At 35.7% G+C, this 57,671-nt stretch carries 49 protein-coding genes, 1 other RNA gene and 4 pseudogenes (1 of these 54 running past the window's edge); 20 read left to right on the forward strand and 34 right to left on the reverse strand.

What is annotated here, in order from left to right:
• A pseudogene (locus ABH966_RS20785) lies at nt 1-247 on the reverse strand (IS5/IS1182 family transposase); the annotation flags it as partial.
• Between the two features lie 523 nt (nt 248-770).
• Here ABH966_RS20785 and ABH966_RS20790 point away from each other — a divergent pair.
• From ABH966_RS20790 to ABH966_RS20810, 5 genes and pseudogenes are all read left to right on the forward strand, one after another.
• A pseudogene (locus ABH966_RS20790) lies at nt 771-1,939 on the forward strand (IS110 family RNA-guided transposase); the annotation flags it as partial.
• A gap of 63 nt (nt 1,940-2,002) precedes the next feature.
• The gene (locus ABH966_RS20795; protein ID WP_370081847.1) at nt 2,003-2,287 is read left to right on the forward strand and encodes a helix-turn-helix domain-containing protein; all 285 of its coding nucleotides are present in this window, start codon (nt 2,003-2,005) and stop codon (nt 2,285-2,287) included.
• Between the two features lie 349 nt (nt 2,288-2,636).
• A complete protein-coding gene (locus tag ABH966_RS20800) occupies nt 2,637-2,885 on the forward strand; it encodes a hypothetical protein (RefSeq protein ID WP_370081752.1) in 249 nt (82 codons plus the stop codon).
• 880 nt (nt 2,886-3,765) lie between these two features.
• Nucleotides 3,766-4,434 carry a hypothetical protein gene (locus ABH966_RS20805; protein ID WP_370081754.1) on the forward strand — a complete coding sequence of 223 codons (669 nt, stop codon included), beginning with the start codon at nt 3,766-3,768 and terminating at the stop codon, nt 4,432-4,434.
• 71 nt (nt 4,435-4,505) lie between these two features.
• Nucleotides 4,506-4,853 (forward strand): hypothetical protein, encoded by a 348-nt coding sequence (locus tag ABH966_RS20810; RefSeq protein ID WP_370081756.1) that lies wholly within the window; start codon nt 4,506-4,508, stop codon nt 4,851-4,853.
• Between the two features lie 1,116 nt (nt 4,854-5,969).
• Here ABH966_RS20810 and ABH966_RS20815 read toward each other — a convergent pair.
• Nucleotides 5,970-6,821 (reverse strand): hypothetical protein, encoded by an 852-nt coding sequence (locus ABH966_RS20815; protein ID WP_370081758.1) that lies wholly within the window; start codon nt 6,819-6,821, stop codon nt 5,970-5,972.
• A gap of 717 nt (nt 6,822-7,538) precedes the next feature.
• On the opposite strand from ABH966_RS20815, the gene ABH966_RS20820 reads away from it, so the two are divergent.
• Nucleotides 7,539-8,132 (forward strand): hypothetical protein, encoded by a 594-nt coding sequence (locus ABH966_RS20820; protein ID WP_370081760.1) that lies wholly within the window; start codon nt 7,539-7,541, stop codon nt 8,130-8,132.
• Nucleotides 8,133-8,474: 342 nt separating this feature from the next.
• Here the strand turns inward: ABH966_RS20820 and ABH966_RS20825 are convergent, their stop codons facing one another.
• The 3 genes from ABH966_RS20825 to ABH966_RS20835 all read right to left on the reverse strand — a co-directional run bounded on the left by ABH966_RS20825 (nt 8,475) and on the right by ABH966_RS20835 (nt 10,466).
• Nucleotides 8,475-9,104 carry a hypothetical protein gene (locus ABH966_RS20825; RefSeq protein ID WP_370081762.1) on the reverse strand — a complete coding sequence of 210 codons (630 nt, stop codon included), beginning with the start codon at nt 9,102-9,104 and terminating at the stop codon, nt 8,475-8,477.
• A gap of 76 nt (nt 9,105-9,180) precedes the next feature.
• Entirely contained in the window at nt 9,181-9,552 is a 372-nt protein-coding gene (locus tag ABH966_RS20830) for a hypothetical protein (RefSeq protein ID WP_370081764.1), read from the reverse strand.
• 128 nt (nt 9,553-9,680) lie between these two features.
• Nucleotides 9,681-10,466 (reverse strand): helix-turn-helix domain-containing protein, encoded by a 786-nt coding sequence (locus ABH966_RS20835; protein ID WP_370081766.1) that lies wholly within the window; start codon nt 10,464-10,466, stop codon nt 9,681-9,683.
• Nucleotides 10,467-10,667: 201 nt separating this feature from the next.
• Between ABH966_RS20835 and ABH966_RS20840 the strand changes: the two genes are divergently transcribed.
• Nucleotides 10,668-10,895 carry a helix-turn-helix domain-containing protein gene (locus ABH966_RS20840; protein WP_370081768.1) on the forward strand — a complete coding sequence of 76 codons (228 nt, stop codon included), beginning with the start codon at nt 10,668-10,670 and terminating at the stop codon, nt 10,893-10,895.
• Between the two features lie 353 nt (nt 10,896-11,248).
• Here ABH966_RS20840 and ABH966_RS20845 read toward each other — a convergent pair whose 3' ends face one another.
• The 6 genes from ABH966_RS20845 to ABH966_RS20870 form a co-directional block, all read right to left on the reverse strand.
• Entirely contained in the window at nt 11,249-11,848 is a 600-nt protein-coding gene (locus ABH966_RS20845) for a hypothetical protein (RefSeq protein ID WP_370081770.1), read from the reverse strand.
• Nucleotides 11,849-12,017: 169 nt separating this feature from the next.
• Complete coding sequence (locus ABH966_RS20850) at nt 12,018-13,139, reverse strand: type II toxin-antitoxin system RnlA family toxin (protein ID WP_370081772.1); 1,122 nt, start codon at nt 13,137-13,139, stop codon at nt 12,018-12,020.
• Nucleotides 13,140-13,159: 20 nt separating this feature from the next.
• Nucleotides 13,160-14,452 carry a tetratricopeptide repeat protein gene (locus ABH966_RS20855; RefSeq protein WP_370081774.1) on the reverse strand — a complete coding sequence of 431 codons (1,293 nt, stop codon included), beginning with the start codon at nt 14,450-14,452 and terminating at the stop codon, nt 13,160-13,162.
• Between the two features lie 10 nt (nt 14,453-14,462).
• Nucleotides 14,463-15,404 carry a ribonuclease HIII gene (gene rnhC, locus ABH966_RS20860; RefSeq protein WP_370081776.1) on the reverse strand — a complete coding sequence of 314 codons (942 nt, stop codon included), beginning with the start codon at nt 15,402-15,404 and terminating at the stop codon, nt 14,463-14,465.
• Nucleotides 15,405-15,742: 338 nt separating this feature from the next.
• A complete protein-coding gene (locus ABH966_RS20865) occupies nt 15,743-16,384 on the reverse strand; it encodes a hypothetical protein (protein WP_370081778.1) in 642 nt (213 codons plus the stop codon).
• Between the two features lie 11 nt (nt 16,385-16,395).
• On the reverse strand, nt 16,396-16,710 hold the full coding sequence (locus ABH966_RS20870; protein ID WP_370081780.1) for a sigma-70 RNA polymerase sigma factor region 4 domain-containing protein: 315 nt from the start codon (nt 16,708-16,710) through the stop codon (nt 16,396-16,398).
• A 195-nt stretch (nt 16,711-16,905) separates the two neighbouring features.
• Between ABH966_RS20870 and ABH966_RS20875 the strand changes: the two genes are divergently transcribed.
• On the forward strand, nt 16,906-18,051 hold the full coding sequence (locus ABH966_RS20875) for a site-specific integrase (protein WP_370081782.1): 1,146 nt from the start codon (nt 16,906-16,908) through the stop codon (nt 18,049-18,051).
• Between the two features lie 124 nt (nt 18,052-18,175).
• On the opposite strand, the gene ssrA is transcribed toward ABH966_RS20875, so the two are convergent.
• The 5 genes from ssrA to secG form a co-directional block, all read right to left on the reverse strand.
• Nucleotides 18,176-18,531: a transfer-messenger RNA gene (ssrA, locus tag ABH966_RS20880) on the reverse strand.
• Nucleotides 18,532-19,046: 515 nt separating this feature from the next.
• Nucleotides 19,047-19,514, reverse strand: coding sequence for an SsrA-binding protein SmpB (smpB, locus tag ABH966_RS20885; RefSeq protein WP_049669013.1), 468 nt, complete (start codon nt 19,512-19,514; stop codon nt 19,047-19,049).
• 118 nt (nt 19,515-19,632) lie between these two features.
• Nucleotides 19,633-22,170 carry a ribonuclease R gene (gene rnr, locus ABH966_RS20890; RefSeq protein WP_370081784.1) on the reverse strand — a complete coding sequence of 846 codons (2,538 nt, stop codon included), beginning with the start codon at nt 22,168-22,170 and terminating at the stop codon, nt 19,633-19,635.
• Between the two features lie 37 nt (nt 22,171-22,207).
• Nucleotides 22,208-22,954, reverse strand: coding sequence for an alpha/beta hydrolase (locus ABH966_RS20895; protein ID WP_370081786.1), 747 nt, complete (start codon nt 22,952-22,954; stop codon nt 22,208-22,210).
• A gap of 624 nt (nt 22,955-23,578) precedes the next feature.
• Entirely contained in the window at nt 23,579-23,806 is a 228-nt protein-coding gene (secG, locus tag ABH966_RS20900; RefSeq protein WP_053593102.1) for a preprotein translocase subunit SecG, read from the reverse strand.
• 545 nt (nt 23,807-24,351) lie between these two features.
• On the opposite strand from secG, the gene ABH966_RS20905 reads away from it, so the two are divergent.
• From ABH966_RS20905 to ABH966_RS20945, 9 genes are all read left to right on the forward strand, one after another.
• On the forward strand, nt 24,352-25,596 hold the full coding sequence (locus ABH966_RS20905) for a transglutaminase domain-containing protein (protein WP_370081788.1): 1,245 nt from the start codon (nt 24,352-24,354) through the stop codon (nt 25,594-25,596).
• Nucleotides 25,597-25,940: 344 nt separating this feature from the next.
• Nucleotides 25,941-27,581 (forward strand): alkaline phosphatase, encoded by a 1,641-nt coding sequence (locus tag ABH966_RS20910; protein WP_370081790.1) that lies wholly within the window; start codon nt 25,941-25,943, stop codon nt 27,579-27,581.
• Nucleotides 27,582-28,261: 680 nt separating this feature from the next.
• Nucleotides 28,262-28,399 carry a teichoic acid D-Ala incorporation-associated protein DltX gene (locus ABH966_RS20915; protein WP_370081792.1) on the forward strand — a complete coding sequence of 46 codons (138 nt, stop codon included), beginning with the start codon at nt 28,262-28,264 and terminating at the stop codon, nt 28,397-28,399.
• Nucleotides 28,400-28,417: 18 nt separating this feature from the next.
• Entirely contained in the window at nt 28,418-29,890 is a 1,473-nt protein-coding gene (gene dltA, locus ABH966_RS20920) for a D-alanine--poly(phosphoribitol) ligase subunit DltA (RefSeq protein ID WP_370081794.1), read from the forward strand.
• Nucleotides 29,887-31,050, forward strand: a complete 1,164-nt coding sequence (dltB, locus tag ABH966_RS20925) for a D-alanyl-lipoteichoic acid biosynthesis protein DltB (RefSeq protein ID WP_370081796.1) — start codon at nt 29,887-29,889, stop codon at nt 31,048-31,050. Before dltA ends, dltB begins: the two co-directional genes overlap by 4 nt.
• Nucleotides 31,051-31,112: 62 nt before the next feature.
• Nucleotides 31,113-31,346: a D-alanine--poly(phosphoribitol) ligase subunit 2 gene (gene dltC / locus ABH966_RS20930; RefSeq protein WP_370081798.1), complete on the forward strand. Its 234-nt coding sequence runs from the start codon at nt 31,113-31,115 to the stop codon at nt 31,344-31,346.
• Nucleotides 31,343-32,518, forward strand: a complete 1,176-nt coding sequence (gene dltD / locus ABH966_RS20935) for a D-alanyl-lipoteichoic acid biosynthesis protein DltD (RefSeq protein ID WP_370081800.1) — start codon at nt 31,343-31,345, stop codon at nt 32,516-32,518. The genes dltC and dltD overlap by 4 nt, the downstream gene beginning before the upstream one ends.
• 195 nt (nt 32,519-32,713) lie before the next feature.
• A complete protein-coding gene (locus tag ABH966_RS20940; protein WP_370081802.1) occupies nt 32,714-33,529 on the forward strand; it encodes a MerR family transcriptional regulator in 816 nt (271 codons plus the stop codon).
• Between the two features lie 30 nt (nt 33,530-33,559).
• Nucleotides 33,560-34,750, forward strand: a complete 1,191-nt coding sequence (locus ABH966_RS20945) for an MFS transporter (RefSeq protein ID WP_370081804.1) — start codon at nt 33,560-33,562, stop codon at nt 34,748-34,750.
• A gap of 149 nt (nt 34,751-34,899) precedes the next feature.
• Here ABH966_RS20945 and ABH966_RS20950 read toward each other — a convergent pair whose 3' ends face one another.
• The 4 genes and pseudogenes from ABH966_RS20950 to ABH966_RS20965 all read right to left on the reverse strand — a co-directional run bounded on the left by ABH966_RS20950 (nt 34,900) and on the right by ABH966_RS20965 (nt 36,449).
• Nucleotides 34,900-35,088 (reverse strand): hypothetical protein, encoded by a 189-nt coding sequence (locus ABH966_RS20950; RefSeq protein ID WP_370081806.1) that lies wholly within the window; start codon nt 35,086-35,088, stop codon nt 34,900-34,902.
• Between the two features lie 91 nt (nt 35,089-35,179).
• Nucleotides 35,180-35,266: pseudogene (locus tag ABH966_RS20955) on the reverse strand (DinB family protein); the annotation flags it as partial.
• A 78-nt stretch (nt 35,267-35,344) separates the two neighbouring features.
• A complete protein-coding gene (locus ABH966_RS20960) occupies nt 35,345-35,761 on the reverse strand; it encodes a GNAT family N-acetyltransferase (protein ID WP_370081808.1) in 417 nt (138 codons plus the stop codon).
• Between the two features lie 175 nt (nt 35,762-35,936).
• On the reverse strand, nt 35,937-36,449 hold the full coding sequence (locus ABH966_RS20965) for a GNAT family N-acetyltransferase (protein ID WP_370081810.1): 513 nt from the start codon (nt 36,447-36,449) through the stop codon (nt 35,937-35,939).
• A 267-nt stretch (nt 36,450-36,716) separates the two neighbouring features.
• On the opposite strand from ABH966_RS20965, the gene ABH966_RS20970 reads away from it, so the two are divergent.
• Nucleotides 36,717-37,337, forward strand: a complete 621-nt coding sequence (locus ABH966_RS20970; protein WP_370081812.1) for a hypothetical protein — start codon at nt 36,717-36,719, stop codon at nt 37,335-37,337.
• A gap of 201 nt (nt 37,338-37,538) precedes the next feature.
• Here ABH966_RS20970 and eno read toward each other — a convergent pair whose 3' ends face one another.
• The 6 genes from eno to ABH966_RS21000 form a co-directional block, all read right to left on the reverse strand.
• Entirely contained in the window at nt 37,539-38,831 is a 1,293-nt protein-coding gene (gene eno / locus ABH966_RS20975; protein WP_370081814.1) for a phosphopyruvate hydratase, read from the reverse strand.
• A 2-nt stretch (nt 38,832-38,833) separates the two neighbouring features.
• Nucleotides 38,834-40,375: a 2,3-bisphosphoglycerate-independent phosphoglycerate mutase gene (gpmI, locus tag ABH966_RS20980; RefSeq protein WP_370081815.1), complete on the reverse strand. Its 1,542-nt coding sequence runs from the start codon at nt 40,373-40,375 to the stop codon at nt 38,834-38,836.
• Nucleotides 40,368-41,129, reverse strand: a complete 762-nt coding sequence (gene tpiA, locus ABH966_RS20985) for a triose-phosphate isomerase (RefSeq protein WP_370081817.1) — start codon at nt 41,127-41,129, stop codon at nt 40,368-40,370. The genes gpmI and tpiA overlap by 8 nt, the downstream gene beginning before the upstream one ends.
• Nucleotides 41,130-41,166: 37 nt before the next feature.
• Nucleotides 41,167-42,351, reverse strand: a complete 1,185-nt coding sequence (locus ABH966_RS20990) for a phosphoglycerate kinase (RefSeq protein ID WP_370081819.1) — start codon at nt 42,349-42,351, stop codon at nt 41,167-41,169.
• Between the two features lie 639 nt (nt 42,352-42,990).
• Nucleotides 42,991-44,007 (reverse strand): type I glyceraldehyde-3-phosphate dehydrogenase, encoded by a 1,017-nt coding sequence (gene gap, locus ABH966_RS20995; protein WP_370081821.1) that lies wholly within the window; start codon nt 44,005-44,007, stop codon nt 42,991-42,993.
• A 128-nt stretch (nt 44,008-44,135) separates the two neighbouring features.
• Nucleotides 44,136-45,164: a sugar-binding transcriptional regulator gene (locus ABH966_RS21000; protein ID WP_370081823.1), complete on the reverse strand. Its 1,029-nt coding sequence runs from the start codon at nt 45,162-45,164 to the stop codon at nt 44,136-44,138.
• A 321-nt stretch (nt 45,165-45,485) separates the two neighbouring features.
• Here ABH966_RS21000 and ABH966_RS21005 point away from each other — a divergent pair, with 321 nt between their 5' ends.
• The gene (locus tag ABH966_RS21005) at nt 45,486-45,695 is read left to right on the forward strand and encodes a transcription initiation factor TFIIIB (RefSeq protein ID WP_370081825.1); all 210 of its coding nucleotides are present in this window, start codon (nt 45,486-45,488) and stop codon (nt 45,693-45,695) included.
• A 473-nt stretch (nt 45,696-46,168) separates the two neighbouring features.
• Here ABH966_RS21005 and ABH966_RS21010 read toward each other — a convergent pair whose 3' ends face one another.
• The 4 genes from ABH966_RS21010 to ABH966_RS21025 form a co-directional block, all read right to left on the reverse strand.
• Nucleotides 46,169-46,291 carry a hypothetical protein gene (locus tag ABH966_RS21010; RefSeq protein WP_269799745.1) on the reverse strand — a complete coding sequence of 41 codons (123 nt, stop codon included), beginning with the start codon at nt 46,289-46,291 and terminating at the stop codon, nt 46,169-46,171.
• Between the two features lie 442 nt (nt 46,292-46,733).
• The gene (locus ABH966_RS21015) at nt 46,734-47,342 is read right to left on the reverse strand and encodes an FMN-binding negative transcriptional regulator (RefSeq protein ID WP_370081827.1); all 609 of its coding nucleotides are present in this window, start codon (nt 47,340-47,342) and stop codon (nt 46,734-46,736) included.
• Nucleotides 47,343-47,359: 17 nt separating this feature from the next.
• Nucleotides 47,360-47,596: a glutaredoxin family protein gene (locus ABH966_RS21020; protein WP_370081829.1), complete on the reverse strand. Its 237-nt coding sequence runs from the start codon at nt 47,594-47,596 to the stop codon at nt 47,360-47,362.
• 77 nt (nt 47,597-47,673) lie between these two features.
• Nucleotides 47,674-48,579, reverse strand: a complete 906-nt coding sequence (locus ABH966_RS21025; RefSeq protein WP_370081831.1) for a DMT family transporter — start codon at nt 48,577-48,579, stop codon at nt 47,674-47,676.
• Between the two features lie 131 nt (nt 48,580-48,710).
• On the opposite strand from ABH966_RS21025, the gene ABH966_RS21030 reads away from it, so the two are divergent.
• On the forward strand, nt 48,711-50,087 hold the full coding sequence (locus ABH966_RS21030; protein ID WP_370081833.1) for an aminotransferase-like domain-containing protein: 1,377 nt from the start codon (nt 48,711-48,713) through the stop codon (nt 50,085-50,087).
• 111 nt (nt 50,088-50,198) lie between these two features.
• Here ABH966_RS21030 and ABH966_RS21035 read toward each other — a convergent pair whose 3' ends face one another.
• The 4 genes and pseudogenes from ABH966_RS21035 to ABH966_RS21050 form a co-directional block, all read right to left on the reverse strand.
• Nucleotides 50,199-52,475, reverse strand: a complete 2,277-nt coding sequence (locus ABH966_RS21035; protein WP_370081835.1) for a S9 family peptidase — start codon at nt 52,473-52,475, stop codon at nt 50,199-50,201.
• Nucleotides 52,476-52,617: 142 nt separating this feature from the next.
• Nucleotides 52,618-54,886, reverse strand: a pseudogene (locus tag ABH966_RS21040) (S9 family peptidase).
• Nucleotides 54,887-55,028: 142 nt separating this feature from the next.
• Nucleotides 55,029-57,305: a S9 family peptidase gene (locus ABH966_RS21045; RefSeq protein ID WP_370081837.1), complete on the reverse strand. Its 2,277-nt coding sequence runs from the start codon at nt 57,303-57,305 to the stop codon at nt 55,029-55,031.
• A gap of 309 nt (nt 57,306-57,614) precedes the next feature.
• Nucleotides 57,615-57,671 carry the 3' end of a TPM domain-containing protein gene (locus tag ABH966_RS21050; RefSeq protein WP_370081839.1) on the reverse strand. It continues 705 nt past the right edge of the window, so only the last 57 of its 762 coding nucleotides appear in the window; its start codon lies off the right edge, out of view; it ends in the stop codon at nt 57,615-57,617.

Consider the following 57,671-nt stretch of genomic DNA (forward strand, 5'->3'; position numbering starts at 1 on the left):
GATCATTGACCAAACGTTTGATTAAATCCTTGATCGTTGGAATACGCTCGACAATGCGAATAATCAGTGATTGAATCATCGCACCATAGTTTAGTTCACGTGGGGCACCACGCAATGTCCTTTTTAAAAACAACTGAAAAATCGGTTGTACGTCGAAAGTGGCAAAAATCGCATCGAAACGACGGGAACTTTCCATTTTCAATAATTCTTGGATGTCAAATAGGCTCATTTGTTTTACAATAGTCATAGGGCATTCACCTCATTCAGTATGTTAGTTTCGTCGCTACCATTATACCGAATTTGGGGAGGTGCCCGTTTTTTATTGTTTCAGAACCCCCGATGCTAAAGGGATTAGAATTATGAAATTAACTCAGTTATAAAACGATAAAAAATAATTGTTTTTCAGTCCAATAGATTGTATGAATTTTTTGATAGGTATGAAATAGGAAGAATAAAAGAAAGTATTTATATATATAATAGCAGTTAATTTGTTACTACCCTGGCTACTGATATAATAGATTCTATTAAAAAAAGGTAAGCCAGAGTAATCTGGTTGACTATTTTTTATTCAATTTATAGATTGATAGTAGCCGGGGTCAAACGGAAGCACCCGTGGGATTAGATCCCGACAACTAAACTGTTCGCCCTCTACTTGTTAACACATGATTAGGCTGGTTGGGACATTATGATCTCGTATAACAAGCGAAGATATGAATAACAAGCTAGATAGAGGTTACCGGTCAATACACTACCTTAGGAGGTTATAAACTATGAATCCAGTAGCTGGTCTGGATGTCGCAAAAGGTGTAAGTCAGGTTCAAATGTTCTTGGATAAAAAAATGCCCTATAAAAGCAGCGTGAAGGTTGATCATACGGTGGATGGATTGGAAGAGTTACACTCTTATTTATTAGATTTAGAGCGTCAAACAGGAATGAAGCCACCTGTTGTTTTGGAATCAACGGGTCACTATCATGCCCCAGTTGTCCAGTTTTTAGAAGCAAGAGAATACATTGTCATTATCGTAAATCCACTGGTATCTTACCGAGCAAAAAGTTCTAGCTTGCGAAAAACCAAAACAGATGCCATTGATGCTTATCACTTAGGCGAACTGTATTACAAAGAGGATTTAGCGCCTCAGAAAAAGCATGGTGTACAGTTATTAAACCTTCGGCATCTAACAAGGCAACATGAAAATATGACGGGAATTATGATTCAAACAAAGCTTCAATTTCAAGCCGTATTAGATCAAATATTCCCTGAGTACAAAGGAGTTTTTGGCGATTTATACGCTGAGATTTCCATAAAAACTTTACAAGCTTACCCTACTTCTGAATTAGTTAAAGAAGCAGGTGTGGAAGAGATCGCGCAATTCATTGATACACATTGCAAAGCACGTTCGTTTAATTGGGCGCTTGAAAGATCGGAAAAATTAATCGGAGCTGCAGAACGCAATCCATTTCAATCAACTCTTTATCAAAGTCTTCTAGTCAGTTTGAATATGTATATTGATTTACTTCAAGTGTACCACCAACAACTTTCTACGTTGGAGCGTAAAATTGATGAGTTAGCGGCACAACTTGAAGAATATGAATTACTCCAATCAATTCCCGGTATTGGTGAAAAAATCGCTGCAACGATTATTTCAAAAATCGGAGAAATTGATCGGTTTAATCATCCGAAAAAGTTAGTAGCCTTTGCAGGACTAGATCCCAGTGTGTTTGAATCAGGTCGCTTTAAGGCACGAAAAATCACATTACTAAACGCGGCTCGGCTAGGCTTCGCCATATGCTTTATACAGCTGTTCGTTGTTCTATTCGAGATAGTCGGAAAAAGAAAACAACACCTGAAACTATCGCACGAAATAAGCGATTACGAGCCTTCTACGATTTAAAACGTGAGGAAGGAAAGCCATATAAAGTAGCCATTATTGATATTGTCGTTTTAAATATGCCGATCCTCGACACACGTAAATATAAAGAATTGGAAGGTGTCGGACAGTTGGTGTCTGACTTAGTTTTAACACTTCTTTCGTGGATGGTAGAGGAAGAACGAAACCGAATAAAAACAGCGCAGCGTGAAGGTATTGCTATTGCGAAAGAACGCGGGGCTTTCAAAGGGAAGCCAAGAAAATATCATGCTGAAGCAAAAGGAAAAGACCGTCTTATTTATAATGAGGTTATTCGCTTATTAAAACAAAACAAATCAGTCATGAATATTCACCGTGAAACTGACCTTGCTAGAAACACTATTTATGCAATAAAAAGAGAATTAATGAAAGACGAATGAATGAATTTAAGATGATTCAGGAACTTTGGCCAATAAAACTATTTCATAAGGGTATTTTTTCCTTTTGTCGAAAAATAGATGATGAAAGGAGAATAACTTCATGAAGTCGATATTAACAAAAATTAAAGAAAATTTTATAACTAGTACCCCGAAACCTCCTAAAAATGCTTGTTATTTTTGTAAACGAAAAGCAGTCGATTTAAGAAATTACAGGAATGAAAGAAATAAAAAAATTAAGGTATGTCATCTGTGTGTTGAATATGCAGAAAGACGAGCCTATCGTAAATAAAATTTATATCTACATATGTATTTACCAAGTTAAAATTTTTATAACAAAAGGGTGGAGTATATGAAAGTTGAAAAAGAGGAAGCTATTGCAGGTGCAGCAGGAGCCGGAATAGGAGTTGCTGGTGTTGGAGTATCAGTTATAGGAACAAATGCAGCAGCTATGACAAGTGGTTTAGCTACTACTGGTGCTGCCGTTGGAGGAGGAATGGCTTTAGGAATTGTAGCTGTAGCAGTTATCCCACTAGCTCTGGGTGTAACTGGTTTTGCAGCGGTAAAGGGGTATAAAAAATATAAAACTAAAAATAATTAATAGGATTTCTTAAAAAGGGGAGCAAAATGCTTCTCTTTTTTTGTTCCAGGAAGGGGGTTAACCTCTTTTTAGGGTGCGCTCAGACGCATTGAAAAATAAATAGTCGTATCTTTCCTTGTTCGATTTGTTTAGAGCATTTTGAAATTAATTAAAAGATTAAAAACCTACTTAGGGCGGCAGCACTACAGACTGTAGAAATATGGCCATCTACGGTAAAGCGTGTAGATGGCCATATATCAACAATCTGTACGTCCGAAAAACTTAAAACCATAAGACAAGGAAATTTTCGGCTGAAGCCGAAAATAGCGTCGCTATGCTCCTTATTTTTTCCCTCTGCCTTCCGAATCGTAAAACAACGCAAGCCGTCTAAGCTTCCTGCAGGTCGAGCCTCCTAGGCGCCCTCAACCTACAGAAAGCTTAGGACCTAAACCAGTAGCTCCTGAAGATCAGGTGTTATTCCAGAGACATATTGATGGTGAGTTGGTAATTGAGGAAGTAGCACAGATGTTAATAAATAAATACAAAAAATCTCCTGAAGCTCTGAATGACTAATTTCAGAGCTTTTTTGAAATTTATTATAAGGGAGCGTTATATTTATGAATGATCCGTACTTAATACCAAATAGTTTTGTGTTAAAAAACAAAAAAGAACAGAAAGTTTCTGTTCCTACAAAATTTAAAAAGCAATTTTCACCTTTAAGGTTTCTACTACCAACAACATATATTTCGGTTGAAATGTAATATATTGGTATGTTATCATTATTTTAACTCGGGTGTAAGTATGTATAAATATGGTAATCATGATAACTAGCTAGTAACAATTTAAGTAGAAAGAATTTGCATTTATGCAATGACATTTAAAATTAATAGGGGGTAATAATATGAAGAAAGTTATACAATCTTTTTTATGTTCATTATTCGTACTAGCATTATTTTTTATAAATAATTCGATTGTTCATGGTGCTGAAAAGAATATTGAAGAGGCTGAAAATGGGGTTTTACCGTTTGAACAAAAAGTTAAAGGGACAGAAATAATCGATGGAAAAAGAGTTACTGTTTACGAAGATTTACCAGACAAAATTATTACTTATGAAAACCCAATTACTAAAGAAAAAACAGTATTAGTAGACAATGAAATTTCTTCTTTATCAGTAGACAATGAAATTTCTCCTTTATGTGCATCATGTGATTACACGGTACAAACTAAAAATTACCAATGGATAGAAAAGCAAGATTATAACTTTGGCTGGCATCCTGATTTCAGTAGTTATAAAAGAGCATCTGGATACTATTTTAGTGTAACAAAATCTGTTTCTTTTGGAGTAAGTGTAGGATATGGTTTTGTATCAGTAAGTGCAGCCCAATCTGCTTCCGCTGGTTATTTTATTGAAGCAGATTATAGTAAATGGAGTCGTCCGGCTGTTTTTGGTGTATATATGGTTACAAATTATAAAGAAGAAAAATACAACGCTGCTGGAAAACTTTTATCAACAACTTATAAAAACTATCCATCGGCTCAAAAGACTTATGAGAAAGTATTATATCAATAATTAAAAATAAAAAAATTCTAAAGAAAAGATGTGGGTTACTACCTTCATCTTTTTTTGGCGGAGGAATAAATATGAGAAAAAATCTAATTTTGTTATTTTTCGTTATCTCTCTTCTGTTAGCAGGGTGCAATGATCGAAATCAAGACAATATTACTGATCCTGTATTTAATTGGAATGGTCATAATTATATTGTTACTAATGAACCTATCCCAAAAGATGAAATAGAAGAAAAAATTGGAGAAATAAAAAAACAAACAACAGTTTTACCTACAAAACACGAAGAGGGTTACAGACTAAATACTGGAGTAAATATATATAAAATAAAGGAAGTGGAAATTACGAATGATATTAATAGCAATATGGCGATAGAAATAGAAGGTGAATATAGAGTTGCGAGAATAATTGTTGACATAAAATAATTTTATTTTAAGATGTAAATGGTTTCTCGATAAAATAAATAGAACAAAAGGAACAAAATATATAATATTTTTTATTTATTAAATACAGTTAATTACGATTACCAAAAATGGTTGCATAAATTACATCTTCCGTTATGATAATTTAAGTAATTATTAATGCCTCGTTGGTGAGTAGCCAATTGGTGCCTTATAACTTCATACTGAAATGAAGATGGGAAAACCCCACTTTAGACATGAAATGCCTTTTTAGGCATATCTATTCGTGTTTAAAGTGGGGGTTTTTTGAATTACAAGAGACCTTAATTACATAGGAACGAACGATTAAAAATTTGTATTTGACGTTAAAAATGTGGCATTAATTCGCAGTATCTTTTTTGTACAACTAATTGATTCATAAGTGGTTCATAAATATATTATTTTCGGGAACTAGGTGTACTTAGAGATTAATAGAAGTGATGAAAACAGCATTATATCTAGGTTCATAGGGAGTTAAAGGGTGATTCATATTCGATAATGCCGTTCAATAGTTTTTTATTAAAAGCCACTTTTTTAACGTCATTATTTATCGGCCCGGAATTGTAAAGTGATAATAAAGTTATTTAATTCTGATCTAAAAATATAAGAGCTTCGCTACAAATCATATTGTAGTAAGGCTCTTTAAAGTTGTTTAATTTCTAAGCATTTAAATGTGTTTGTAGATAAAAATCAATAATAAAGTTGTTTAATTCTTGTTCAACTAAACCAGCTAATAGGTTGTCAATATCTATTTGTAAAATGGCACTTTTCTTTATGTTATACTGTTTTTGGGCATTCCAAATAACCCTCCAAGTGTATTGTGGAAGATAATAAGCACATGTCTTCTTTAACTAACTTATCATTAGTTGAAGAAGATTCATTCTATCCCCTTAAATCCCCAATAGTTTTTTTGGGAAAATAATTATTTAATCCATATAATTAAATGTATGATTGGACTTTATGATAATTCAATATCATGCGCCTTTCCTGTCTCGAGCTTTTCTCGATATAAGTAATATGAGGAAGTTTATTACTAATAGGAATAGTACCACGTGTATTTTGGGTCAACTCCAGTTAAGTAATTCAACCTAAAATTCTATTTTATTTTGTAGCTGCGTAATCACCATAAAAGTAAGCGTCACGCAAATCATCATATTTAGGAGCAGCAATTACGGTATATTTACCATTTTCATCAACTTCAAACAAAGCTACATTATTATATTCCGATCCCGCATTTGAATCATCTACTAATATATCTATGTTGTATACACCTTTTGTTAATACTCCACTCTTTTGAAAGTCCTCAATTAGATCCTTTGCCTTTGGAATAGGATGTTTATTTTTATTTATATCAAATTCAAATAGAAAATTCACCACACCTACATACCTGCTATTATAATTTTCACGTCGGGGGTCACTTGGTATTAATGTAGGTAAAAGATCAATAGTATCAATCTTTTGAGTCTTTTTAAAATTATCAAGTAGCTCTTGAGAATCATTTATATTAAACTCCATGTTATCGTAAGGAAATATACGAATAGGACCATTTTCTTCTGGGACAGTTTTATTAGGATATTTTACTAACCCATAATTTTTTATGATCTGTCTCATTACTTGAACTACTTCTGGATGTTGCTCAATATATGCACCCTTGAATTGTTCGAAATAGATATCACTACTTTCCTCTTTTAAAATTTTCAAAGTATCTCTTTTAATCATTAGGGACGGATAAGCACGATACGGCTTTTTCATTTCTATATAAGTTTGATGGTCAATACCTTCAAACCAATTATTAGTTGTCTTAATAATAGAAAACTCATCTTGTATTCCATAGTTTGTTTTTAAATATTCTTGTATTGGTTGATTCAGATCATCTTTAGAGAAACATCCACTAAGAATTAGGATTGATGTACTTGCTAAGATGACTTGAATCAATCTTTTAATACTCTTCATTTTCCAAACTCCATTTCCTAAATTTTAATAATATTATAACATTTTCCTTTTAACTAAACTGCAACGTTGGCATAAGTACACTTCTTCACAATCTTAACGAAACAATTAATAAAGTCACTCCATAATCTGGCCCGTTTGTGGAACAAGAAAAAACCCTGCATACCCACACAGGATTTTTGATCAATCTTTTTTACAAAGCTCCTTTTAATAAAAGCTCGTCTGCTTCGAGCATGACATCCCCACAAACCTTTACAGACATCTGCTCATCTGCATATTGAGGTAATCGACAAAACTTAAGCAATACATCCATCTATCAATCGTATCGGAGATGACAAGTTATTAATATACGTAATTTGATTACAAGGTAACTTTTTAAGTATAATCTTACCTAAAATAAAATTAAGTATATCCTTGCCAACGCGGCAAAGATATACTTAAAATCACACGCTCATTGAAATCCAATGAAATCGTATTATGGAGACGGCGGGTCTTCTACCACCAATCTTATAAAAGTGTTGATATATCAGTGATTATAAGGGTTTTCCGCTAATTTCATAACTAATAAAATGCCATATTAAATGCCATTTATCAAAAATAGCGTTGTCGGGGGCAAGTTTTTATAATAAATAAGTAAGATTGAGGCTGGTTGCTTCAGTCTTTTTATTTTATTACAATTAGATCGTTAAAACATACATAAAATAGTAAAGGATGAATTATATGACTAATTTATCAATTTATGAATTCTATTTAATAAATAGTTTAAGTGATCAAGAGCATAATAAAAAACTTCTTTCTCTTATAGGTTTCAATTCTAATCTTGCTGAAAATGACAATTTAAAAGAAGCAATAAGAAAATGTGAAGAACTGGGTAATAATGGATGGGCGATTTGCCCTTACTGGAAAGTAGATATAGAAAAAGGAGAAACAGTACTTGGTACATGGTATGATAAAATTGTAAATAATTCAGTTGAAGATATAGCAATTTATTTTCAAAAAAATAATTATGAATTATTAAATAGTATAATTGGATACTCTACTTTTCAATTACCTGCCCATATGTACTTGTGGATGAACGAAGCACGAATTTTATTCTTTGAACAGAGATACTTATCTTGTGCAATGGTTCTTACAGCTATTATAGAAGGTAGTATAAGAACTTGCCCAATAGAAGTTTGGAGACAGCGGACAACTATTTACTTTGAATCTGTAAAAGAAAATATAAAAAATGAATATCTAGAAGCAGAAGCAAATTTACTAGAAAAATTATACGATTATTTTTATATACTATCATCAAAAAAACAAATTTATTAGTTGTTTTTTTGATGGTAATAAACCCTTTGATAAGAAAGTAGAACCTAGTTATTTGGAACGTAATTGGCTAATGCATGGTATGACACAGAGAACTGTTTCAGAAATTGATTGTATAAAACTATTTAACGTAATTTCCTCGTTGCAATTTCTATTAGATAAATATAACGCAAAAAACCGTTAAATAATATGCAGTGTTATTAAATATTCGTTGAATTATGGAAAATAAAGTATAATCGGATTGAGGCTAATGGCTTCAATCTTTTTTATTTGGTGATTAACAGGTGGCAAGTAAAACACAAAAAGTAACGTTTAAAGTTAGTACTCTATCCGTTACTTTTTAATTTACACACCTCTAACCTTTATTAAGCAACTTATTAACTCCTTCATACTCATCAAAGGACAACTTACAGGTGACATTATTAAACGCTTTACCTGTTCTTCCATTAAGTAAATCTCTGTAATCTCTTCTCTATAATAACCAAAATGCTCTTTCGATTTTCGGGTCCTTTTTAATGCATTTTCTACACTCATTATTACCCAATCTTGTTCATCACATGTCTCCAATAAATAATATCCACGCTCATTATCTACATATTTAAAAATTCTATTGCCCTTATAGTTAATATTTCGTACCCATACTTTCTCTTGGCGGTCTATTAAAGCGACATTTTTTTTATGATTAGCTTTAATGAACAAACTATTTTCAAGTGCTTTAGGATCATAATGTTCTAAAAAAACAAAACACCCTGACCACACAGTATCGTCAATTTGAGGCTCTACTCGTTTTATACCAACAGGTAAAATACAGGAACTAGTATCAATATCCGTTACTTCTTTAGATATAAAAGAAAAGCAGTGACAATAAGCAATTGAACCGTATTTCTTTTGGGAAGAATTGTATGGCTTTGTATTAAATCCTTCATTTTCAAATCTAATTACACTAGCAAAATCAGCTTGGGAATCATACCACATAATAGACCACCCACTTTAATATTTTCAAATGTTATTATATATATTTTACTATTACCTTATCTAAAAACTCAAAATATCAGTTTAATTGTACATTGATGGATTCCCCGCTTTTTTCTGTACAAAGCTCAGATTCACTTTTAATTACTGTGTCATATAATTCTTGCGCATGAATGTTAATGGTTTTTACTTCATCTTCCATTCTTTTAAACAATGGATAGAAAGCCATATCAATTAAACGCACTGTATCTTGAATTTCTTGAATAGACATGTATGCCATGCCACGATCCTCATGCCAACGATTTTCAGTGATTTCATCAATTCTATTCATTAAATTAGCTACCGCCTGTTGTACAACTCGTAAATCAATCATTTGTACAGATAATCCTGTAGCATCGTTACTATTTTCGAGTACTACTTTTTCTAATAAGTGTTGTGTTTGTTGTTGCATGTTCATCATTCCCCTTCTATATATGTTTTATTTGTTTGCTACTGCCTTTAAAAGTAATTGTTTATTATGGTCAGACATAACGCACCATTCTTTAACTGTTACTTTCAATTGTCCTCACTTCCTTCATATTAAAATGCTTTTGGTCCATCTCTATCAGTTATCCAGTTGTAGAAAGGTACTGGACGTACATTTACAGGCTTTTTCTTCATATATGAGGTGTTTGTTGTTGGGTGCTTATCTTTACGTTGTACTGCTTTGTTGTGGGCTCCTACGAATACCGCACGTAATGTCTTTGTAATCGTCAGCACACCTTCTTTAATATCATTAGCCATTTTAAAAATGATGTTCTTGGCCAATATAAATTCCTGAATGTTACTTACATTGGATGCTAGTACCACTTTATGCAGCTCGTCTTTAAAGTTATCTGGAAGAGGTAACGAATGCATAAAATCGAATAGCATTTGCTGATAATTATTCATAAATTCTTTACATGCTTCCCTATCAGCATGAGTTAGGTTATAAGCTTCTTGTAATGGAACAACCTCACATTTGTCGTTAGGCCCGTCAGGATCTTCGCATGTTTCAGAATGGCTAGACAAAATGATATAGATGTTTGCACCACGACCTCCCTTTACCTTCATTGTTGTTTGTTTTTTGATGATTCCTAGCGATTCTAATTTTGAAATAGCACGATAAACCGTCTTTGTGCTGATCTCCAATGCTGCAGCAATTGTGGCAGCTTTCAAATGACAAGCTCCTGGATTCTCTAAGCTATGAGAAGCAAGCTTGAAAACGATGGCACGTTCTGATTCAGTTAAATCATAGTAATATGCCGCTATGTGTTCCTCAACAGCTGTGTCCATGTCTGCAACCGAATCAAACGTTGTGTATTGTGCTAAGTACTCAAATGCCATCGTTTTCACCTCACTTTCCTGTATCAACCGATTAGTTCATTTCCTGATTAATATTCAATAAATTAACTTTACAAGGTTAATATATCACTCCAAGAAGTTAATGTAAAGTTATATTTTAACCTCACAAGGTTACTTTTTAATATTTTTGGAAACAATTTAACTTCAAAAGTGCTATAATCAAACTAAAAAAGAGGTCTTCTAATGGTTATAAAATCAAATTTAAGAATTTTAATGGCTGAACATCGTATTAATGGAATATCAGAATTAATGGAGAAGTCGGGACTTAGTAGAAATGCTATTAATCGGTTGTATAAAGGAACTGATGAGGAAATGAAATCGACAAATTTAAAAACATTAATAACGCTATGCGAAGTTTTTGAATGTAAACTATCTGATCTATTAGAGTTCACTCCAGAGTCAAAAAAGTAAAATTAACACAGCAAAAACAGCTACTCATTACGAGAGCTGTTTTTCTTTTGGCCAATATAAAAAGCAACCACATTTCTGCAGTTGCTTTTTATATATATTAATTATTAAGAGCATGTTTAAAAAGATTAAAAGAATAAATGATTAAGATTCAAATTTCACCAATTCACGCTTACTCCCCCAATGGATTTCAGCATTTCAACGCAGGGACATTACGTTGGGACATTAAAAGCATATTAATTATTATTACCATCCACGGAGTGTAATTTTTATTCAAGAAAAAAGAAGAACGCCAAAATCAGGGCGTTCTTTCATATAGAATTTTTGATAGCTTTACATATTCTAGAAGAAAAACTCTACAAAAGTTTACTTAGAACTGAAAATAATGTCTTTTTTCTTTTCACTGCGTTTTTTAAAGTTGTTTTGAAATTTCTTGCTATATTTTCTGCTGAGAATTCATCATAACAATTTTCAGCTATTGCATATGCAGCTATATCTACTTTTTGCTTGTTATTTAAAGATGAATCCCAAAGAATACTATATTTTTCTTTATAATAAGTTGTAATTATTTCTTTCCACTCTAAAGATACATCTTCTATTTCTTTTATCTCATCATGCATATTCTCATTTTTGGGGGTAAATATCCACTTGAATAAATGTTCTTTATCTATGCCATTTATTTCAACCAAATCAAGTAATATTTCAGCTTTTTCCAAATCTATATGATGCGTATTTGCAATATTATCTAAAGTAAAAAATATTTCACGAGCTTTTGAACGTGGACTGAGTACTCCTATAGGTGCAACAATAAAAAAATATGGAGAATCATCATTTTTCCCTTTTTTCACATGAAGTTTGAACCCATTATTAACTCCAATATCTCCATCATAATTAAATAAATAGGTAATAGTATTAGGAACGGCACAATAATTATTAGTATTTGTATTCAAACTCATTATTACTGCCTCCTTTCTAAATTATGTATTACCTAAATAATACATGAAAAATAATTAAATAAATATTATATGATTTTAAATACAATTTGGCAATTATTAAGTTTTCGTATTCATTGCTAAATATATTATATAATTTTTAATTGAATTTTATACACTTATAACGTATTACTTAAAATAACTCTTTATAAGTAGAACAAATAACACCAACAATTTGATCAAAATAGCTTTCTGCTTCATCATAGGAAGTAATTGTTCGTTGCACTGGTGGTCCATCATGTTGGAGTGGATTTCTTGTGTTTGTATACACATTGTATACTTTTAGTAAAGCGTCTTCTTTTTTATTTTCAGGGTCATTGATTAATTGATCTTTGATATGTTGCTGTAATGCTGAAGTTCCGTTATATACCCTACCAAAGTTAAATTTCGGTTTACCGTTGTGATTTAACTCTTCTATGTCTGTTTCTGTATAAAAACCAAGTTCGACTATGACTTTCTTTAGATATCCTTCAATTACTCTTAAACAAGGTGCAACATAACAATAATAATCACCATAATTAACTTCAGCTAATAACATACATTGAGATGAAGTAATTAAATTTTGATCATGATCATATAAAAAGTTAAAAGCTCCCCCCATTCTATCACTAATTTTAGCTTGACCATCTGATTGAAGTGTATTTGTAATAACATTGGTAATAGTTGTACCTTCTTTATTCAACATTCTTAAAACTATATCTTCAACTGATATATTTAAGAATTCCTCCATATCGTTACATATATCATCCCAAACTTCCCAACTTTTACCTTGAATCATTAATTTACCGGAATTATATTGAGTTATAGTAACTTTATCGTGTATCTCCGAATGACTTACTTCTATTGAATAATAAGCATGAGGTGGTGGCGTATCTTTTTCTTTTACAACATAACTGTGTTTATTTGCGCTTATTTCAATTACATCTTTGATATCATCAAAATCATTATTTTTTACATTATATGTTGCTACCTTACTTTCAATCCTAGAATCCCCGCCTTGACAGTGCCTTTCCTCAAAAGTTGATAAAATCAAATCATTAATTTCTGTATTACCTACAGATCCATCAAGGGTTTGCCCTTTACTCTTTGTTGCATAAATTCTAATTATACCCTCAGACTTATTATCTTCACTTATTCTTAAAATTGTATGGTCTTTTTTGCTTTCTACATTTACTTTCATATCCTTTTCATTCGCTATATTATTTATATAAGTGATACAAATATCATTACTAAGTCTAATTTTTTTTAATTTCATGTGATCCTGATCCTCCGCCATCAATTATCATAATTTCTACATACTTCTATATCTATAGCTTTCCAAGATTCTTGCTTTTTCTTTTTATCAAATGAAGGAATAGCATTAAAATTAACCTCTAATCCTTCTACTGCCTTAACCTTGATATCAGATTTATAACAAAAATATGATTCGGTCTTTGATTTAATAAAACAGAACGGTTTATCCTCTTTTACTTGAATTAAATATCCTGTTAATGCTTTTTTAATCTGCTTATTCTCTTTATTTCTTTCTGAATCATTTTTATTCCAATATTTCTTACATTGCTCTAAAACATGTTTATAATCCATGAGATTATTAGAATCTCGATGTAGTTCCATTTCTTTAAGTAATTTCTCAATATCTGAACTTATAGGCCAATCATTTTTCTCTCGTATAATTTTACATAACAAAATATGGTGATAAGATTCCTCTAATTTATTGGTTTCCTTACACAAAATAGCAATGTCATAAAATAAAGTTACTGCATTCTTTATTTTTTGTGACTTAGTTGCAGCTAGATATAACTTCTCAAGGGCTAAATCTTTGTTACCAGCAATGCTAAGGACATTTGCATATTGATGTACAACCCACCAATCGATATACTTGTTCTCACAAAGTTTTTCTAAGATTTCAATGGATTTTTCAAATTGTCCTAACTGTTCATAAATAGTAGCTTTTAGCCTTAAAAAATACTTTGAAACGAGAGTAGTCTCGTGTTTAATATTATCAATTAATTCAATCGCTTCTTTATACATTTTTTGATGAATTAAACAATTTATTTTATAGTGGTGCCAAATTAAATAATTACTCCATACTGTTTTTCCCTTTGAAAGAGTTATAGGCTCTTTTTCTAAAGTTGAAGGATCCACTTCATCGACCCATTGACATGCAATATCCCATTTTTTGAATTGTTTTGCTTTTTTTAAAACTAATAAAACAATTAATTTTTTTTGTAGATCATCTGCGTTTAAATCAAAGATTCGTTGTGTTGTATGCGATATACTACTTAAATTAATATTTTCAAAATTTAATTTTATATTTCCTATATACGTCCAAATTATTTCATTTTTACACCAATCCTGTTCAAATGAAGCACCATCATACTTCTTTATCACATCTAATGCTTCTTCGAACATCTTTAATTTACGTAGACAATGTAAATAACCAGCAGTATTATACTCATCCCTATTTTCACCAGTAAATAGTTCTCTATAGATAATAAGAGCTTCCTTAAAAGATCCTTGTTTTCTTAACAAATTTGCTTGTTGTTTTTTTAGCTGAGTATTTTCCACTTAATCACCCTTAATCTTCCAGATGTTGGATTGTTTTAAAATGAAGTTTAGCCACATTTTCTAGTTCGGCTTTTCCATATAATGATACAAATTGTTTTGCTATTTGAATCGTTTTAGTCGATGCCCCTTTTGGTAATTCAAGTTTATATTTATAGGAGAGTTTACTTAATCGATTAACATATTCATTTCTAGCAATAATACTCGCAGCTGCTACAGATATTATTTCCTCAGCTTTAGGACGCTGAAAAAGAGTTATAGTCTTACCTTTACTTAATAACGCTTTATTAATCAGTTCCTTATCTCCAAACTGATCTGATAGTGCATATTGACAATCGTTGTTTTCTAATAAATTCTCAATTGCACGCGCATGTCCCCACGCTAGTAGTTTATTAAGATTATTAAATTTTTCATATAATTCATTATATTTTTTATTGCCAATAACAACTATATTGTAGGGACAAATTTGTTTAATTTTCGTAGCTAAATCCGCTATTTTTTTATCAGAAAGTTTTTTACTATCAGTTACTCCTAAATCTCTGAGCAATTCTAAATTATTCTTATTGACATAAACACCTGCAATTACTAATGGTCCAAAAAAATCTCCTTTTCCAGACTCATCTGTCCCTATTAACTCATCAGGGAAAACTTCAATATCATCAAGATATTTCGACTTTTTCGTGTTATTTTTTTCTTTAAAATCTGGATTTTTATTACTATTAGTTATTATTCCTTCAACCAATGATAGTAATTCTAAATTTTTAACTTGAGATAAATCGAATCGAACACCTTTTTTGCCTTCAAATATTCTAATTATCCCTTTCTTTTCATTAATAACTAGACAAAACTGAATACCGTAATTAATTTCTTTATACTCTTTTATCAACCAACCTCTTTCTTCAGCACTCACCTTAAATTGTTCATACAAATCAAACTTATTATTGTCACTTGTCATTTTGTTCCCTCGCTAAGAATTTGACTTATATTGTTCTAATTATTTTAGCATATATAACCATATATACCTAATTTAACTCTTGTGGAATATTAATATATTAAGTGAAAAAATAGATTTTTGTAGTTCTTTGGAATCTATTTTAAAAGTATGTTTTCCAATTTTTAATTATAATCAAGGATGAGGGTAAAGTTGTAAATGCTTGATATAGTACAATGTTCAAATTTTGGTCGAATGGTTGAATATTTATTTGATGAGCCTCTGTCCTAATTACTAAATTCTCCATCTTAGACTCCTTTTGGTATTCCACAATAAAAAAACACCTACCCAAGGGTAAGTGTCTATTTAAACAATTTATTCAATTGTTTCATTGCTCTATTCTTATTCTTCTTCAGCTGTTCCATCGTTATCGACTTTATTTTTGGAGCTGGGCCATCAATGTCTTTAGTGATCTCTTTTGAACGTTGCTCCGCTGCTTCTGTGTCTGCATCATAGTATACCTCAATGAATTTAAGATGCTTTTTCACAACTCCACGTAATAGTTCATAATCAACCTTTTTTCGCTCTATAAAGTACTGCTGTAGCACTTCCACATCTTGTGTAGGTAAACTTCCCAATATTGACCAAAAACGCTCGTACGCCCTCTCTAAGCGGTTTATTTGACGTTTCCTGTTCTCTTTCTCCACAATAATCATTAAAGCGAGTCGTTCGGTTCCTTTAGTTGTACTTACATCTTCATCATAAGAGGTAACACCGTATGAAAACTCATACAATTCCTGAAAGTATTGTTCCGCTGATCGTTTTAAATACATGGCCAACTCTTTTGACGTCGCATCCTTCCACAAGCAATACATGGTGTTACGGATCCGCGCTTCCATCACTGGAACATCGTTATCTGATTCACTACTTATTTCATATCTTGTGCCTGCTGTAATGGCTGCTATTTGCTCTCCAAATTCTTCGCTGATTATTGCTAAGTTCACTGACCATTACCTCACTTTTCATAAAACCGTAATATTTTTAGAATTTCCGAATGTTTGTTATAAATATAATTTGCGCTATATTCTAATTCACTTGCTATTGATTCCAATGTCTTTCCTTCTACATATTTACGATATAAAATTCTTTGTTCCAATGAATCAAATTTAGAAACCAGCTGCTCAAACTGCGCTTTTCGTTCTACACAAAATTGTAATTGATTTTCTGTATCTTGCTTTTCTTGTTCATTCATTTCTGGATCCGTCAGTTTAAACTGTAGATACTCTAGCTTTTCCAACAAACTAGCATAATCTTTCAACCAAAATGCCATATTCCCACCACCTCTCAATCACTTTTTTAACTTACTTTCACAAAAACACCTACCGAAGTAAGTGTTTTATCTAATACATTCTAAATTAGTAGTCTTTTATAATTACCAAAAATAATTTCTTGGGGCATTCATTCGAGAAAACACTAACAACACCTCCCACACCTTGCCCCCACAAGCGGTCTAGGAGGAATAAGTATGGCCAGTATTCAAAGTTACACAAAAAACGGTAAGAAGTTCTACAAATTTCAAATTTATATTGGTACAGATCCACTCACTGGAAAACGTACAAAGACAACGAGAAGTGGATTTGCTACAAAAAAAGAAGCTCAACTCGCTCTATCTCGTTTACAGCTAGAGATAGAAAGAGGAGACTTCCGTAAAAAATCAATTGATACATTTAATGATATTTATGTTCTATGGATCGAGCAATACAAAAATACGGTTGAAGCTAGTACATTTGTCAAAACGACAGGCATATTTAAAAATCATATATTACCATCGATGGGTAACTATAAAATTGAAAAAGTAAATGTACAAACTTGTCAAAAGCATATAAATGAGTGGTTCAAGAAATTAAAGAAATATCGTACCGTGAAGTCGTACGCTTCAAAAGTGTTTGATTATGCGGTAACACTTGGAATAATTACCGACAATCCAATGAAAAGGGTTACGATGCCTAAAAGCCTGGACGTACCTAACGAGGATGAAAGCATTAATTATTACACGAAAGAGCAATTAATTCATTTCTTAAAATGCTTGGAGAACAAAAATAATTATAAAGCCTACACATTATTTAGATTGCTTTCTTTCAGTAGTATGCGTAAAGGAGAAGCACTAGCGTTACAATGGAACGATCTCAATTTTAAGGTTGGGGAAATCCGTATTAATAAGGCGTTAGCACGTGGTGAAAAAAATCAACTATATGTAAAGGCAACTAAAACAAAAGGCTCTATCCGTACAATTAAAATGGATAAAGTAACGATGGATATTTTAGACGTATGGAAAAAGCAACAGAAGCAAGATTATTTAAAGTTAGGGATCAATACATTAAAACCTAACCAACTTGTTTTCAGTAATGAACGCAATGAATATCTCCAGCCAACCAAAACACGGAAATGGATTGTGCAAGTTCAAGAAAAATATAATTTAGAAAAAATCACTACACATGGATTACGACATACCCATTGTTCGTTGTTATTTGAAGCTGGTGCAACAATAAAAGAAGTACAAGACCGCTTAGGACATACTGATGTTCAAACTACTATGAACATTTATACTCACGTAACAGAAAAAGCGAAAGAAGTTGCAGCCGAAAAGTTTGCAAAGTATATGGATTTTTAACTCTTAAAAAATGCCACTTTAAATGCCATCTATTGAAATTAAATGCCACTCAATGGCATAGACAAAATAAAAAACCCTTGATATACAAGGGTTTTGACGTTCATTGAAACTCAATGAAATCGTATTATGGAGACGGCGGGAGTCGAACCCGCGTCCAGAAACTCCAATACTTCAGCTTCTACGCGTGTAGTTTGCCTATTTACGATTCACGTAACATTATGCCGACAAACAGGCGTCTTGTACGCTAACCTGGAAATCTCTTGCCGGTGACTCAGGTGGCACCATCGACCGTATCCCACTAAAGTTGGGCCCCACGTTCTCTACATGGGCGATAGAGAGGCAGAGCGCTTACGAGCTTACGCTGCGAAAGCTAAGTTTTGTTGTTTGCCAGTTATTATATAACTTCCGTTGATGACGGAGCCGAGACCTCCGACGCGCGACCAAAGCTTGAACCATCCCTGTCGAATCCGTAACGTCCCCTTGAATATGAATCGAAGCAAGTAGCCTCGTTCAAGCAAAGGAGCTAGAATTTCTTCTAGTACGGTGGGAGCTAAAAGTACGCTTCCATGTAATCTGGCATTCAGTAATACTTATTATAAAGCAAATCTAGCTATAGTTCAAGTGTCCCGCAATGATAGAAAAAATTGGCTAGCTCACAATGATTTTCTTATTTCATAATCGCTTTCTAATACGGTTATTCATCTTGCTGTAGCATGATTTACAGTGTGTTTTGACTTTGGAGCAATTACGCAGATCGTTTTGTTTGATGGTAGCAAACTAGCTTTTTTTCGTTCGCTGACATTATTACGTTCCCCGAAAATAAATGCTCTCTATGTTCATAAGCATAAATTTTCGTCCTATAGTAAGAATGTTGATTTCCTTCTATATATGCAGAAAGTTCTTTATTATATGTCCTTTAGAACTCGCCCTGAGAATTCTATTCGTCCAAATACAAAAAGCTCACCATCTAAAAATAGTGAGCTTTCTAATATCTATTAATCTTGATTTTTTGCTTTGAAGGCACGTTCCATGTCGCGTTTTGCTTCTTTTTTGCGCATGTCGTTACGTTTGTCGTAATCCTTTTTCCCTTTGCCGACACCGATTAAGAGCTTGGCGTAGCCGTCTTTGATGTACATTTTTAATGGGACGATTGTGTAGCCGTCACGTTTTACGGCACCTACTAGCTCGCCAATTTGCTTTTTATGAAGCAGTAACTTGCGGGCGCGCAGTGGGTCATGGTTAAAGCGGTTGCCTTGTTCGAATGAGCTGACATGCATATTGTTGATCCATGCTTCGCCGCTCCGGATTTGTACATAGGATTCTTTTAGTTGAACCCTTCCTGCACGGATGGATTTAATTTCTGTGCCTGTGAGCACCATGCCCGCTTCAATTGTCTCTTCAATGAAGTAGTCGTGCCCGGCTTTTTTGTTTTGTGCTAATACTTTGCCAGTACCTTTTGCCATATTATTCACCCTCTACTTAAAGGATAAGCAGGCTCAACCTGCTTTTATTGATAAAGTGAAAGCACCCGCTTTAAATTGCTTTAAAGCGCTAATTGGTGCCTTCACCTATACTTTTACGTTATTTACGTTTTGGTTTTTTCTTTTTGTTTTTCTTGGCGACGCCCTCGTAGAACTTTTGCTTTTGCTTCACGCCTTTTTTAGGGCCTGGGCTTGAGCCATCTTTACGTCGTCCTCGTGGATCACGGTCGTTTTCACGTCGCTCTCCTTGTCCGCCTCGTCCTTCTTCATTGCGACCACTGCGACTGCCATGTCCGCCTCGTTCTTCTTCGTTGCGACCACTGTGACTGCCACGTCCACCTCGTTGTTCTTCGTTGCGACCACCGCGACTGCCACGTCCGCCTCGCTCTTCCCCATTGCGGCCACCTTTGCGGCCATTACGACCATCTTTGTTGTCGCTATAATTTTTGCGCGCGTGAATAACAGTAGGTGCTGCTTTTCGAGTTCGTCCATAAGACGTTACCATTCCGACGATTTCAAAGTCAATCGATGACTCCTCAATAATAACATTTGCTACACGGACTGTAACTTCATCACCAATACGGAATTGACGATTTGTACGTTCACCAATCATGATCATTTGACGATCATCAAAACGGTAATAGTCATCTGTCATATTGCTAATATGGACAAGTCCTTCAATCGTGTTTGGTAGCTCCACGAAAATCCCGAAGTTTGTAATGGATGAAACGATCCCTTCAAACTCTTCACCAATTTTATCGGACATATATTGTGCTTTTTTCAGTGCATCTGTATCGCGTTCTGCATCGACAGCACGGCGTTCACGTTCTGACGTATGGTCAGCAATTTCATCCATCGCCATACTCCACTGCGCAACCGTTTCTTTTGATGTATCTTTATTAATTAAATACGTACGAATTAAACGATGGACGATTAAGTCCGGATAACGTCGAATCGGTGACGTAAAGTGTGTATAGAAATCCGTTGATAAACCAAAGTGGCCTATGCTTTCAGGATAATATTTTGCCTGTTGCATCGAGCGTAGAAGCATCGTTGAAATAACAGGCTCCTCTGGCATGCCTTCAATGGCTTTTATTACATCCTGTAAAGCTTTCGGATGGACTGTGTTTCCTGTACCTTTGATTAAAATACCGAAGTTCGTGACAAATTCAAAGAAGCGTTGCAGCTTTTCTGGCTTTGGATCTTCGTGAATACGGTAAAGGAACGGTACATTCATCCAATGGAAATGCTCGGCTACCGTTTCATTGGCCGCTAGCATGAAATCTTCAATTAATTTTTCTGCGACTGTACGTTCACGTAATTCAATATCTACTGGCCAGCCATCTTCGTCCACGATCACTTTAGATTCTTTAAAGTCAAAGTCAATTGCACCACGCATTTCACGTTTAGTACGTAAAATTTTAGACAGCTCAGCCATATGTTTAAACATTGGTACTAGTGGCTCATAGCGGGCAATTAGCTCTGCGTCCTGCTCCTCTAAAATTTTGTAAACGTCTCTATATGTCATACGCTCAGTTGTTTTAATGACACTTTGGAAAATTTCATGAGAAATCACATTACCATTTGCATCAATAATCATTTCACAAGACAGTACTAGACGATCAACCTGTGGATTTAATGAACAGATTCCATTCGATAATCGATGCGGAATCATTGGAATAACGCGGTCTGTTAAATAAACACTCGTCGCACGATCATAAGCTTCAACATCTATTACAGAGCCTTGTGTTACATAATAACTAACATCTGCAATATGTACGCCAAGTTTATAAGTACCGTCTACATTTTTCGTTACGGTTACAGCATCATCCAAATCCTTCGCATCAGCTCCATCGATTGTCACAATCGTTTCATGGCGTAAATCACGGCGGCCTTCTAAATCAGCCTCTGTAATTTCATCTGGCACACGTTGCGCAGCAGCAACCACTTCTTCAGGGAATTCAGGTGGAATATCGTGCTTATATAAAATAGATAAAATGTCCACACCTGGATCATTTTTGTGCCCTAAAATCTTAGTAATATAGCCTGTTGCTGATTTTAAATCCTCTGGCCAAGTAGCTACCTCAACGACAACCTTGTGTCCGTCAACAGCTCCTAATGTATCTCCCTTAGCAATGAAAATATCCATCGGTAGTTTTTTGTCATCTAAAACAACAAAACCAAAGCCTCGATTAGCTTGGAACGTCCCAACAAAGCTCGTTTGTCCACGCTCTACTACCTTTGTCACTGTACCTTCACGACGATCACCGAATGATTCCTTTAAAACACGTATTAAAACGATATCGCCGTTAATCGCACCATTTATTTCATGCGGTGGAATGAAAACATCATCCATCCCCTCAATATCAGGTGTCACAAAGCCAAAACCTTTCGCATGTCCGATAAATTTACCTCGAAGTAAATTCATGCGCTCTGGCAGGCCATAACGATTGGAGCGAGAACGCACAACTAAGCCTTGCCCCTCCATACGTACTAACGTTTTCACTAATTCTTTAAATTCGTCAGCATCTTTAAAACCAAATACATCCTCGATTTCGCCAACGGTTAATGGTTTATATTCTTCTTCACCGAAAAAGTCGAGTAAACGACTTTGTAGTGTATCTTTCTGGTCTTTCATAATTTCCCTCCTTCATGAGAAAATCCTAACTATATTTTTATTGTGCCCAATTTAGGCTTTCTAAAAAGCGATAAATATCTTCATGTAACTGATCTTTTTCTTGATCTAACGTAATAACATGTTTTGAGTTTTCATACCACTTGATCTGTTTTTCAAGTGACTCAGTTTGATTATATATAATGTTGGCAGATTCTGTCTCAATTACCTCATCATTTGTCGCCTGCACGACAAAAATTGGTGCATAAATCATGTCAATTTCTTGACGTGTCCGAGCAATAAACTCTCGCAACTCTTGTAAAGATGGCATGCCTTTTTCAGCAATTAACCCAACTTCAGCTTCGATTTGCTCCTCATCTTTACCTTGGAACTTTTTATAGTCCCTCGCATATTTCAGTACACCTTGAAACATAACATCAGTTGTACGCATCGTCATTGGAGCACACATTGTCACTATACCTTTCACCGGGTTATTCAGCGCAACATTTAAAGCCATCACACCACCCAATGACAAGCCAGCAACAGCAATCTCCTCATAGCCCGCATCCTGCAACTGTTTATACGCGGCTACGACATCCTGCCACCAATCAGCAGGACCTGTTGTAATAAGTTCCTCAGGTTCCACACCGTGACCTTTATAATGAGGTGCTAATGTAGTATACCCTTTTTTCTCTAAAAATCTACCAAGCATCCGCACATCCGCCGAACTTCCCGTAAACCCATGCAATAATAAAACTGCCCTAGGTCCTGCCTGAAAGAAAAAAGGCTGTGATAACGATTTTTTCATTGCGAGCTCTCCTTCATCCAAATACATATACTATAACCATTATAGCCATACTGAAGCTTCCTCAAAAGTTTTGGCGATTGTTACATCTTTTATGAGATTTTATCGATTAATTCAGTGGTTTTTTTCAGCATTTTGATGGTCTTTCTGGCATTTTGGGATTCTATCCAAAGCTTTGAGGCTTCTATCCACGATTTTGGCTCTTCTATCCACGATTTTGAGGATTCTATCCACCATTTTGGCTCTTCTATCCACGCTTTTGATGGTTCTATCCACGATTTCGGGAATTCTATCCACGATTTCGGCTCTTCTATCCACGACTTTGAGAATTCTATCCATCATTTTGCGATTCGCGGGTATTTGCTTCGCTTCCGCGAGTATTTTTCTGCTTCGCGCGAGTATTCGCCTTGCTTCCGCGAGTATTTCCCTTCCCCGCGCGAGTATTCGCCTTGCTTCCGCGAGTATTTCCCTTCCCCGCGCGGGTATTCGCTTCGCTTCCGCGAGTATTTCCCTTCCCCGCCCGCGGGTATTCACTTTACTAAACTAACTATGTATTGTCATCCAAATAATTAGTACCATAAAAGAAAACGCCCAACCAGTAAAGGTTAGGCGATATATCTTCAACTATTAGATTTTTGTAATAGCGAGTGCTAAAATAAAGAATAATATTGCTAACACAATTGTTACACGATGAAGGATTAAATCCATACCACGTGCTTTTTGCTTTCCAAATAGTTGTTCAGCTCCACCCGAGATGGCACCTGACAAGCCTGCACTTTTACTAGATTGAAGTAATACTACAACGATCAACGCTATTGATACGATAACTAATGAAACTAATACTACTGTATGCATTCACTGCACCTCCCGAACTTCGAACATCACAACGTAATATATTATAACAAAAAAAGGTTCTCTTGACAAACTGAGATTAATAAATACCCTCATTCTCCCTCTGTTAGTTAGTTTTTCTAAAAATCAGCATACCATCTTGCTATCACATTATCCTATAATAGTTAAAAGTATAGTCATCACTAAAATTTCAAAAAAATGCCATTCATATAAGTTGATTGGCGCGGAGGCTTGATTACTCCTTGGGGATTAGCGACATAAAAGAGACCCTACGGAATAGAGGCACGAAGGCTAAGAGCACACGTCCTGTGATAACGCCTTCGTAACTAACATCCTGCTGCTGCCGCTACGTTGCACTACGCTTTCACATAAAAAACAACTGTTGCTGTCGCTTCGCTTTCGCACAAAAAACATCTGTTGCTGTCGCTTCGCTTTCGCACAAAAAACATCTGTTGCCCTAGGCGGCTATCGAAAGCCCTCAGGAAAGCTCTGAAATCAACCTCACGTTTTAGTGATGCGCCAAAAATGTAATGATAATGGGAGGAATTATGAAAAAGAGTATATTGCTGATTTTTTTACTTATTATTTTAAGCATGCTTAGCGCTTGCTCAGCTGCTATCAAGGCTGTCGAAGTATTATTACCAGAGAGAACTGAATCTGTAGAAGAGACTTCTATAGACCTTAAGGAGCCTACTAGCAAAGCACAATCAGTTGAGTTTTCTGCGGAGGACCTTTTTTCAACGACATTATTTAAGAAAGATCCTGCTTTGCTTCAGTTTTCAAAAAAAGTTGAGAAGCATATAACAAAATTTGATACAAACTTTACAATAGTTTATAAAGGAAAATTAGGTTGGGATGCATTTGAAAGACAACTAAATGATATTTATAACATAATTAATTTCGTAAATCCTTATACAGCAGGATACGTCGAAAATTACAATTGGGAAGCATGGGAAATAGATAATGGTTATGAAGTAGAATTTGATTTTACATATTTAACAGATGCCAAGAAGGAAAAGAAAGTAGATGCTTATGTAGAGAATTTTACAAATAAGTATATTACAAATGACATGGATGATTTTCATCGTGCTAAAGCCGTTAATGACTTTGTAGTACAACTAGCCACTTATTCTGGTGAAGATGCGTCAGAAGGTCAATCTGTTTATGAATTAGTCAGTAAAGAAACTGGTGTTTGCCAAGCTTATGCACTATTAGCCTACCGTTTATTTTTGGCGGCTGGTCTTGATGCTAAATATGTATATGGCTATAGCGATAATCAGCTTCATGCATGGAATTTAGTAAGTGTTAATGGTGATTGGTATCATGTTGATACGACTTGGAATGATGTTAATCCTGATGAACCATATGCTATTTCCTACGAATATTTTTTAGTGAATGACGAAAAACTAAGTGAAGATCATATATGGGCAAAAGATAACTATTTTGCGGCTACAAGCAATGCGTATGATTTTATGCATGATATGTGGTACGCAGATACTGTTGGCAATGTTATTTATTATAATAGCATGACCGATAGCATGTTATACGCCTATGATTTAGCAACAAAACAAAATAGACAAGTTACAGAAACATCCTGCTATTACCTGGCTGCTGCTGAAGATGCGATTTATTGCAGTGATTATGATAATGACGGCTTTTTAACAAAAATATTTATAAATGATGGCTCAGAAGAAGTGTTATTAGAGGAAGAGGTTCTAAACTTGTTCATTGATGATAAAGGGGTTTTGTTATACGAAACCATTGACGGTGAAAAATATTCACAAAATTTATAGCCATTTCAAGAATCTGCATGCTTCCAACATCAATGGATAGTAAGCAGATTCTACTTTCACCTCTATTCTTTAGCTCATCACCAAACGTGGGGTAATCTCCATTCCGACTGGGTGCTTTACTGGGGGGGCCACTATGTTGATCACGAAGGCTTTACCACAAGGCGTGATGCTTTTAGCCTTCGTTCCCCCTATTTGCTCGCTCCAGGGTCTCTCATTTTTGACGCTGTGACCTGTCCCCACTCCAATATTTAACAATATCCCCACAATATCATAACAATTAATTCATCGTAGCTTAACAACCTTCCTTTACACTTACTTGTGAATTGACCTTAAGGAGGAAAATCATGAAACACTCAAAAAAATGGAGTTCATTGTTGTTAGCAAGTGCAATTGCTTTATCTTCGATTAGTATCGCTCAACCGCAGGTACAAGCTGCTCAAGTAAAGAAGCCAACAAATGTGATTATGCTCGTGATGGATGGTAGTAGTAATAATGCCGTTACACTTTCTCGTTGGTATAAAGGTCAAAGTTTAGCGATGGATGAAATTTTATCAGGGGGCGTGCGTACATACTCTGCCGATTCAGCCATTACTGATTCAGCTCCTGCCGCTACTGCGTTAGCAACTGGCCATAAATCAAATGATAAATTTGTGGGTGTGTTACCGTCCGTTATTAATTCACCAGGGCTTAAGCAAATTCCCAAAGAGGATGCTTATAGACCAGTAGCCAATGTTTTAGAAGGAGCTAAACAACAGGGCAAGGCGACTGGATTGATTTCTACTTCGGAAATTCAGCATGCCACACCAGCAGGCTTTTCTGCACATGTTAATAATAGAAGCCAATATGATAACATCGCTGAGCAGCAAGTTTATCAAAACATTGATGTCGTATTAGGTGGTGGCTTTGAGTCTCTGGCACCTGGCACAACTAAAAATGCTCGAAAAGATGGCGAGAATTTAGTGGATGTCCTTAAAGAAAAAAATTATGACATCGTAAAAACGCGAAATGAGCTTCTAAATAGTAAATCGTCAAAAATTTGGGGAAGCTTTGCTCCAAGTGCTCTTGCCTACGATTTTGATCGTGCCAAAACAAAAGCATCTGAGCCAACTCTTGCTGAGATGACTAGTAAAGCTATTGATACGCTCAAAAAGGATGATGATGGTTTCTTCTTATTTGTAGAAGGTAGTAAAGTGGACTGGGCGGCTCATGCCAATGACACAATTGGCATGATTAGCGATATTTTATCGTTTGATGCTGCAGTTAAGGAAGCGGTTGATTTTGCAAAAGAAGATGGTAATACTATGGTCATAGCTGTTACAGACCACGGCAATAGTGGGATTACAATGGGTAATGCTAACACGACAAGTACTTATTCCAACACACCTGTTTCTGCCTATATCGATCCTCTAAAGAAAGCTAAAATGACAGTTGAAGGTGCGCTAAGCCAATTAAAAGAAGATAAATCAAATATTGTAGAAGTCGCTGCACTTTATGGATTAGATGATTTATCTGCAGACGAGCTTGCAACATTACAATTAGCTAAAGACCCCGGAGAAGAAATGGTAAAAATGCTTGCCAACCGTGCTAATATTGGCTTTACAACCGGTGGGCATACTGGTGATGATGTGTTTTTATACTCATTCGGACCATCTAAAATTACAGGCCTTGTAGAAAACACGGATTTAGCACATGCGATGGCAAAGTTTATGGACTTCGATTTAGATAAGCTTACAGATGATTTATATATACCGGCAACAAAAGCATTCACAGAAAAAGGCTACACATCTAAAATTGACTTAACTGATAAAGAAAACCCTAAATTTATTGCACAAAAAAATAATGTAACCGTTACAATCCCAGTTAATAAGAACAATGTAATATACGAACAAGACAAGACAGCAAAAACGCATACCTTTGACACAATCAATGTCTACAACGGTACTGAATTTTACGTTTCTAAAAAAGTTTTAAATGTAATCAAATAAGGGCTTTTACGAGGAGTTATTGACCACAAGCTTTCGCTGTAAGTTTCTTGTACTCGTTAAAGTGGGATAAAAATAAGGGTGCTATCATAAGTTGAGATGTTTAACTTGATGGTGGCACTTTTCTTTTTGCTCAAATTTGATTTTGCAACAGTCCTCAAAAGATTACCACTTCCATCATCTGCTTAACATTTTGTAGCTTCCATTTTGGTTATCCCCTTTTATATCTCATCACATTTCATACCAATATTTTCCGTGCGATTTACTTTGATTTTACTTTCATTTATTATGCTTTAAGTAATGAAAAAACGGATTGCTTCCGATGCCCTATAACGAAATTTAAGGATTTCTTAAGTACCAATGAAGCGGAAAAACAGCGATAATAAAGGTGGTTGTAATTTTAGTAAACTTCAAGTTGGGATGAGGAAATGTGTTTTTAAGATCATTTTCTTCCCTTATTTTAGTTACGTTCTCCTAAACCTTAATTTTACCTTAAATTAATCTTATGATTTTATGAATATCTAGTAATTTAGCAACATTTTTATCTACAATCCGTCAAAACAGTGTTAAAAATTTTATTAGGGTTTAAAATTAAATTTTAGAAAAAACTTGAAAAAATATCTATTTATTTAGTATATTTACAAAGTTATAATCTTTTTTCATTTTTAATTGGGGGTGGACCTATGCAATCCATTAAAAATAATGAGGTTTTACGTTTTATAGGCTTTACGTTATTTTACTTCATCATTTTAGCGCTCTTGTTTTTTATCCATGGCTTCCATGATATGAACGCAGGACCATTTATATATACGGAATTTTAAGAAAAGGAGATATAAACTATGTTAAGTATTTTAGAGGCTATTCAAAAAGTGGCACAACAGCATCCTCATCGAACTGCATATCAAACTAATAGTGATTCCTTAACGTATGGTGAGCTTTGGCATCTTTCTGATTGTGTAGCACAGTATTTAATGGCTCTTGATTTAAAAAGACAACAACCAATCGTCGTCTACGGGCATATGTCCCCTTTACAAATCGTTGCCTTTTTAGGAGCTGTAAAGGCAGGTCATCCTTATGTACCGGTTGATTCTTCTACACCGTCTGAAAGGTTACAAATTATAATAGAAGCTTCTCAGGCTTGTTTACTACTAAAAACTGAAGCACTAGGCTCAAACCAATCAGTCCCTGTAGTGGAAGTAAGTGATTTAGTTGCTCAAGCTACTAGCATTTCGACAGAACCTTCAACATGGGTTAAGGATCAAGAAATTCATTATATTATTTACACATCTGGTTCTACTGGTAAGCCAAAAGGTGTTCAAATTACAGCCGATAATTTAGCACATTTTGTTGCTTGGATGCATGAGCATTTCCCTTTACAGGAATCTGGTGTGTTTCTAAATCAAGCGCCTTATTCCTTTGATTTATCTGTGATGGATTTATATCCTGCACTCGTTAGTGGGCAAACACTATACGCAATTACGCAAGAGCAAATTGCTAATCCAAAAGCGTTATTTGAGTCATTAGCTTCATCTGGTATTCGCGTTTGGACTTCAACACCTTCCTTTGCGAAGATATGTTTAATGAACAAAGAATGGAATCAAGCGTTAATGCCTTCGTTAAATACGTTTTTATTCTGCGGAGAGGTTTTACCAGTATCCTTATCGAAAGAATTAATGCAACGCTTCCCACAAGCTTCTATTTTTAACTTATACGGTCCTACAGAAACAACCGTTGCCGTATCTTATGTAGAAGTAACAAAGGAACTTTTAGAGCAATTTGACCAATTACCAATCGCTCCTCTATCTGAGCCTAATCTATCCTTGCAAGAAGATGGCGAGATTATTATTTCTGGACCGACTGTAAGTGCAGGTTATCTTGGTGCGCCTGATTTAACACTTAAAGCATTTCCAACAATAGGGGATCAACGTATTTATAAAACTGGGGACGTTGGTTATGAAAAAGATGGCTATTTGTTCTTTTCTGGACGTAAAGATTTTCAGGTGAAACTGCATGGTTATCGTTTAGAAATCGAGGAGATTGAAAAACAAATTGGCAATCTTCCAGCTGTTGCTAGCTGTGTTGTTATACCTATTTCAAAAGATGGTGAAATTGTTTCACTAAGTGCGTTTGTTGTTCTTCGCGAGCCATTGACGGACTCTGCCTTCAAAATGACGAAGCAACTTAAAGCATTGTTAGCGGAGTATTTACCATCTTATATGATTCCGAAAACGTTCAAATACATTGACACTTTACCTTTAAATACTAACGGTAAAGTTGATCGTAAAGGATTGGCGGTTATGGAAACAGTATGACGGCTTATGGAAATATAATTTTTTTCATCATCATTGGTATTTTATTAATGCCAACCATTATTTTAGGACTACGTGGGAAATCAGCTAAACGCTATAATATCTTTATTTCGATTATCGTGTTAGCTCTTATTTTTGGTAACTCCACGCGTGGCTCAATTTCTCTTATACTATTTACAGTATTTCAGTTATTATTAATTGTCGTTTACCAAAAATATCGCTCACAGAAGAATAGCTCGTCCGTATTCGTAATTGCTGTACTGCTGTCCATTTTGCCACTTGTACTTGTGAAGGTTCTGCCTATGCTTGGCCTTAATAATTTATTTGGATTTTTAGGGGTATCCTATATAACCTTTAAATCGGTACAAATGATTTTAGAAACACGTGATGGCTTAATCAAGGATAAAATTTCAGTAGTTGAGCTTGCTTATTTCTTACTGTTCTTCCCAACAATAACTTCGGGACCTATTGATCGTTGGAGACGCTTTTATAAAGATATGCACACAGTGCCATCTGGTCAAGACTATCAAAAGCTACTGTTAAGTGGGATCAATTATATATTTGTAGGCTTTTTATATAAATTTATTTTGGCTTATTTAATATACAATTACACACTTATTTATTTACCAAATCAAACTTATAACTATTTGACACCTTTTCAAGGGCAAATAGCGTATATGTATATGTATAGTTTTTATCTATTTTTTGACTTTGCAGGTTATAGTGCTTTTGCAGTTGGTGTCAGTCGCATTATGGGTGTTCAAACGCCAATTAACTTTAACCGTCCATTCACGAGTCGCAATATTAAAGACTTTTGGAATCGTTGGCATATGAGTCTTTCATTCTGGTTCAGGGATTATGTTTATATGCGCTTTGTGCTTTGGATGACTAAGAAAAAATGGATTAAAAACAAATATACAGTTTCTTATCTTGGCTTCTTCTTACTGTTCTTTTTAATGGGTATTTGGCACGGTTTAGAATTGCACTATATTGTCTATGGTCTCTACCATGCCTTATTAATTATCTGTTTCGATAAATTTGAACGTTGGAATAAAAAGCGCAAGATTTGGCCGAAAAATAAATGGACTCATGCAATCGGCGTATTTATTACGTTTAATGCCATTTGCTTTGGTTTCTATATTTTTTCAGGAACATTATTTTAATAAATGGCTCTGTTCATGTTTTTATGAATACCACAGCCTAAACAATAAAGGAGATTTATAATATGGATAAACAACAAGTTTTAGAAATGTTAGTAGAATTATGCGAGGACGATATCATTTTAGAAAATCCAGATATCGATTTATTTGAAGAAGGACTTCTTGATTCATTCGGTACAATTAATTTATTAGTGGAAATTGAAAGCCGCTTTAATATCTCAGTGCCAATTACTGATTTCAACCGTGAGGAATGGAACACGCCAAATCGTATTGTAGCGGAATTAGCTGAAAGACAATGATTAAGAAAGGCTTTCTATCAATATTAATTGCTTTTGCTCTTTTTGCTGCCTTGATATTCTTCCCTAATTCCTGGATAAAAGCTTGGATTTCAGATGAAGATGTAGAGCAGGCAAAGACAAGTATGTCTCCATTAGTGTTCCAAGGGATGTATTTCCAGGAGCGAATGTTACAGGAGCCTAAAACTATGCCTTTATATGGCTCCTCAGAATTAAATCGTTTCGATCCTTTCCACCCTTATAATTATACTCGGGCTACAGATGCTCCGTATACGACATTTATGGTCGGGCGTGGTGGAATGCAGTCTATTACACACTTTTTAAATTTTGCTGCACAGGAAAAGAATTTAAAGGATAAGAAAATTGTTTTCATCATTTCTCCTCAATGGTTTACGAAAAAGGGAATGAATGAATTACACTTCTCTCCTAACTATTCGATGTTGCATGCTTATGATTTAGCATACAATAAGGACATTGACGAAGATCTTCGAAATCGAGGAATGAAACGCCTTCTTGAATTCGATACTGTTAATCGAGATGAGCTGCTTAAAACAATTTATGAATATAAATTATCTGGCGGTAAGGAAAAACCAATCATCGGGCGACTTGCCTTGATGGCAGGCCATGTCCAAAAGGCACTTTTAGAGAAAAAAGATTTATATTACTCGCTCTTCCCTCGTGAAGGAAGTAACTTAAAAAGCAATGACAAACTAGTTGCGGACCAAACATTCGAGCAGCAAATAGAAAATGCCGAGAAATATGGCGAGAAACGTGTTTCCAATGATTTAATGATTGAAAACAAATTTTATAAACGTCTTGTAAATGCTAATATTAAAAAGTTTGAAGGAATGCGCAAAAACGAAGATTATACGACTTCACCCGAATATGAGGATTTACAGCTTGTAATTGATATTTTAAAAGATGCTGGTGCAAAGCCACTATTTGTCTCTATTCCAGTAAATGGTCATTGGTATGACTACACTGAATATCCTGCGGATCGCCGTGAAAAATATTACGAAAAAATGGATCAGATATTGACTAAAAATGATGTTCCATATGTTGATTTCTCAGGCCATGACTATGATCCTTATTTCATTATGGATACGATTCATATCGCATGGAAAGGCTGGGTCTATCTAGACCAAGAGCTGGACAAATATTGGGCACAGAAATAATTGCATTGTTCTCATTTAAAGAACGTAGAGACAGTCTAAAGTGTTAATCACTGAAGACTGTCTTTTTTTTATGGCAATCAATATCCCTCCGGTACCCTCTTCTAACAACCCCTCTATATTTCCCTTGACTCTCCCCTTAACTGGACAGATATACTCATAAAGACAATAGGATAAAAAAGTATTGGAGATGAATCGATGTTTAAAATTAGCGAGTTTTCAAAGCTTAGCCAAGTATCTGTAAAGACATTACGTTACTATGACCAATTGAATTTGCTTAAGCCTGCTTATACTGACAAATTTACGGGATATCGGTATTACTCAGCTGACCAAATGTTTCAAATCCATCGTATTTTAGCGTTCAAAGAATTGGGGTTCTCCTTAGAGCAAATTCGTCAAATGATGGGAGAGAATATCTCTCTTGAGCAAATTAGAGGTATGTTCAGAATTAAGCAAAATGAGATTCAATCCATTTTGGATGCCGAAAACGCTAGACTGGCTCGCATAAAGGAAAGTCTGTGTAATATCGAGAACGAGGGAAAAGATGTAGCTTCACTTGATGTCGTTCTAAAAGAAATTAAGCCACAGCTCGTATTGTCTTATCGTAAAAAAGCATCGTTTAGACAAATCCCTGAGATGTTTCAAGAGCTGGATGATTATTTAGGAGTCTCTGGGCATTCTTCCTTGTCCCAAATGGTACTTTGGCATGGCTGTGAAGAGTGTGAGGATGCTATTGATATAGAGGTAGCTCGTTCGTTGACGTTCGATATACCGAGTTCCCCCCCTTTTACAGTAAAAAGATTGCCAGAAGCTCCGATGATGGCCACACTTGTCCATCATTGCTCGACAACAAGCCGCTGCACAGCAAGTACAGAGTTAGCATTATGGATTGAACGAAATGGATATCGCTTGAAGGACAATGAACCTCGCCGTGAAATCTGCATTCCTCATAAAAAATTAGACAATCCAGAATCCTACGTTGCAGAGGTTCAGATTGCTGTTGAAAGAGCTTAATTTTTGAATGGTAAGGAAGGAGATATTGCTTTGACTAAACACCAGAAGCTTTTGACTTTAAATTTATTTTTATTGACCTTTGTCCTTGGAACGAGTGAATTTGTCATTGTCGGGCTGCTATCCGAAGTGTCAACCGACTTAAATATCTCCATCTCTACAGCTGGCGCTCTCGTATCTACTTTCGCCATATCCTTTGCAATCGGCACGCCCATTTTAACAGCAATATCCAGCCGATTCTCAAAGTATCCGCTCATGCTTACATTAATCGTACTATTTATTGCAGGTAATAGTTTATCCGCTTTATCGGCAACGTATGGGCTACTTATTGTATCGAGAATACTTACAGCTGTTGTGACAGGGATTTTAATTGCACTTGCAATGGCAGTCGCTAGCGAGGTAATGCCAACTAAAAAGAGAGGACCTGTTATTTCGATCATCTTTACCGGCTTTACTATAGCTAGTGTAATTGGAGTGCCGATTGGTACCTATATTGGACAATTAGGTGGCTGGCGAATGACCTTTTGGTTTACCGCCCTATTGGGGATTATTTCGTTCATTGCTAGCTCTGCTACAATACCTAAAGGACTAACTGGAGCAAAAAGCTCTTTAAAAAAACAACTTGGCTTATTAACTAATTCGCGTATTATCATAGCATTCTTTATTCCAGCTTTAAGCATTGGAGCTACATATACCGTATACACTTATCTAACCCCTCTATTACTTGACGTACTAGTTGTCCCGGAACGATCTATTAGTCTAGTATTCTTGCTTTACGGGGTAGTATCTATCTTTAGTACGATAATAGGTGGAAAATTGGTAACGCGTAATGGAATCGGCAAGCTTCGATATATATTTCTTATACAAGCCGTGATTCTTTGGTTATTTTATATTTCATCAACGTCCATTGTTTTTGGACTGTTGAACATATCTTTTATAGCCCTTATTGTATATACAATGAACTCCACCATGCAATTGTATTTTATTGATTTGGCGGATAAACACTATCCATCTGCGAAAGATTTAGCTTCATCGTTAACTCCTGTCTCTTTAAACGTTGGTATTGCACTTGGTTCAACTCTTGGAGGATTTGTCACAACGAATATGAAACTTATTGATGTATCCTGGTTCGGAGGAATTGTAGCAATCGTTGCCTCATTGCTAACATTTATCAGCTATCATTTAGATCAAAAAAGTTCTACTCAAACGAAATGTAATGTTTAACAAAATAACCCTTCCTTAAAAACAATTAAGGAAAGGTTATTCTTACATGAATTCATTTTAACTTGCTTCACCATAGAAAGTTAGAGATGATATTTTATTAAACGCATATCCTGTAGAAAAGTTGATTGGAGTGGAGACTGGGCGACTCCTTAGGGATTAGCAATAGAGGAACGAAGGCTAAAACCATCACCTCCTGTGATAACGCCTTCGTGACCAACATCGTGCTGTTGCTGTCGCTTCGTTGCACTACGCTTTTGCACAGAATGAAACCCTTTTGCTGACGCTTCGTTAGCACTACGCTTTCGCGCAAAAAACATCTGTTGCCCCAAGCGGCTCATTGGACGCCCCCAGGAAGCTTTGCTCTGTGCGAAAGCGAAGCGGCAGCAACAAATGTTTATCTGTGCGAAAGCGAAGCGGCAGCAACAGCTACCCATCTGATAATCCAATCAAAAAATACTCCAACGTTTGCGGTGTACGCTCCAGAATTTCAATAGCTTCCTTCATATTAAAATTCATGCTACTGCCCCCCTTCTTCGTTACAAATGAACTCGAAGTCCCTCTTGTTTAAGGCTATTTCAAGACCTTCTTAATCCGTTATTCATATATCATAACCCAATATTTTTCCTTATCCCCTTCTTCATTTACCTTCTTCCAACCATTCTTCTCATAAAATTTCAAAGCTTTATGATTTTCGGATACACATTTTAATCTTAACGGTTTATTCATTTTTTTAATGGAGGCATTTAGTAAGTGACCCCCTACACCTTTACCTAAGAAATCTGGATGAATAAATAAATTATGAATGAAGTTATCTGGCAAGTATAATGAAGCAAATCCAAGTATATGATGGTCCTCTTCCGCTACAATTATATGCTCTCCTATAGTATCTTTATCAAAATCGTCTAAAGTCAATTCTTCTAAAGCAGCCCAATGGAAATTTTTACGCCGCGATTCCAGATAGATTATTCTTAATTCTGGGTAATCTAATTCATTCGCTTCTCTAATATTCACATGCTCACCTTTGCTTTCATAATAATTTTAAGTGACTAATCAATTAAGCCTCGGCATAATTGCGTCCGGAGGCTTTTGGCAAACAAATGTTTTTTGTGTGAAAGCGAAGCGACAGCAACAGCACGATGTTGGTCACTAAGTCATGTGTTGTTGCTGTCGCTACAAAAGACATTTGCTAAAAGGAGTCAAATGAAAAAAGTCTAAGTTCATCAGCATCATCGGAAAACTGGATTAATCTCTCAAACTTCAAACCTACTTTTTCAAGTAGCTTGGCTGAAGCGTCATTATCTTGAGTTGTGATAGCTACAATACGATTTAACCCTAGTATATCTATACCATATGCCAATGTTGCTGAGGCTGCTTCATAGGCGTATCCTTTTCCCCAATACTTAGGTAGAAAAGCGAAGCCAATATCCACATCTTCTAGCGACTCTCTTTTAACTAAACCACAAATTCCAAGGGGGGTTTGATCTTCTTTTCTTTCAACTAAATAAAGACAAAATCCAAATTGCTCATACATGCGAATTGGTCCGTTTTCTATATATTCACATGCATCCTCTACTGTTCTCAATCCGCGATCACCGATGAACTGCAACCATGAAGGATCATTCATTAACTCAAGGATAAAATCCGCATCATCTGTTGTTTGTAAGCGAAGGGTAAGTCGTTCAGTTTCAAAAATTTTCATCGTAATTCTCCTTTCAGTATTGTTTTCCCCTATATGTAACTTATGTTTTGAATTAAATATATAATAACGGACTAAACATTGCACTTGCATTGCCTTTCAGAAGAGTAGATCCATTTTCTCTGGTTTATCGTATATAAATGAAATAAACACATCCATTCCAGTAAAAGCATTTCAAGGATTTTACCAATTTTTTGTCGAATAATAATCTATAGAGCAATTTGCCTTTTTTATTAAAGGCAGCAAATTTATAAAAGGTGAGGTTGTTTTTTGAGAAATAAATATTTAATTTTTAGTATCCTATCAATATTATTTTTGTCATTTCTTTCAGGCTGTGCTAATCAAAATGATACAGAATCAGCGACTATTTCAACTAATACTGATTCTAAATATGTGAGTACTTTCAAAGATTTAAATTTAGGTATACTATTTGACTATAATTTCAAATTAAATAATGCTGATAAAAGTTGGGTTGATCTTTGGGTTGAAAGTTACAAGGATGGGCAATTGGAATCTGATTCACTAATGACACTATCTTATGGGCAAAGTCCAAACAAAGTAGAGAAAGGTAATATTGGGTTTGGAATAATAAAGAATGATGATGCTGAATCATTTGCTTTTCTTTACGCACCAAGTGTTAAATCATTCCCTCAAAAAATCGACAAAATTCAATCCACTGAAGGTATTGTTAGTGGATGGTACTCTGCACTTGGAGATGAAACCGTAAAATTAAAATTAAATGAAACTTATGTATTGGCTGTATACAGAGAATCAAAAGGAAACTCTTTACAAACATATGACTTGCAGGACGAGAATGAAGTAAAGAAAATGATAGATGATGTCCGTCTTGTATATTTATTAAAATTAAAAATTCATAATGAATCTAATTGAAGCTAATTTCAAGAGCATCTAAGGTGAAGCTTTAATCATAGTTTGAATTTTATCCTGCCTGAGCGGTTCTCTCGGGACCTGATCACTTCTCTTTGGAACCCGATCACTTTGCCAAAATCTACCCCAACCAACAACAAAAAATCGCCTCAAAAGTATATAAATACTTTTGAGGCGATACCAGTAAAGCTACTAAGTAATAGCTTATTTTAAGTTATAGAATGAATTTAAACCAAGGTACTCAGCTGTTGCACCAAGTTGATCTTCGATGCGAAGAAGTTGGTTGTATTTAGCTACGCGGTCTGTACGAGATGGAGCACCTGTTTTAATTTGACCAGCGTTAGTTGCAACTGCGATATCAGCAATTGTTGCATCCTCAGATTCACCAGAACGATGTGAGATAACTGCTGTGTAACCAGCGCGTTTTGCCATTTCGATTGCTTCGAATGTTTCTGTTAACGTACCGATTTGGTTTACTTTGATAAGGATTGCATTACCAACACCTTGCTCAATACCAGCCGCTAATTTTTTCGTATTTGTTACGAATAGATCGTCGCCTACTAATTGTACGCGAGCGCCAATGCGATCTGTTAATAATTTGTGTCCAGCCCAGTCGTTTTCGTCTAAGCCATCTTCAATTGAGATGATTGGGTATTTAGCAGTTAATTCCTCGTACCAGTCAACCATTTCTTCAGAAGTTTTGACAACACCTTCACCGTCTAAGTGATATTTGCCATCTTCTTTATTGAATAATTCAGATGACGCAACGTCCATTGCAAGTTTCACTTCTTCACCTGGTTTATAGCCAGCTTTTTCGATTGCTTCTAAAATTACAGTAATGGCTTCTTCGTTAGAACCAAGGTTTGGTGCGAAACCACCTTCGTCACCTACAGCTGTGTTATAGCCTTTCGCTTTAAGCACTGCTTTTAAGTTGTGGAAGATTTCAGCGCCCATACGTAATGCATGGCGGAATGATTCTGCTCCTACAGGCATTACCATGAATTCTTGAATGTCTACGTTGTTGTCAGCGTGAGCGCCACCATTTATGATGTTCATCATTGGTACTGGTAGTTGTTTTGCGTTAAATCCGCCAAGATATTGATAAAGAGGTACATCTAAATAATCTGCCGCAGCATGTGCAACTGCCATTGATACACCTAGAATGGCGTTGGCACCTAGTTTACCTTTGTTTTCCGTGCCATCTAGCTCGATTAAAGCTTTGTCGATGACTACTTGATCAAGAACTGAGTAGTTACCTTCTAGCTCTTGAGCAATAATTGTGTTTACATTTTCAACTGCTTTTAATACACCTTTGCCTAGGTAACGAGATTTGTCACCGTCGCGTAATTCTACTGCCTCATATTCACCTGTAGATGCACCTGATGGTACGATTGAGCGTCCAAAAGCGCCTGATTCTGTAAATACTTCAACTTCTACCGTTGGATTCCCACGTGAGTCTAAAACTTCGCGCGCATAAATTTGTGTAATAAATGGCATAATTAATTCTCCTCTTTTTCAATTAATGATTGACCTGTCATTTCAGAAGGTTGTGACACCTCTAATAATTCTAACATGGTTGGCGCCAAATCGGCTAAAATGCCACCATTTCTTAACATTAAATTTGGTTTTGTCACAATTACTGGAACAGGATTTGTTGTATGAGCTGTCATTGGAGCCCCTTCTAAAGTAAGAACTTCATCAGAGTTACCATGGTCAGCTGTAATAATAGCTGCGCCACCTTTTGCAAGGAGTGCATCTACTACTTTACCAAGACATTCATCGACTGTTTCAATGGCCTTGATTGTTGGCTCTAACATTCCGCTATGCCCAACCATATCAGGGTTAGCGAAATTAAGAATAATGCCATCAAATTTATCGGCCGCAATCTCTGCAAGCAATGCTTCTGTTACCTCGTAAGCACTCATTTCAGGTTTTAAATCGTATGTTGCAACTTTTGGAGATGCAATTAAAATACGCTCTTCCCCTTCAAATTTCTCCTCACGACCACCACTCATAAAGAATGTAACATGGGGATACTTTTCTGTTTCTGCAATACGAAGCTGTGTTTTGCCATTAGAAGCTAACACTTCACCAATCGTATTTTTTAAGTTGTCGTTTTCATACGCAACTTGCGCATGCACTTCATCACTGTAGTGTGTGAATGATACAAATTTTAAATTCTTTGGTTGCTTATCTGATAATGCAAAGCCATCAAATTCATTATTTGTAAACACTTTCGACAGCTGAATTGCACGGTCAGGGCGGAAGTTGAAGAAAATAACAGCGTCATTATCGTCAATTGTTGCCACTGCTTCTCCATGCTCTTGAACGCTAAATGGAATAACAAACTCATCTGTTACATCATGCTCATATGATGCCGCTACGCCACTTGCCGCGCTGTCAGCTGTTTGACCAACACCATCTACTAGTACATTGTACGTAAGGGCTACACGATCCCAACGTTTATCACGATCCATTACATAATAACGACCATGAATAGAAGCAAATTGACCTACGCCAATGTCCTTCATTTGTTTTTCAGTTTCTTCAATATAGCCTAGAGCTGTTGATGGTCCAACATCACGACCATCTAAGAAACCATGTACAAAGACTTTGTCTAAGCCTTGTTGTTTAGCAAGCTTTAATAGTGCAAACATATGCTCATAATGGCTATGTACGCCACCATCTGAAAGTAAGCCCATAATATGAAGCTTAGATTGATGAGCTTTAGCATGTGCTATTGCATCCAAAAATGCTTTATTCGTAAAGAAATCTCCTTCACGAATAGATTTGTTTAAGCGTGTTAAGCTTTGGTAGACAATACGTCCAGCACCTATATTTAGGTGTCCAACTTCAGAGTTCCCCATTTGACCTTCAGGTAACCCCACTGCTTCACCAGCTGCAGTTAATGTTGAATGCGAGAACTCATTCCAAAAACGATCGAAGTTAGGTTTGTTAGCTTGGGCTACTGCATTTCCGAACGTTTCGTCGCGAAATGCAAAGCCATCTAGAATAATTAATGCTACTGGCTTTTTAGGCATTAGCTGCCGCCTCCAATAATTTTAAATATGATTCTGGTTGTAAACTTGCTCCACCAACTAAAGCGCCATCGATATGTTCTTTTGATAATAATTCCTGAATGTTTTCAGGTTTTACGCTACCGCCGTATTGAATACGTACAGCATTGGCCGTTTCAGCATTATATAATTCCTTCACTACTGCACGAATTGCTCCACATACTTGGTTAGCATCTTCTGCTGTAGCTGTTTTACCTGTACCGATTGCCCAAATAGGTTCATAAGCGATCACCATATGCTCTACTTCTTGTGCTCCAAATCCTGCAAGTGCTGCTGTAATTTGATGAGCAACCTTTTGCTCAGTAGTCCCCGCTTCACGTTCCTCAAGCGTTTCTCCACAGCAAATAATTGGTACGATATTATGCGCCAATGCTGCAGCAACCTTTTTATTGATGGCTTCATCTGTTTCGTTATAATATTCACGTCGTTCAGAGTGTCCTAAAATAACATAGTCTACTTCCACGCTTGCTAGCTGAGCTGGACTAATTTCCCCAGTGAATGCACCTTCGTTTTCATAGTGCATCGTTTGAGCACCAATTGCTAGCTCAGATTCACTAGCAACTTGCACAAGCGTAGGTAGGTAAAGTGCTGGTGCACAAACAACAGCGTCTACTTTATCATTTGAAGGAAGTTTGTCCTGTACCGCATCGACAAATTGGATAGCCTCTTCAAATGATTTATACATTTTCCAGTTACCTGCAATAATTGGTTTACGCATCGTTATTGCCTCCTATGTTTTTTTATTTTAAACAGTTTTACTTATCGTTTAATGCCACAATTCCAGGAAGCTCTTTCCCTTCCATTAATTCAAGTGAGGCACCGCCACCTGTAGAAATATGGTCCATTTTATCGGCAACTTCAAATTTTTCTACTGCCGCTGCAGAATCCCCGCCACCAATAACTGTATAACCAGTTGTTGTTGCCATAGCGTCAGCTACAGTTTTTGTACCATTCGCGAATTTATCCATTTCAAAGACACCCATTGGTCCATTCCAAATGATTAATTTAGAATTTTTAATAACTTCTGCATAGTTAGCAGCTGTTTTTGGACCGATATCTAAGCCCATCCAGTCAGCTGGAATAGCGTCTACATCGACAATTTGTGTTTCAGCATCTTTTGAAAATTCGCTTGCGACTACGGCATCGATTGGCATATGTAATTGCACGCCTTTTGCCTTTGCTTTTTCAATAAAGGATTTTGCTAAATCGATTTTATCTTCTTCTAATAAAGATTTACCGATATCATAGCCTTGCGCTTTAATGAATGTGAATGATAAACCGCCCCCGATAATTAGGTGGTCTACTTTTTCTAATAAGCTTTCAATCACACCAATTTTGTCTTTAACTTTGGCACCACCGATAATTGCTGTAAATGGACGCTCTGGGTTAGATAATGCTTTACCTAGCACATCTAATTCCTTTTGCATAAGGAAGCCAGATACTGCTGGTACATACTTGGCAATTCCTTCAGTTGACGCGTGTGCACGGTGGGCTGCACCGAACGCATCATTGACATAAACGTCCGCTAATTTTGCAAATTGCTCTGCTAATGCTGGATCATTTTTCTCTTCGCCAGCGTGGAAGCGAACATTTTCAAGAAGAATAATGTCACCATTTTGCATATTTGCAACCGCTTCTTCTACCTCTTGACCAATTGACTCATCTAATTTCGTAACAGGTTTACCCATTAATTCAGCTAAACGTACACCGACTGCAGTTAGGCGCATATCCTCTTTTACTTCACCCTTTGGACGTCCTAAGTGAGAAGCTAAAATTACTTTGGCACCTTGTTCCACTAAATATTCAATTGTAGGAATTGCTGCTCGAATACGTGTTTCGTCAGTAATCGCACCATCTGCCATCGGTACATTAAAATCAACACGTACAAATACACGCTTACCTTTTACATCAATATCTTTCATCGTCTTCTTATTTAACATGAAGAAACCCCCTTCAAAGTTCTTAGTCATGAATTACCTGGATTCACCCATCTTGGCTCCTCACATCATTCACTTAACTGTATTAGATAAAAATAGTTGATCCATCATCACATAGGATTAATTCTGTTTAATAAGCCTTTTCAGAAAAGCGCTCAGAACGGAAATCAACCCACGTTATGGTGAAGTACCCTTTTACTTGCTTATATAGTAGCAAAAGTCACGTTCTATGTCTTGCGATTACATAACCAGTCACATGACCGCCTTATATTTCGTATCAATTTCGCCTTGGCGTAATTGCGTCCGGATTTTGAATTGTGCCCGCACAATTCATTCCTTTCAAAATCCGTGACATCCGCCGGAGGCTTTATCTTCATTCAGTAAGTGTTTGGACACCTACTAAAAAGGAAGCACATCTCCATTCATCACCACCTTCTGAGGTGGGTGTATTCTGTAACTGACGTTTCACTTACGTTACAAAAGACATTTGCTGAATGAAGATAAAAAGGAGTAAGGGTAAATTTCCCTTACTCCCATTACCCTTGTATATTATATCTTCTAGATATTATAAAGGCTATACTTTTTGTGCGCAAAAAGCAGTATTATGTCACACTTTTTACTTAAGTTATCGAATTATGACACTTATTTAGTGTTTAATCCTTTATCTGCGATATATAAAGCTAAGTCCATTAAACGAGTAGAGTAACCAATTTCGTTATCATACCATGCTAGAACTTTTACCATACTATTTTCTAATACCATTGTAGAAAGACCATCTACAGTCGAAGAGTTATGGTTACCATTGTAGTCAATTGAAACTAATGGTAATTCATTGTAACCTAAAATGCCTTTAAGTTCGTTTTCTGAAGCTTCTTTTAACGCCGCATTAATGGCTTCTTTTGTTACTTCTGCTTTTAGCTCCACTACTAAGTCAACACATGAAACGTTTGGTGTCGGTACACGCATAGAGAAGCCATCTAGTTTACCTTTTAAGTGAGGTAATACTTTTGAAACTGCAACTGCTGCACCTGTTGTTGTTGGAATCATTGACACTGCACCAGCACGTGCGCGACGTGGGTCAGAGTGCGGGAAGTCAAGGATACGTTGATCGTTTGTATATGAGTGAATTGTTGTCATCATACCACGCTCAATGCCAAATTTTTCATCAAGTATTTTTGCAACTGGCGCTAGACAGTTCGTTGTACAAGAAGCGTTTGAAATAACATCGTCTGTTTCAGGGTTGTAATCCTCATGGTTAACACCCATAACAAACGTTGGCATTTCGCCTTTCGCTGGGGCTGAAAGAATAGCTTTTTTAGCTCCTGCTTGAATATGTTTACCTACTTCTTCCATTGAGCGGAATCTACCTGTACATTCAAGTACTACATCAACACCTAGTTCGCCCCAAGGTAAATTAGCAGGATCTTTCTCAGCATAAACTTTAATGTTTTTTCCATTTACTACGAAAGAATCGCCGTCTGCATAAACATCAGCATCGTAGATACCATGTACTGAATCATAAGTTAATAAGTGTGCAAGTTGACCTGCATCTGTTAGGTCATTTACTGCCACCACTTCGAATTCATCGTGCTTCATAGCTTCACGAAATACTAATCGTCCAATACGTCCAAATCCATTAATCGCTAATTTTAATGCCATTGTCAATTCCTCCAATATTGTTTAAATAATTAATTTTGCCTCGGACATTTATAATATCCGCAATTGGCTTTATTCTCATTCAGAGAGTGTTGTAGCACCCGCTGAAATATGAGTTCCAAGTTAATTTATTAAGAAGATAAACTTTCGGCGATAGCTTTTGCCGCTACCTCATCCGTTATAAAAATGGTTTGCTTTGGTGCTACCTTAAAGTACGATAGCATCGCCTTCACTTTTTGTTTACCAGCAGCGACTGCAATGACTTGCTTACTTCTTTGCACTTGCTCAAACTGAATACCGATTGTTCGAATTCGATGTACAATTTCGCCTTCTGCATTGAAATAATAACCAAATGCTTCACTAACTGCACCCATTTCTTCGAGTATCCGTAAATCCTCCGGCGATGAATTACGACGAACAGCCATTTCTTCTGCCGAGCCAATACCATGAATAACACAATCTGCATGATCATAATAATTCATCATTTCAGTTACCATTGGCTCTGTTAACATTGCTTGATAGGCCTGCTCACTTAAATGCTCCGGTAAAAATAATGTGCGATACTGTGCATCCATCTGCATGGCAAATGTTGAGACAAGTGTATTGGCTTGCATTTGCATTTCATGCCCAATACCTCCACGAGCAGCAACAAATGTGATGTTGTTTGCATCAGCTGGCTGTAAAAATTGCGCGAGTGATGCAACCGACTTGCCACCAGTAACAGCTACTATTTGATCATCAAAGGTTGTTGACATAAATTGCTGTGCTGCCTCTTTTCCAAGCAATGTTAATATCGTATCGTCTTCATTGTAATCACCTGGAACAACAATTACATGCTGGAAGCCAAAATGGTTTTTCAATGATTTAGCTAGCTGTGTAAGACCAGACCATTCATAGACTAGTGCTCGTAGCTTATCTATAACTACTTCACCTTCGTCTGTACATACCATGCCCGACTTTTGAGAATCTAATAACCCTTGCTCGCGTAAAATATCCGTTTCTTTACGAATTTCTCGTTCAGTCATTTTAAGTGAATCTGCAAGTGTCCGACGCCCTATTGGCTGCATAAGCTGAACTGTTTGCAAAATACGATATCTCGATTGTAGAAGCGGATACATTTCTGGAAGTAGCCTTTGCTGTGCCTCAGGTACAGATAACATATTAATCTACTCCCTTTTTAATAGCGGTGGGTTATTTTTCATCCCACCATTTAAAATTATGTCCCACTTACAATTTCATTATAATACGCTTTATAAATAATGTAAAGTAACAAAAAACTTGTTTAATTTACAATAAAGCCGTTTAAAATAATAAATTTGTTTAGTACGAGGAAGAATTATTTGAAGTGGAATGAAGCTCTCAATTCTTCAACTATGAAAACGTTGAATAATATGGAACCATTTTACAATTCATTCGTATTAATAGATAATTGGATATATCAGAAAAATAGTTAGCTCACATATATAAGGGAGGGTTTCAAATTGAATAACTCTATTTCGAAGGCTTTAGAATGTCCAAAATGCCGAGGGAAGGAATTGGGGAAAGGTAAGCAAAATGGATATGGAGTAATCCATCCTGAAAATAAGATGAGTATAGGTTCAGCTGTTGAATTCATCATTTGCACAGAATGTGGATTTATAATCGAAAGCTATGTAAAAAAACCGGAGAAATTTAAGGGTACAATTTTTTGAGGAAATATTGTAAATAAAACCTAAAAGGAATTTTTTTATTAAAACACTCTGGAATTAGCGTTCATTGTATGTAGACACATAAAGGACTATTTATTTTATGTATAGTGGCCTAATTGTGAATACGCTAAAGTTTAAATTAGCTTTTTTTGCAAAAGACAATTGCAAAAAGAAAGGATTAGGTGATTGGAGTGGAGGCTGGGCGACTCCTTGGGGATCAGCAATAGAGGAACGAAGGCTAAAACCATCACCTCCTGTGATAACGCCTTCGTGACCAACATCGTGTTGGCCCGAGACCCTGGAGCGAGCAACGCGAGTGAAGCGGCTCATCGGACGCCCCCAGGAAAGCGCCCAGCCGGAACGGAAATCAACCACACGTTATGCTGATGAGTCTGATAAATATAAATATCGTGTTGTTTCTAGTATTAATGAAAAACTCGTAGCCAATTAGACATGGCTACGAGTTTTTTGTTAGCTTATTTTGTGTAAGATAAAATTGCGTTTTTCTTAAATCCGCATAAAGCTTTTGTTGCTTCACTTTTATTTGTGTATTCAAAAATACGAACGTCCTTTTTCTCAAATACTGTAATAACCCACATGGTGAATTCTCCCTTCAACTATACGTTTTTGTAATATAACAATCACTAAAAATGTGATGCAATTGATAAACTGTTTTATAACAACCTCTTACTGATTCCTATTCTACTCTTATTTTTTTAAAAATAAAGCCAAATGTGAAGGTCTTCACAAACTGTTCAAATTCTAAACGCTTTCATTGAACAATTTGTGAATTGTGGTTATTACCGCTAAAAATTCGGGTAAAGTAACTATCAATTTTGTCGATGCTGGTCACTCAGTCTTGTGTTGTTGTTGTTGTTGTTGTTGTTGCTTTCGCACAGATAAATTGCCATAAGACGTGGCGTTCTTAGCCTGAGTTCCTCTTTTCAGTGGATGTTTGGACACACTCTGAAAGAAATTAAAAAATTCCGCTCCTTCCTCACTGCTACATACATAGCAAGAAAAATGCGAAATTTTTAAGGTTCATCTATTGTTTTGTCTCATTAAACGTGCGATTTGTTGCTCATTTGTATGTTCGATTTCTTCTAATTTTTGAATTACTAATTGTTGTCTATCATTAGAATGATTCTGGCTTAACTTCTTCTTACCTTCCATACTTAAGATTTTTAATTTAAAGCCTTGAACTCCTTTGTTTAGATTGCTTACAAGCTGATCATCTACCTGAGTTAAGCTATATGTGCTGGTATGATGTTCATATTTTTTAATCATGTTGTTAAAGGATTGTATCAATTCATCATCGTGTTCAATAAGCTCGATTTCTCCATAAATATGTACTGCTACATAATTCCATGTTGGGACAGCTTGATTTGTTTCATACCACGAGGGAGATATGTAGCAATGTGGCCCATGAAATATTGCTAAAACCTGTTGATTTTCAATATCCTTCCATTGAGGATTTCCTTTTGCAAAATGCCCAATTAAACAGTCCTTAGTGTCATTCAACAACAACGGGAGATGTGTAGCAACTGGCATTCCTTCCTGAGTTGAAAAGAGTGTTGCAAAACTGTTCTCCTGAATCACTTCTATCATCTCGGATCTATCCTTCATTTTAAAAGCTGCTGGTACGTACATAAGCAACTCCCCCTTTGTTATTCGCTACACAAATGCTCCATAAGTGTTGCGTAATCCAAATTGCCGTATTGTATTACTTGCCCATCCTTTTCTACTACCGGAATCATTAACATATACTTTTCATGTATGCTCTCATCTTCTTCAATATTAATAATTTCAAGATCGAAATCTATATCTTCCTGTACGAGCTTTAAAGTATGCAGTCCCTCTACACAAAGTCCACAATTATCTCGACTAAAAAATTTCACGTCCAATTACAGCACCTCCCTTAAGAGCTATTATAAAACGAAACAGCTATTAATAACCAAGATACTGTAATGACACCTTTTGTTTATTGTTTAATTGTTTCAGAATCTTTTTTTACAACATTGGTATTCTTGCCAATAATTACGGACGCCACAACAATGAATGCTATTACAATAGTAAATAATGTAATAGGTTCATTGAGAAATAAAGCTGCAAAAATAATCATTAAAAATGGCTGTAAATATTGAATTTGGCTTACTCTTGAAATGCCTCCCATAGCCATTCCACCATACCAGGCTACATATGCTAAAAATTGACTCACAATAGCAAGATACAGAAAGCTAATCCAAGCTTTTAAAGGAGCATGCAACATCTCAACTGATACGTTTAGTAACACTGGAATAATAAGAAAAGGAGTAGCAATTATAATTGCCCAAGCAATTACTTGCCAGCTTCCTAATTCTCGTGCTAGTACCCCTCCTTCAGCATAGCTAAGTCCGAGTATAATGACTGCTGCCAATAATGCTAAATCTGCAACATGTAATTGGCCCAGTCCAAGATACATAGCGTAAATTATTACTGCCAATGCGCCAACTATACTTGATATCCAAAATTTAATGGACGGAATTTCGCCTCCCCTTATCATTGCAAACCCCGCTGTAGCTAAAGGTAAAAGGGCTAACTCTACAGCTCCATGAGAAACTGGCAAACTTGTCATAGCCCAAGAGGTGAGCAAGGGGAATCCTAAAACTGCGCCTAAAGAGACAATAATTAAACTCTTGAATTGACGAGCAGTGGGCAGTTTTTCTTTTTTCACAACCAATACAAGAGCAACTAAAATTGAAGCTACTACCGCTCTTCCTAAGCCAACAATTGTAGTCCCGAAATATTCTACTGCTACACTTGTTGCAGGTAATGTTAAGCTGAAACAGATGACGCCCACTAAGCCTAATAATAACCCCATTTTTTCCTTCTTATTGTCCTGCACCATTACCAACCCCTTATATTTTTATACAAATCTGTACCATTTGTGCTGGTATAATAAATATTAAGAGGAACTACCGTAAAAATAAACGGTATTTTCCGTCATCTGTCCTGGTACAGAATAAAGGAGGCTTTGCATTGTATACAAAATATAATGAGGTTATTGATGAAATTAAAGATCAACTAGCACAGGGATTACTTATAGCGGGTAGTAAACTTCCTTCAGTACGACAACTTTCTGAAAAATTCTCCTGCAGTAAAAACACAGTTGTTAAAGCATATGAAGAGCTAGAAAAAGAGCACTTAATTTTTTCGGTTCCTAAAAGCGGCTATTATGTTGTCAATGAATTTCAAAATCCAGACAGTAAAAATGATATTATTGACTTTTTGTCTGCTGGTCCAGATAAAGACATCATACCCTACATTGATTTTCAGCACTGCATCAATCAGGCCATTGATACTTATAAAGAAGAATTATTCACTTACACCGATCAACAAGGTCTATACTCTTTACGACTTCAAATGGTGAAGTATTTGCAAAGCTTACAAGTATTTACTGAACCTGAAAGATTATTTATTGTGTCTGGCTCTCAGCAGGCTCTTAATTTATTAGTTTCTATGCCATTTCCAAATGGGAAAAACAATATTTTAATTGAACAGCCTACTTATTTTGGCTTTATAGAGTCTGCCAATTTACAGCAAGTGACTACGTTCGGGATTGATTTATCTATGGATGGAATTGATTTCGATCGTCTAGAATATATATTTCGCAATAACGATATCAAGTTTTTCTATATTGTTCCGAGGTTTCAAAATCCACTTGGACATAGCTATACAAATAAAGAGAAAAAAAGGATTGTAGAATTAGCGGAAAAATACGATGTCTATATAGTTGAGGATGACTTTTTAGGGGATTTGGATCCAAATACTAAATCCGATCCATTATTCGCGTACAATCCTTCTGGCAGAGTTATTTATATTAAAAGTTTTTCTAAAGTTTTTCTACCTGGTTTAAGAGTTGCGTCTTTAGTTCTTCCAAAAATAATGACTAACAATTTTTTACGCTATAAATTTACTGCCGATTTTAATAGTTCGGTTCTTTCACAAGGAGCATTAGAAATTTATTTAAAAAACGGAATGTTTAATAGCCATATTAAGAAAATAAAAGAGCTATATTATAGAAAAATGAAACATCTTCAGGAAGCTTGTGAGTTATTGCTGCCAAATAACACGCATTATACGAAACCCTCTTCAGGATTTTATCTTACTATCTCCCTGCCCGAGAAAGTGACTGCAAAGCAGATCGTCAATTTGTTAAAAGAGCAAAATGTCCTTGTGGATGATGCAGCTAGAATGTTCCTACCAGAATATAAAAAGGAAAATCTGATTCGATTAAGTATTTCTCAAGTGAATGAGCGTCAAATTCATGTTGGAGTAGAAAAGCTAGCCCGTTGTATTACATTAATTAACAATAAGAAAAATGATATATATCGAAATACTTTTCAGCTCTTATAACGGCTCTTCATCCAAATAAGTCTCGACTGTACAATCGGGAGTGGCAAGAACAATTTAGAGTCTTCAACTAGAAAAGACTGTGCAAGAAATTTATGCACAGTCTTCTTTATATTATTTTTTCAGATGGCTATCTAAGAATTTTAGCATTGCAGTGTAAAATTCGATACTGTTTTCTTCATTACGGAAACCATGGCCTTCATTATCCTTCACCATGTATTCCACATCAACACCTCTTGCACGTAATGCTTCAACGATTTGATCAGATTCAGCTTTGTTTACACGTGGATCATTTGCACCTTGAGCTACAAATAGCGGTGTTTTAATTTTATCCACATGGAAGACAGGTGAAGCTGCTGTTAATAGCTCCTTATCTTTTTCAGGATGCCCTACACGCTCATAAAGCATTTCACGCATTGTTTCCCAATATGGAGGGATTGTATTTAATAGTGTAAAGATATTCGATACACCTACGTAATCAACTGCTGCTGCATATAGATCTGGTGTATAAGTGATACCTGCTAATGTTGCATAACCTCCAAAGGATGCACCATAAATTCCGATGCGTTTAGGGTCTGCAATGCCTTGGTCGATTGCCCATTGTACGCCATCTGTAATATCATCCTGAATTTTCAGACCCCATTGCTTATTACCAGCTTCAAGGAATTTTTTACCGTATCCTACGGAAGAACGGAAATTGACTTGTAGTACTGCATAACCACGATTTGCTAGTAATTGCACCTCAGGATTAAAGCCCCACATATCACGTGCCCATGGTCCACCGTGTGGATTGACGATAAGTGGCAGATTTTTAGCCTCTTTGTTTTTCGGTAAAGTTAAATAACCGTTAATTGTTAGACCGTCTCGACTTTTATATGAAATTGGGTGCATTTCTGAAAGCTCCTCTTGTTTTAACCAAGGGCTTAATGTTGCCATTTCAGTCATTTCATCTGTTGTTGAATCGTAGTAATAATATTTTCCGTAAACAGTGTCACTAGAAACGTTAACAATGAATTTTGTCATTTCTTTATTGTAATCATTAATGCTTAATTCACTTTCTTGAACACCTAATTTGTTTTGAATTTTACGGAATAGTTTTTCAAAGTCTTCGTCAAAGAATTGATAGTGTCCTTTATCTGTTATATATGCACCGTATAATAATTTATCTTTCTCAGAATTATATAATACACCCATTACATCCACTTCTGGGTTGGACATAATTACTTCCTCATTACCTTCTAAATCATATTTCACTACTTCTACTTTGTCTCTTCCTTTATTAGAAGTTGCAAAAATATGTTTATTGTCTTTAGAGAAAGCAAGTGGCATTACTTCATCTCCTGCTTTCATTTCAATAAATGGTTTGAATTCATCTTTCTCTGAGTCACGGTAAAGGACTGTTCCTTCTACACCATCTGAAGCAACTGCCATACGTACATTTCCATCATGATCCGCTAACCAACTTGAAATATTACCCGGGTTTTTCGCAACATGTGTAGTTTCTCCAGTCTTCACATTAAGCTTGTACACATCAAAGACTTTTGCATCTTCTTTATTCATCGTAATAAGGATTTCGTCTTTAACGCCCTGTAAATCACTTAATAACCCAACTGTTACGTTCGGATATGGCGTTAAATCCTTTTCCTCATTACCATTAAATGTTGTTGAATAAATGTGGAAGTTTTCATCGCCACCTTTATCCTTTACATATAGTAAATTATCATCTTTCCAGAAGGATCCACCAATATCGCGATCTGTTGAACTAGATACGCGTACTGGCTCACTATCATCATTCATTTTCTTTACGAACACATTTGAACGATTTTCCCATGCAGATTTATAAGTAATGTAATTACCATCTGGTGAAAGCTGATAGCCGGCGTTTCCTGGGTGTTTCATGAAATCTTCGACAGAAATTTCTTTCACACCTTCATTATTGCCGACACCGTTTTTCACATTTTTAGCATTGTTCAAGATTTTAACCGCATCTTGTTTAGAAATCGTTTCACTAGCTGACAGACCGTTAAATAAACCAAGCTTATTTGCTTTTTCTTGATACTCAGATAGTGTTGCTTCTTTTTCTTCTTTATTTAAAGCTCTTATTAAAATACGTGCCGCTTCATCACGTTTTATATTGATACTTAAATCTTTTAATTCTTCTCCCTTTACCCATTGATCAATGATTTGCTGACGCATTGTCTCTGATCCGTGTTGGAATGTTAGAGCTGTTACAGTTAAATCTAAAAATTCTTTAGCAGATAGACGTTCCTCTTTTACTTCTACTTGACTACTAGTTTCATTGGCAGCGCGCACTTCCTGCATAGAAACTGGAATGACTGCAGATGACGTTAAAATAACCGCTAATGATGCTGATAAAAACCTTTTTTTCAAAATGATTCCCCCTTATATCAGTACGCATTACGCATATTGTAAATACAATGAAATTATACCAACTTTAGCACTTTTGTCAATTATTGGTTCAGATGAAAAAGACTGCGCAAGAAACTTACTTCCTGCACAGTCTTCTTTCCTATTATTTTTTTAGATGGCTATCTAAGAATTTTAGCATTGTATTATAAAATTCAATGCGGTTTTCTTCGTTTTGGAAGACATGACCTTCATTGTCCTTCACCATGCATTCCACATCAACGCCTCTTGCACGTAATGCTTCCACAATTTGATCCGATTCAGCCTTATTTACACGTGGATCATTTGCACCTTGAGCTACAAATAGTGGTGTTTTAATTTTATCCGCATGGAAAACAGGTGAAGCGGCTGTTAATAACTCTTTATCGTTCTCTGGATGGCCTATACGCTCATAGTACTGTTTACGCGCTGTTTCCCAATATGGAGGGATTGTATTAAGTAATGTAAAGATATTTGATATACCTACATAGTCTACCGCTGCTGCATATAGATCTGGAGTGTAAGTGATCCCAGCTAAAGTTGCATACCCTCCAAATGAAGCACCGTAAATTCCGATGCGTTTTGGGTCTGCAATACCTTGATCGATTACCCATTGTACACCATCTGTAATGTCATCTTGGATTTTTAGACCCCATTGTTTATTACCAGCCTCTAAAAACTCTTTCCCATAGCCAGTTGAAGATCGGAAATTCATTTGTAGTACCGCATAACCACGGTTTGCTAGTAATTGTACTTCAGGATTAAAGCCCCACATATCACGTGCCCATGGTCCACCGTGTGGATTGACGATAAGTGGCAGATTTTTAGCCTCTTTATTTTTCGGTAAAGTTAGATAACCGTTAATTGTTAGACCGTCTCGACTTTTATATGAAATCGGATGCATTTCTGCTAGCTCCTCTGGGTTTAACCAAGAGCCTAATGTCGCTAATTCTGTTATTTCATCTGTTGTTGAATCGTAGTAATAATATTTTCCGAAAACAGTGTCACTAGAAACACTAACAATGAATTTTGTCATTTCTTTGTTGTAATCATTAATGACTAATTCACTTTCACGAACACCTAATTTATTTTGGATTTTACGGAATAGTTTTTCAAAGTCCTCGTCAAAAAATTGATAATGTGTCTTATCTGTTACATATGCACCATATAATACTTTATCTTTCTCAGAATTATATAATACACCCGCTACATCCACTTCTGAGTTGGACATAATTACTTCTTCATTGCCTTCTAAATCATATTTAACTACTTCTACTTTGTCTCTTCCTTTATTAGATTTTGCTAAAATATGTTTATTGTCTTTAGTGAAACCAAGTGGCATTACTTGATCCCCTGATTCCATTTCAATAAATGGCTTGAATTCATCTTTCTCTGAATCACGATATAGAACAGTGCCTACTACACCATCTGAAGCAACTGCCATACGTACATTTCCATCACGATCTGCTATCCAGCTCGTAATATTACCTGGGTTTTTCGCAACATGTGTAGTTTCACCAGTCTTTAGGTTAAGTTTGTATACATCAAAGACTTTTGCATCTTCTTTATTCATCATAATAAGAATTTCATCTTTAACACCCTGTAAGCTACTTAATACCCCAACTGTTACATTCGGATAAGGTGTTAAATCCTTTTCTTCATTACCATTAAATGTTGTTGAATAAATGTGGTAGTTTTCATCGCCACCTTTATCCTTTAAATATAGTAAATTATCATCCTTCCAGAAGGATGCATAAATATCACGATCCGTTGAGCTAGATACGCGTACTGGCTCGCTATCGTCATTCATTTTTTTCACGAAAACGTTTCTACGGTTTTCCCATGCAGCGTTAAAAGTAATGTAATTGCCATCTGGTGAAAGTTCATAGCCAACGTTTCCTGGATTTTTCATGAAGTCTTCGACAGAAATTTCTTTCACGCCTTCATTATTGCCGACACCATTTTTCACATTTTTAGCATTGTTCAAGATTTTAACCGCATCTTGTTTAGAAATCGTTTCACTAGCTGACAGACTGTTAAATAAACCAAGTTTATTTGCTTTTTCTTGATAGTCAGCAAGTGTTGCTTCTTTTTCCTCTTTATTTAAAGCTCTTACTAAAATACGTGCCGCTTCATCACGTTTAATATGTACACTTAAATCTTTTAATTCTTCACCTTTTACCCATTGATCAATGATTTGCTGACGCATTGTCTCTGATCCATGTTGGAATGTTAGAGCTGTTACAGAAAAATTCCTTAGCAGATAGACGTTCCTCTTTAACTTCTACTTGACTGCTAGTTTCATTGGCAGCGCGCACTTCCTGCATAGATACAGGGATAACCGCAGATGACGTTAAAATAACCGCTAATGATGCTGATAAAAATCTCTTCTTCAAAATGATTCCTCCTTATATCAGTTTGAATTACATATTTTGTAAATAAAATAAAATCATACCAACTTTAGCGTTTTTGTCAATTGTTGGTTCTGATGAAAAAGACTACGCAAGAAACTTACTTCCTGCACAGTCTTCTTTCCTATTATTTTTTCAGATGGCTATCTAAGAATTTTAGCATTGCATTATAAAATTCAATGCGGTTTTCTTCATTCTGGAAACCATGTCCTTCATTATCTTTCACCATGTATTCCACATCAACGCCTCTTGCACGTAATGCTTCAACGATTTGATCAGATTCTGCCTTATTTACACGTGGATCATTTGCACCTTGAGCTACAAATAACGGTGTTTTAATTTTATCTACATGGAAGACAGGTGAAACAGCTGTTAATAGCTCTTTATCTTCTTCTGGATGTCCCACGCGCTGATAAAGTTGGTTACGCAATGTGTCCCAATACGGAGGGATTGTATTTATAAATGTAAAGATGTTGGATACACCTACATAGTCCACTGCTGCAGCATATAGATCTGGAGTGTAAGTGATCCCAGCTAAAGTTGCATAACCTCCAAATGATGCACCGTAAATTCCGATGCGTTTAGGGTCTGCAATGCCTTGGTCGATTGCCCATTGTACACCATCTGTAATATCATCTTGAATTTTTAGACCCCATTGTTTATTACCAGCCTCTAAAAATTCTTTTCCATAGCCAGTTGAAGAACGGAAATTCACTTGTAGTACCGCATAACCACGATTTGCTAGTAATTGCACCTCATTATTAAAGCCCCACATATCACGTGCCCATGGTCCACCGTGTGGATTAACGATAAGTGGCAGATTTTTAGCCTCTTTGTTTTTCGGTAAAGTTAAATAACCGTTAATTGTTAGACCGTCTCGACTTTTATATGAAATTGGGTGCATTTCTGCAAGCTCCTCTGGGTTTAACCAAGGGCTTAGTGTTGCCATTTCAGTCATTTCATCTGTCGTTGAATCGTAGTAATAATATTTTCCGAAAACAGTGTCACTAGAAACACTAACAATGAATTTTGTCATTTCTTTGTTGTAATCATAAATGGCCATTTCATTTTCTTGAACACCTAATTTATTTTGAATTTTACGGAATAGTTTTTCGAAGTCTTCGTCAAAGAATTGATAATGAATCTTATCTGATACATATGTACCATACAATACTTTATCTTTCTCAGAACTATATAATACACCCATTACATCCACTTCTGGATTGGACATAATTACTTCTTCATTGCCTTCTAAATCATATTTAACTACTTCTACTTTATCTCTTCCTTTATTAGATTTCACCAAAATATGTTTATTGTCTTTAGTGAAACCAAGTGGCATTACTTGATCTCCATCTTCTATTTCAATAAATGGCTTGAATTCATCTTTCTCTGAATCACGATAAAGAACAGTGCCTACTACACCATCTGAAGCAACTGCCATACGTACATTTCCATTACGGTCTGCTAACCAGCTCGTAATATTACCTGGGTTTTTCGCAACATGTGTAGTTTCTCCAGTCTTCACATTAAGCTTGTACACATCAAAGACTTTCACATCTTCTTTATTCATCATAATAAGGATTTCATCTTTAACACCCTGTAAGTTACTTAATACCCCAACTGTTACATTCGGATAAGGTGTTAAATCCTTTTCCTCATTACCATTAAAAGATGTTGAATAAATGTGGTGGTTTTCATCGCCACCTTTATCTTTTACATATAGTAAATTATCATCTTTCCAGAATAATCCCCCGATATCACGATCCGTTGAATTGGATACACGTACTGGCTCACTATCGTCATTCATTTTTTTCACGAAAACGTTTAATCGATTTTCCCATGCAGAAGCATAAGTAATGTAATTGCCATCTGGTGAAAGTTCATAGCCCATGTTTCCTGGATTTTTCATAAAATCTTCTACGGAAATCTCTTTCACACCTTCATTATTGCCGACACCATTTTTCACATTTTTAGCATTGTTCAAGATTTTAACCGCATCTTGTTTAGAAATCGTTTCACTAGCTGACAGACCATTAAATAAACCTAGTTTATTAGCTTTTTCTTGATATTCAGCAAGTGTTGCTTCTTTTTCCTCTTTATTTAAAGCTCTTACTAAAATACGTGCTGCTTCATCACGTTTAATATGTACACTTAAATCTTTTAATTCTTCACCTTTTACCCATTGATCAATGATTTGCTGACGCATTGTCTCTGATCCATGTTGGAATGTTAAAGCTGTTACAGCTAAATTTAGAAACTCCTTAGCAGATAAACGTTCCTCTTTTACTTCTACTTGACTGCTAGTTTCATTGGCAGCGCGCACTTCCTGCATAGATACAGGGATAACCGCAGATGACGTTAAAATAACCGCTAATGATGCTGATAAAAATCTCTTTTTCAAAATGATTCCTCCTTATATCAGTTCGTGTTATATCGTTAGTCGATATAATTGAATTATAACAATTTTATCTTTATTGTCAATTATTGATAATAATTAATCATATTTGACTTTTAAACCAATAAAAAAAGTGAACTGCAATGAGCTCACTTTTTGAATATAATCAATTATGCCTCGGCATAATTAATTAGGCCACCTTACATTCATCTCACCACCTATAGAGGAGGGAGACTTCTGTAACTGCCGTTTCACTTTCGTTACAAAAAATATTTGTAACTGCCATTTCACTTACATTATATAAGGCATCTGATGTTAAAATTTCCGACTCGCTCCTCCACCAGCAGATGAGCCGCCTCCGAATCCGCCAAA

The sequence above is a fragment of the Lysinibacillus sp. RC46 genome (assembly GCF_041262385.1).
Lineage (GTDB): Bacteria > Bacillota > Bacilli > Bacillales_A > Planococcaceae > Lysinibacillus.

Bases quoted from the DNA above. Each gene is read 5' to 3' on its own strand.
- ABH966_RS20800 (WP_370081752.1), top strand. From the start codon at position 2,637: ATGAAAGTTGAAAAAGAGGAAGCTATTGCAGGTGCAGCAGGAGCCGGA.
- ABH966_RS20805 (WP_370081754.1), top strand. From the start codon at position 3,766: ATGAAGAAAGTTATACAATCTTTTTTATGTTCATTATTCGTACTAGCA.
- ABH966_RS20810 (WP_370081756.1), top strand. From the start codon at position 4,506: ATGAGAAAAAATCTAATTTTGTTATTTTTCGTTATCTCTCTTCTGTTA.
- ABH966_RS20815 (WP_370081758.1), bottom strand. From the start codon at position 6,821: ATGAAGAGTATTAAAAGATTGATTCAAGTCATCTTAGCAAGTACATCA.
- ABH966_RS20820 (WP_370081760.1), top strand. From the start codon at position 7,539: ATGACTAATTTATCAATTTATGAATTCTATTTAATAAATAGTTTAAGT.
- ABH966_RS20825 (WP_370081762.1), bottom strand. From the start codon at position 9,104: ATGTGGTATGATTCCCAAGCTGATTTTGCTAGTGTAATTAGATTTGAA.
- ABH966_RS20830 (WP_370081764.1), bottom strand. From the start codon at position 9,552: ATGCAACAACAAACACAACACTTATTAGAAAAAGTAGTACTCGAAAAT.
- ABH966_RS20835 (WP_370081766.1), bottom strand. From the start codon at position 10,466: ATGGCATTTGAGTACTTAGCACAATACACAACGTTTGATTCGGTTGCA.
- ABH966_RS20840 (WP_370081768.1), top strand. From the start codon at position 10,668: ATGGTTATAAAATCAAATTTAAGAATTTTAATGGCTGAACATCGTATT.
- ABH966_RS20845 (WP_370081770.1), bottom strand. From the start codon at position 11,848: ATGAGTTTGAATACAAATACTAATAATTATTGTGCCGTTCCTAATACT.
- ABH966_RS20850 (WP_370081772.1), bottom strand. From the start codon at position 13,139: ATGAAATTAAAAAAAATTAGACTTAGTAATGATATTTGTATCACTTAT.
- rnhC (WP_370081776.1), bottom strand. From the start codon at position 15,404: ATGACAAGTGACAATAATAAGTTTGATTTGTATGAACAATTTAAGGTG.
- ABH966_RS20870 (WP_370081780.1), bottom strand. From the start codon at position 16,710: ATGGCATTTTGGTTGAAAGATTATGCTAGTTTGTTGGAAAAGCTAGAG.
- ABH966_RS20875 (WP_370081782.1), top strand. From the start codon at position 16,906: ATGGCCAGTATTCAAAGTTACACAAAAAACGGTAAGAAGTTCTACAAA.
- smpB (WP_049669013.1), bottom strand. From the start codon at position 19,514: ATGGCAAAAGGTACTGGCAAAGTATTAGCACAAAACAAAAAAGCCGGG.
- rnr (WP_370081784.1), bottom strand. From the start codon at position 22,170: ATGAAAGACCAGAAAGATACACTACAAAGTCGTTTACTCGACTTTTTC.
- ABH966_RS20895 (WP_370081786.1), bottom strand. From the start codon at position 22,954: ATGAAAAAATCGTTATCACAGCCTTTTTTCTTTCAGGCAGGACCTAGG.
- secG (WP_053593102.1), bottom strand. From the start codon at position 23,806: ATGCATACAGTAGTATTAGTTTCATTAGTTATCGTATCAATAGCGTTG.
- ABH966_RS20905 (WP_370081788.1), top strand. From the start codon at position 24,352: ATGAAAAAGAGTATATTGCTGATTTTTTTACTTATTATTTTAAGCATG.
- ABH966_RS20910 (WP_370081790.1), top strand. From the start codon at position 25,941: ATGAAACACTCAAAAAAATGGAGTTCATTGTTGTTAGCAAGTGCAATT.
- ABH966_RS20915 (WP_370081792.1), top strand. From the start codon at position 28,262: ATGCAATCCATTAAAAATAATGAGGTTTTACGTTTTATAGGCTTTACG.
- dltA (WP_370081794.1), top strand. From the start codon at position 28,418: ATGTTAAGTATTTTAGAGGCTATTCAAAAAGTGGCACAACAGCATCCT.
- dltB (WP_370081796.1), top strand. From the start codon at position 29,887: ATGACGGCTTATGGAAATATAATTTTTTTCATCATCATTGGTATTTTA.
- dltC (WP_370081798.1), top strand. From the start codon at position 31,113: ATGGATAAACAACAAGTTTTAGAAATGTTAGTAGAATTATGCGAGGAC.
- dltD (WP_370081800.1), top strand. From the start codon at position 31,343: ATGATTAAGAAAGGCTTTCTATCAATATTAATTGCTTTTGCTCTTTTT.
- ABH966_RS20940 (WP_370081802.1), top strand. From the start codon at position 32,714: ATGTTTAAAATTAGCGAGTTTTCAAAGCTTAGCCAAGTATCTGTAAAG.
- ABH966_RS20950 (WP_370081806.1), bottom strand. From the start codon at position 35,088: ATGAGCCGCTTGGGGCAACAGATGTTTTTTGCGCGAAAGCGTAGTGCT.
- ABH966_RS20965 (WP_370081810.1), bottom strand. From the start codon at position 36,449: ATGAAAATTTTTGAAACTGAACGACTTACCCTTCGCTTACAAACAACA.
- eno (WP_370081814.1), bottom strand. From the start codon at position 38,831: ATGCCATTTATTACACAAATTTATGCGCGCGAAGTTTTAGACTCACGT.
- gpmI (WP_370081815.1), bottom strand. From the start codon at position 40,375: ATGCCTAAAAAGCCAGTAGCATTAATTATTCTAGATGGCTTTGCATTT.
- tpiA (WP_370081817.1), bottom strand. From the start codon at position 41,129: ATGCGTAAACCAATTATTGCAGGTAACTGGAAAATGTATAAATCATTT.
- ABH966_RS20990 (WP_370081819.1), bottom strand. From the start codon at position 42,351: ATGTTAAATAAGAAGACGATGAAAGATATTGATGTAAAAGGTAAGCGT.
- gap (WP_370081821.1), bottom strand. From the start codon at position 44,007: ATGGCATTAAAATTAGCGATTAATGGATTTGGACGTATTGGACGATTA.
- ABH966_RS21000 (WP_370081823.1), bottom strand. From the start codon at position 45,164: ATGTTATCTGTACCTGAGGCACAGCAAAGGCTACTTCCAGAAATGTAT.
- ABH966_RS21010 (WP_269799745.1), bottom strand. From the start codon at position 46,291: ATGTGGGTTATTACAGTATTTGAGAAAAAGGACGTTCGTATTTTTGAA.
- ABH966_RS21015 (WP_370081827.1), bottom strand. From the start codon at position 47,342: ATGTACGTACCAGCAGCTTTTAAAATGAAGGATAGATCCGAGATGATA.
- ABH966_RS21025 (WP_370081831.1), bottom strand. From the start codon at position 48,579: ATGGTGCAGGACAATAAGAAGGAAAAAATGGGGTTATTATTAGGCTTA.